General features: G+C 62.2%; 39 protein-coding genes (1 of these 39 running past the window's edge). 18 read left to right on the top strand and 21 right to left on the bottom strand.

Annotated elements, in window-relative coordinates; translation table 11 throughout:
* From JIN84_RS07670 to JIN84_RS07710, 9 genes are all read right to left on the bottom strand, one after another.
* Positions 1-767, bottom strand: a 767-nt coding sequence (locus tag JIN84_RS07670) for a filamentous hemagglutinin N-terminal domain-containing protein (protein WP_200350456.1), incomplete at its 3' end; no start/stop codon positions are given.
* Between the two features lie 324 nt (positions 768-1091).
* A complete protein-coding gene (locus JIN84_RS07675) occupies positions 1092-1751 on the bottom strand; it encodes a hypothetical protein (protein WP_200350198.1) in 660 nt (219 codons plus the stop codon).
* A gap of 9 nt (positions 1752-1760) precedes the next feature.
* A complete protein-coding gene (locus JIN84_RS07680) occupies positions 1761-3572 on the bottom strand; it encodes a putative porin (RefSeq protein WP_200350197.1) in 1812 nt (603 codons plus the stop codon).
* Positions 3573-3590: 18 nt separating this feature from the next.
* On the bottom strand, positions 3591-4304 hold the full coding sequence (locus JIN84_RS07685) for an energy transducer TonB family protein (protein ID WP_200350196.1): 714 nt from the start codon (positions 4302-4304) through the stop codon (positions 3591-3593).
* A 101-nt stretch (positions 4305-4405) separates the two neighbouring features.
* On the bottom strand, positions 4406-4810 hold the full coding sequence (locus JIN84_RS07690) for an ExbD/TolR family protein (RefSeq protein ID WP_200350195.1): 405 nt from the start codon (positions 4808-4810) through the stop codon (positions 4406-4408).
* A gap of 79 nt (positions 4811-4889) precedes the next feature.
* Positions 4890-6746: a MotA/TolQ/ExbB proton channel family protein gene (locus JIN84_RS07695; protein WP_200350194.1), complete on the bottom strand. Its 1857-nt coding sequence runs from the start codon at positions 6744-6746 to the stop codon at positions 4890-4892.
* Between the two features lie 52 nt (positions 6747-6798).
* Entirely contained in the window at positions 6799-8382 is a 1584-nt protein-coding gene (locus JIN84_RS07700; RefSeq protein ID WP_200350457.1) for a ShlB/FhaC/HecB family hemolysin secretion/activation protein, read from the bottom strand.
* A 285-nt stretch (positions 8383-8667) separates the two neighbouring features.
* The gene (gene rlmN, locus JIN84_RS07705; protein ID WP_200350458.1) at positions 8668-9795 is read right to left on the bottom strand and encodes a dual-specificity RNA methyltransferase RlmN; all 1128 of its coding nucleotides are present in this window, start codon (positions 9793-9795) and stop codon (positions 8668-8670) included.
* 47 nt (positions 9796-9842) lie between these two features.
* Positions 9843-10451, bottom strand: a complete 609-nt coding sequence (locus JIN84_RS07710) for a 3-keto-disaccharide hydrolase (RefSeq protein WP_200350459.1) — start codon at positions 10449-10451, stop codon at positions 9843-9845.
* A gap of 130 nt (positions 10452-10581) precedes the next feature.
* Between JIN84_RS07710 and JIN84_RS07715 the strand changes: the two genes are divergently transcribed.
* The gene (locus JIN84_RS07715; RefSeq protein WP_200350460.1) at positions 10582-11586 is read left to right on the top strand and encodes a GYF domain-containing protein; all 1005 of its coding nucleotides are present in this window, start codon (positions 10582-10584) and stop codon (positions 11584-11586) included.
* Between the two features lie 58 nt (positions 11587-11644).
* The gene (gene dnaE, locus JIN84_RS07720; protein WP_200350461.1) at positions 11645-15121 is read left to right on the top strand and encodes a DNA polymerase III subunit alpha; all 3477 of its coding nucleotides are present in this window, start codon (positions 11645-11647) and stop codon (positions 15119-15121) included.
* 117 nt (positions 15122-15238) lie between these two features.
* Here dnaE and JIN84_RS07725 read toward each other — a convergent pair whose 3' ends face one another.
* Positions 15239-15757, bottom strand: a complete 519-nt coding sequence (locus JIN84_RS07725; RefSeq protein WP_200350462.1) for an HD domain-containing protein — start codon at positions 15755-15757, stop codon at positions 15239-15241.
* Positions 15758-15852: 95 nt separating this feature from the next.
* On the opposite strand from JIN84_RS07725, the gene JIN84_RS07730 reads away from it, so the two are divergent.
* Positions 15853-16536, top strand: a complete 684-nt coding sequence (locus JIN84_RS07730; RefSeq protein WP_200350463.1) for a hypothetical protein — start codon at positions 15853-15855, stop codon at positions 16534-16536.
* 220 nt (positions 16537-16756) lie between these two features.
* On the opposite strand, the gene JIN84_RS07735 is transcribed toward JIN84_RS07730, so the two are convergent.
* The gene (locus JIN84_RS07735) at positions 16757-19474 is read right to left on the bottom strand and encodes a LamG-like jellyroll fold domain-containing protein (RefSeq protein ID WP_200350464.1); all 2718 of its coding nucleotides are present in this window, start codon (positions 19472-19474) and stop codon (positions 16757-16759) included.
* Positions 19475-19747: 273 nt separating this feature from the next.
* Here JIN84_RS07735 and JIN84_RS07740 point away from each other — a divergent pair, with 273 nt between their 5' ends.
* The 5 genes from JIN84_RS07740 to JIN84_RS07760 all read left to right on the top strand — a co-directional run bounded on the left by JIN84_RS07740 (position 19748) and on the right by JIN84_RS07760 (position 28133).
* Positions 19748-20362: a TetR/AcrR family transcriptional regulator gene (locus tag JIN84_RS07740; protein ID WP_200350465.1), complete on the top strand. Its 615-nt coding sequence runs from the start codon at positions 19748-19750 to the stop codon at positions 20360-20362.
* Positions 20363-20427: 65 nt separating this feature from the next.
* Complete coding sequence (locus JIN84_RS07745; RefSeq protein WP_200350466.1) at positions 20428-21597, top strand: efflux RND transporter periplasmic adaptor subunit; 1170 nt, start codon at positions 20428-20430, stop codon at positions 21595-21597.
* Positions 21598-21674: 77 nt separating this feature from the next.
* The gene (locus JIN84_RS07750; protein WP_200350467.1) at positions 21675-24827 is read left to right on the top strand and encodes an efflux RND transporter permease subunit; all 3153 of its coding nucleotides are present in this window, start codon (positions 21675-21677) and stop codon (positions 24825-24827) included.
* Positions 24824-26191, top strand: coding sequence for an efflux transporter outer membrane subunit (locus JIN84_RS07755; protein WP_200350468.1), 1368 nt, complete (start codon positions 24824-24826; stop codon positions 26189-26191). The genes JIN84_RS07750 and JIN84_RS07755 overlap by 4 nt, the downstream gene beginning before the upstream one ends.
* Before the next feature lie 295 nt (positions 26192-26486).
* Positions 26487-28133, top strand: coding sequence for a hypothetical protein (locus JIN84_RS07760; protein ID WP_234043308.1), 1647 nt, complete (start codon positions 26487-26489; stop codon positions 28131-28133).
* Positions 28134-28240: 107 nt separating this feature from the next.
* Here the strand turns inward: JIN84_RS07760 and typA are convergent, their stop codons facing one another.
* The 6 genes from typA to JIN84_RS07790 all read right to left on the bottom strand — a co-directional run bounded on the left by typA (position 28241) and on the right by JIN84_RS07790 (position 37201).
* Positions 28241-30085 carry a translational GTPase TypA gene (gene typA, locus JIN84_RS07765; protein ID WP_200350470.1) on the bottom strand — a complete coding sequence of 615 codons (1845 nt, stop codon included), beginning with the start codon at positions 30083-30085 and terminating at the stop codon, positions 28241-28243.
* A gap of 276 nt (positions 30086-30361) precedes the next feature.
* Positions 30362-31012, bottom strand: coding sequence for a hypothetical protein (locus JIN84_RS07770; protein ID WP_200350471.1), 651 nt, complete (start codon positions 31010-31012; stop codon positions 30362-30364).
* Between the two features lie 76 nt (positions 31013-31088).
* Positions 31089-31268: a hypothetical protein gene (locus tag JIN84_RS07775; RefSeq protein ID WP_200350472.1), complete on the bottom strand. Its 180-nt coding sequence runs from the start codon at positions 31266-31268 to the stop codon at positions 31089-31091.
* A 506-nt stretch (positions 31269-31774) separates the two neighbouring features.
* Positions 31775-32077 (bottom strand): type II toxin-antitoxin system RelE/ParE family toxin, encoded by a 303-nt coding sequence (locus JIN84_RS07780; RefSeq protein ID WP_200350473.1) that lies wholly within the window; start codon positions 32075-32077, stop codon positions 31775-31777.
* Positions 32074-32304 (bottom strand): addiction module protein, encoded by a 231-nt coding sequence (locus tag JIN84_RS07785; RefSeq protein ID WP_200350474.1) that lies wholly within the window; start codon positions 32302-32304, stop codon positions 32074-32076. Before JIN84_RS07785 ends, JIN84_RS07780 begins: the two co-directional genes overlap by 4 nt.
* Positions 32305-32353: 49 nt before the next feature.
* Positions 32354-37201 carry a lamin tail domain-containing protein gene (locus JIN84_RS07790; protein WP_200350475.1) on the bottom strand — a complete coding sequence of 1616 codons (4848 nt, stop codon included), beginning with the start codon at positions 37199-37201 and terminating at the stop codon, positions 32354-32356.
* 122 nt (positions 37202-37323) lie between these two features.
* Here JIN84_RS07790 and JIN84_RS07795 point away from each other — a divergent pair, with 122 nt between their 5' ends.
* The 7 genes from JIN84_RS07795 (at position 37324) to JIN84_RS07825 (ending at position 50739) form a co-directional block, all read left to right on the top strand.
* Positions 37324-38190, top strand: coding sequence for an MYG1 family protein (locus tag JIN84_RS07795; RefSeq protein WP_200350476.1), 867 nt, complete (start codon positions 37324-37326; stop codon positions 38188-38190).
* A gap of 143 nt (positions 38191-38333) precedes the next feature.
* Positions 38334-39152, top strand: coding sequence for a hypothetical protein (locus JIN84_RS07800; protein WP_200350477.1), 819 nt, complete (start codon positions 38334-38336; stop codon positions 39150-39152).
* A 91-nt stretch (positions 39153-39243) separates the two neighbouring features.
* A complete protein-coding gene (locus JIN84_RS07805; protein WP_200350478.1) occupies positions 39244-40179 on the top strand; it encodes a UDP-glucuronic acid decarboxylase family protein in 936 nt (311 codons plus the stop codon).
* Between the two features lie 232 nt (positions 40180-40411).
* A complete protein-coding gene (locus JIN84_RS07810; RefSeq protein ID WP_200350479.1) occupies positions 40412-42931 on the top strand; it encodes a histidine kinase in 2520 nt (839 codons plus the stop codon).
* A 3-nt stretch (positions 42932-42934) separates the two neighbouring features.
* Positions 42935-43564, top strand: a complete 630-nt coding sequence (locus tag JIN84_RS07815) for a response regulator (RefSeq protein WP_200350480.1) — start codon at positions 42935-42937, stop codon at positions 43562-43564.
* A 255-nt stretch (positions 43565-43819) separates the two neighbouring features.
* A complete protein-coding gene (locus tag JIN84_RS07820) occupies positions 43820-47692 on the top strand; it encodes a beta strand repeat-containing protein (protein ID WP_200350481.1) in 3873 nt (1290 codons plus the stop codon).
* A 326-nt stretch (positions 47693-48018) separates the two neighbouring features.
* Positions 48019-50739: a LamG domain-containing protein gene (locus tag JIN84_RS07825; RefSeq protein ID WP_200350482.1), complete on the top strand. Its 2721-nt coding sequence runs from the start codon at positions 48019-48021 to the stop codon at positions 50737-50739.
* A gap of 118 nt (positions 50740-50857) precedes the next feature.
* Here the strand turns inward: JIN84_RS07825 and JIN84_RS07830 are convergent, their stop codons facing one another.
* From JIN84_RS07830 to JIN84_RS07845, 4 genes are all read right to left on the bottom strand, one after another.
* The gene (locus tag JIN84_RS07830; protein ID WP_200350483.1) at positions 50858-51319 is read right to left on the bottom strand and encodes a hypothetical protein; all 462 of its coding nucleotides are present in this window, start codon (positions 51317-51319) and stop codon (positions 50858-50860) included.
* A gap of 146 nt (positions 51320-51465) precedes the next feature.
* Complete coding sequence (gene tsf / locus JIN84_RS07835) at positions 51466-52332, bottom strand: translation elongation factor Ts (RefSeq protein WP_200350484.1); 867 nt, start codon at positions 52330-52332, stop codon at positions 51466-51468.
* Positions 52333-52410: 78 nt separating this feature from the next.
* On the bottom strand, positions 52411-53094 hold the full coding sequence (gene rpsB / locus JIN84_RS07840) for a 30S ribosomal protein S2 (RefSeq protein WP_200350485.1): 684 nt from the start codon (positions 53092-53094) through the stop codon (positions 52411-52413).
* A 230-nt stretch (positions 53095-53324) separates the two neighbouring features.
* Positions 53325-53915: a hypothetical protein gene (locus JIN84_RS07845; RefSeq protein ID WP_200350486.1), complete on the bottom strand. Its 591-nt coding sequence runs from the start codon at positions 53913-53915 to the stop codon at positions 53325-53327.
* Positions 53916-54070: 155 nt separating this feature from the next.
* On the opposite strand from JIN84_RS07845, the gene JIN84_RS07850 reads away from it, so the two are divergent.
* The 3 genes in view from JIN84_RS07850 to JIN84_RS07860 are tightly spaced (at most 42 nt apart) and all read left to right on the top strand, a layout consistent with a single transcriptional unit that may run on beyond the window.
* On the top strand, positions 54071-56107 hold the full coding sequence (locus tag JIN84_RS07850; protein ID WP_200350487.1) for a hypothetical protein: 2037 nt from the start codon (positions 54071-54073) through the stop codon (positions 56105-56107).
* A gap of 42 nt (positions 56108-56149) precedes the next feature.
* Positions 56150-56494, top strand: coding sequence for an SH3 domain-containing protein (locus JIN84_RS07855; RefSeq protein ID WP_200350488.1), 345 nt, complete (start codon positions 56150-56152; stop codon positions 56492-56494).
* A 4-nt stretch (positions 56495-56498) separates the two neighbouring features.
* Positions 56499-57671 carry the 5' portion of a hypothetical protein gene (locus JIN84_RS07860; RefSeq protein WP_200350489.1) on the top strand. 987 nt of this gene lie beyond the right edge of the window, so the window shows 1173 of its 2160 coding nt (coding positions 1-1173); the start codon lies at positions 56499-56501; its stop codon lies off the right edge, out of view.

Genomic DNA, 57671 nt, shown 5'->3' on the forward strand with positions numbered 1-57671 from the left:
TCCGGGTTGTTGAGCAGGCCGCGGCCGATGAGGTTGTCGTTGATCGGAAGGCTCGACGCCGTCAGCGCCCGCGCGTTGACCTGGCTGCCGCCGCCGAAGATGATCCCGTTCGGGTTGATGATGTACACCTGGCCGTCCGCCTTGATGTTGCCGAGGATCTGCGTCGGGTTGCCGCTGGGGTCGGTGATCTTGTTGAAGGCGATCCATTTGCCCGCGTCCGCCCCGCCGGCTTTCTGGTCGAAGTTCAGCGTGGTTTTCTTGCCGACGTTCATCGTCTTCCATCCGAGCAGCGCCTGCTGGGTGGTCTGCTTGATGGTGACGGTGGTCCTGCCGTCCTTGACGGCCTGCACGGGGTTGTGCGCGCCGGTGACGGTGCCGAGGTCGAGCCCGCCGGCGCCGAGGCCGTTGGGGACGTTGGGCAGGGTGACGGTGGGGCGGTTGGGGTTCTTGCCGAGGTTGTTGGCGCCGTTGCGGATGGCGGCGTCGCGCGCGGCGTTCTGAAGGTTGCGGACGGCGGCGAGGGTCCGGGTGGTGCGCGCGAGGGTGTCTTTCGCGCTGGCGCGCGCGGCGTCGGTGGCGGCGGGGGTGGGCGCGCCGGCGGTGGCGCGCGCGGATTTCCCGGAGCGCGGGCTGCCTCCCCGCAGGATGTCTCCGGCGTCCGCGGTGAGCCCGGTGATGGCGAAGGTGAAGCCGATGAAGACGGGGACGCCGTATTTGAAGGTGGTGCCGAAGAGGCCGGTGGCGCGGTGGTGGCGGCGGGGTTTCATGCTGGTGGGCCGGGGTGCGGTGGAGAGTGGGTGCCGTCGGGCGGCGGTGGTTGGAGGGGTGCCGGGTGGCCGGTGGCCGGGTGACTTATGGCCGGTGATCGGCGGAGGGGCTTCCGCCGGATGGCGGGTGGCGGGGTGTGATGGTTTTCCCTGTTTCCGGCGGGAAGAGCGCGGGCTCCGGCGGGGGAGCGCGCGCCCTGTCTTTCCATAACTCGGATGATCCGCCGCCGGGGGCGGCCTTGGATCACCTTCATCATGTTTTTGTCATCTTTATGTCATCTTTTAATGATATGTTTTTAAGATATGCTTTCCGGCATGTCACGGTCACGGGGCCTTGCCGGCGGCGGGGGCGGCGATGCGGTTGTCGAGGATCCGGTCCTTGTAGCCCTGGACGAGGTTCTCGACCTTGACGCGGGTGGTGCCGATGAACGGCTCGCGCGCGGCGAGGGCCTTGCCGAGGGAGTAGTTCTCGAACTTGTCGAGGATCTCGGTGGCGGTGTTGAAGAGGGCGATGTTCTTGCGCTCGCGGTCGGCGAGGGTGTTTTTCGCGGCGGTGAGTTCTCCGGCGAGGCGGGCGCGTTCCTGTTCCTTCGCGGTGGCGGTGGCGGCGGCTTTTTCGTAGCCGTCCTTCCATTTGAGGAGGGCTTCCTTGTGCTGGGCGAGGCTGGCGTCGCGGTCGGCGACCTTCTTTTCAAGCGCGGCGGTGGATTGCTCGGACGCGGTCTTGTCGGCGAGGGCTTTCTTTTCGAGGGCGGCGCCGCGTTTCTCGAGCGTCTCGATCTTCGCGGCGAGGTCCTTGGATTTCTGGTCGGCGGCGGCGGCGGCGGCCTGGGCGTTGGCTCCCTCGGTCTGGGCGGTGCGCAGCTGGAGGGTGACGGCGCGGAGCTGCTCGCGCAGCTTGAGGCCCGGATCGGGTTCTTCGGCGGCGTGGAGGAGCGAGGGCAGCGCGGCGCCGAGGAGGAGGATGGCTTTGAGGAGTTTCATGACCGGTTGTTAGAACTTGGCGTTGATGTCGAACTGCAGGGTGTCGGTGCTCAGCGGGGAGCCGATGATCTCGTCGCTGCTCATCCATTTGAGGCCGACGCGCACGGCGGGGCTGACGGCCATGCTGCCGCCGAGCAGGAAGCCCTGGACGTTGGTGCCTCCGCCGCCGAAGTCGGAGTCGGTGAAGCCGTCGACGACCGCGTCGCTCTCGACGTAGCGGTAGCCGAAGCCGGCCTGCCAGTCGCCGAATTGTTCCATGGCGGGCTTGCCGACGGTGAAGGCGAGGTTCCAGGCGGTGTCTCCGCCTTCGAACTCGCCGGCCTTGCCGGCGGAGCCGGGACCGCGGTTGTTGACGGCCTTTTTGCCGATGGCGCCGTTGTCGAAGGCGATGTTCTTGGTGACTTCTCCGGCGAGGGCGAGGCGGACGGGGTCGTAGGCGTCGTATTCGAGCTTGCCGGTGATGGTGAGGTTGCGGAATTCGGAGGCGAGGCCGTAGTACTGGTATTGGTATTTGGTGCCGAAGTCGTTGGCCGCGGTGGGGACGATGTCGCGCAGGGCCATGTAGGTGTTGCCGCGCTGGGCGAAGCCGGGCCGGGTGCCGTCGGTGCTGCCGGCGTCGCTGGCGGTGAGCGGGGTGTAGGGGTCGGACAGCTTGCCCGAGATGTTGCTGAAGTCGTAGTAGGCGATGCCGAACCTGGCGGTGAGGTCGTCGGTGATCTTCCAGTCGATGCCGATCTGCGCGCCGGTGAGCCACTTGTCGGTGCTTTCGAACTTGGAGGGCTGGTTGGAGGCGAAGTTGAAGTCGGTGTTGTAGACGGGGAAGTAGCCGGCGGTGAAGAAGGTGCCGGCCTTGTCGTTGAGCCTGACTTTCCCGCGCACGGCGAGGCCGTCGAAGCCGAGGTCGTCGTCCCACTGGACTTCGCTGGAGAGGAAGGGGTTGTCGAAACGGCCCATCAGGAAGACGAGCTCCTCGCCATCGCCCGGACCGGCGTCGTAGCTGAGGAAGGCGCGGTCGAGCCAGATGGCGTATTTGGAAAAATTCCCGCCGGAGCCGCCGAGCGTCTGGTTGGGCGAGGTCGGGCTGTTGGTGTCGCCGGTGGCGACGCGCAGGCCGCCGTTGAAGCCGTCCCCGAGCATGATGTCGGTGCCGACGCGGGCGCGCAGGCGGGTGCGCTCGCGGTCCTGGTCGACGTTGTATTGCGGGGAGAACTGGGTGCCGGAGGTGTCGAAGGGCGATCCGGTGTTGATGGCGTTGAAGTTGGGGAAGGCGCCGGTGTTGTCGTTGCCCTCGCCGAAATAGACTCCTTCGTAACGGCCGCGCAGGTCGCCGAAGGGGCGGAATTTATCGGTCCATTCCGGGTAGCGTTTCTCGCTCCATTTCTGTTCGCGGGCCTCGGCGAGGAGCTCCTGCTTGATCTCGTCGCGCATGTTGTTCTTCACCACCTCGGGGATGTAGCTGACGCGCATCTCGTCGGCGGTGGGCTCGGGCGGCAGCGCGGCGATGTCGGCGGCGGCCGCGGCGGCCTGCTGGGCTTGCAGCGCCTGCTGTGCCTCGGCCTCGGCCTGTTGGATCATGGCGGCGGCCTCCTCCTTGCCGAGGATGCCTTTTTCCACGAGCCGGGCGATGAGGTTGACGGTGACGTTGGTGGAGGGGGCGGCGGGCTGCTCCTCCGCGGCTCCGGGTGGAAGTACGGGAGTTTCCGTAGCTGGCACGTCTTCGGAGGGGTTGGCGGGCGCGCTGCCGATGTCGGGTTCCTGCGCGTGGAGCGGGGTGCCGAGGGCGAGCAAAAGGGTGGCGGCGATGGGGCGGATGGAAGACATGGGGAACGGGAAAAGGTGTCAGTTGCCGGGCTTGCGGGCTTTGATGCGGATTTTGACGGAGGGTGGCATTTCGGCGGCGCTGGCCGCGGGCGGTGTTTGCAGGCCGGTGAGGACGCGCCTGACGGCCTGGTCGAGATCCGAACCGGCGGAGGAGCCGATGATGCGGGCGCGGGTGATGGTGCCGTCGGCGCCGGGCCAGAACTCGAGGGTCAGTCCGCTGATGACGGCCTTGCGGGTGACCGGGTCGTTCCTCAGGGCGTTCTCGATGGAGGTCTTGGCGGAGAGCGAGTAGCGGGCGTACTTGTTCCCGCCGCCGAGGCCGCCCTTGCCGCCTCCGGCGCGGCCGCCGCCCCCGCCGGCGGTGAGCCCCATGTCGGGACCGTTGCCGCCGGTGATGTTGGTGCCGAGGTCTTCGGACGGCGGGGCCTCCGCCGGTTCGTCCGGCGGCGTCAGGTCGACGGGCTGTTCCTCGACGAGCTCCTCCTCCGGCTTGTCCTCCTGTGGCGGGGGCTCGACCTTCGGTGGCGGCGGCGGCGGCGGTGGCGGCGGCGGCGGTGGCAGCGTGATGGTGACCACTTCCTGGCGCGGCACGGCCTTGCGCGTGTTTTTCCCACCGTTGAGCAAAAAGGAGAAGAGCCCCCCCACCAGCACGACGGCGAGCATGATGCCGATCAGCAAGCGGTGCTTGGACGGCTTGCGCGCGGGCGGCGGGAATGGCGGGCGTGGGGACATGTGGGAGGAAGTGGAGAGTGGATGGTTGATGGTTGAGAGTTGGAGGAAGAAGGCGGAGGCCTGTTCTTCGTTTCGAATTCAATGCTTGTGATTCAGTGCTTCTACTTCGGCGGCTGGGTGGCCAGGCCGATCTGGGTGATGCCCACGCGGCCGAGCACGTCGAGCACGTCCATGACGCCCTGGTACTGGCTGGCGCGGTCGCCGCGGACGACGACGGGCACCTCCGGCGTGGCGGCCTTGATGGCGGCGAGCTTGGTCTCCAGGTCCGCCAGCGTGACGGTGAACGTGTTGAGCTTGATGTTGCCCTGGTTGTCGATGGTGATGGCCTGCGTCTTGGGCGCCTCCAGCTTGGGCGAGGACGCCTTGCTCGCGCTCGGCAGGTTCACCTTCACCCCCTGCACGCCCGCCGTGGTCATGATGATGAAGATGAGCAGCAGCACCAGATAGAGGTCCACCATCGGGGTGACGTTGATGTCGTCGTAGCTTTTGTCGTCGGCGGAGGCCATGGAAGAGGTTGAGGGTTGGAAGTTGATGGTTGATGGTAAGAGGAGGATATAGGTCCCATGGGTCCTATGGGACCTGTCCTCAGTGAGAAGAACCTCCGTTGGTGTCCGCGCCGGCGGCGGGGCTGTGGAACTCGGCCATCTTGGCGACGAACTCGTCGATGAAGACCTGCATGAGGCCCAGCGAGTTCTTGATCCGCCCGTTCAGGTAGCTGTAGATGAACAGCGCGGGGATGGCCACCACCAGGCCCACCACGGTGGCCAGCAGCGCGGAGGCGATGCCCGGCGCGATCGAGTTCACGTTCACCTCGCCGGACTTCGCGATGATCGCGAAGGTGATCATCACACCCACCACGGTGCCGAGCAGGCCGACATACGGACCACCGGCGATGCTGATGGTCAGGTAGACCAGGCCGTCGGAAAGGCGGTGGCTCTCATGCACCAGCCCCGCGTCCAGACTGGCGCGGATGGCCTGGATGGAGCGGCCGTTGAGCCCCTGCCCGCGGGCGTCGCCCTTGTCGAGGCGGTGGCGGATCTCCTCGGAACCGATCTGGTAGATGTGGTAGAGCGGCGACCTCTCGATGAGGTGCTGCTCGTCCTCGCCGGTCTTGCCGCCGAGCGTGCTGATGCTGGACCGGTCGCCGTGGTCGAGCGCGGTCAGGTCGGTGGACAGGTGCTTCCATCGCTCGAGGAAGACCTTGGTGCCTTTTTCAATCGAGTTGAGATAAAGGAATTTCCGGACGGCCACCGTCCAGCCGATGACGATCATGATGGCGCACACGCCGATGGCGATCCAGCCGTCGAACATCATGTTGTTGGCGATGTCGCCGAACAGCGAGAGGTGCTCCATGAGGTGGCTCTGCTCGCCGCCGCCCTCGCCGCCCTCGCCGCCCTCGCCGGCTCCCAGCACCACGGTCCGCTGGGCCGCGTCCGTGGAACCCTGGTTCACCGCGGCCAGCTTGATCCACGCCTCGGAACGCGCGGTGGTGGAGAGCGTGAACTCGTCGACCTCGCCGGCGAACCCGGAGTTCTCCGCGCCGAGCGTGATCGGCGCCGCCAGCGCGGGAAGGCCGGCGGCAAGCGTGGCATACGGCGCGCCGTTGACGAAAAGCTGCAGCTTCGCGCCATCCGCGACGAGCGCAAGGTGGCTCCAGGTATTCGCCGCGACAGGCGCTCCGGCGGCGCTGGCCTGCGTGCCGAGCCTGATCACCGGCACCCCCTGGTTGAGCAGGAGCTGGAAAGAGGACGCACCCTCGCCACGGCTGAGCAGGACCGCGTTGTCCTGCAGCGCGGCGGGCTTGATCCAGGTGGAGAGCGTCAGCGCCTGGCCGGCCTTCCACTCGAGCGACGGCGACTGGGGCAGCGTCACCGGCGTGGCCAGCAGGCGCAGGCCGTTGCCGATGAGCGAGCCCTCCGCCGTGGTCGCCGGGGCCGTCGCGCTGTTGTTGTTCCCCGTGGTGTCGGCCGGGGCCGCGCCACGTCCGGCGAAGTGCCAGACCAGCGCCGTGTCCGCGTCATACGCCTCGGCCGCCTTCGGGCCGGCGTCCGGCGCCGGATTGCCGGAATAAAGATGGATCGTCGTCTTCCCCGACGCCCCGATGTCCGGCACCTTCACCCACACGAACGCCTCGTTGAGCAGGTTGTCATAACTCTCGATCTGGTGGCTGAGCGCCGTCTTCCCGTCCGCGGCGATGAAGCGCAGGTCGCTGCCATCCTCGCGGGCGCTGGCGAACGGGAAGTTCCCGTCCGACAAACGCACCAGCACCGTGGCCGTGCCGGGCGATCCGGGAAGAGCCGCGGCGTCACCCGAGGTGTCGAGCGTGAGCGTCTGGCGCTTCGTCCAGGCGGGGTTCCACCACGCGGCTCCGGCATCGCCGGCGGCGATGCCTGCATGGGCGAGCAGAAGCGAAACGGGGAGAATGAGGGCGGGATGTTTCATGTGGGAAAAATGAGGAAAATGAAGGAGGTCGGCGGATGCGGGCAAGGGGTGGTCAGAAGTCCGCCCAGCCACGGAAGGTCACCCGGACGTCTCCGGACTCCGTGTCCGTCTGGCTGATGAAAGGCACGGCCAGGTCCACCGAGCCGTTGTAATGATCCGCGAACTTGAAGCGCGTCCCAGCGCCCGCGCTGGCCAGACCGAAACGCTTCCGCTGGCCCGGCAGCGGGTCATAAATCCCCACCAGCCCCGCATCCACGAAACCATGGAACCGCCACTCGTTGGGCGTCGTCCCAGGCTTCGCTTCGGACCCGCCGGTGAGCGGCCGCGTGCGGTACTCCACCGTGCCGAAGACACCGTTGTCACCCAGCGACGTCGCCTCCAGGTAACCCCGCACCGTCCCCAGGCCGCCGCCGGAGATCTGCTCGTTGTTCACCAGCGGCTTGTCCGCCAGCTGGTACTGCACCTTGCCGAAAAGCTGCGAATCATCCCGCAGATCGCGCGTGTGCGCCACATCCCCGCGCAGGAACACATAACTCCCGTCCGCGTTGTAACGCTTGTTCGCATAATCCCTCTCCCCGCTGCCGATGCCCCGCAGGTGCAGGTTCAGCGAGGTATTCGCCTCCGTGAACGCCTTCTCCGCCAGCCACGTCGCCCCGTAATTCGCCGAAAGCGGCCAATACTCGATGGCGGTTTCATCGATGGTGAACTGTTTCTTCCCCAGGGAAACGACCTCGTCGGAGAAATGCTTGTAGTCGAGGCCCAGCGACAGCGTCTGGTAAAACTTGTCCTGTGACGGCAGGTCGATGAGCGCCTGCAGGCTCACCGTGTGGCCGCGGCCGATGCTCGCCGAGCCGCCGACGATGGCCACATCGCTGTCCTGCTTGGTGCCCTGCAGCATCAGGCTCACGCTGTCCGAAACCCGCGCCAGATAATAACCCGAGAACACCTTCGCGTCATCCGTGTTTTCCGGGGCCACCTGGAAATTGAAACCACCCGTATGCCCCAGCTGGTAGAGATTGCCATGGCTCAGCGACCCGTTCAACCGCAGCGGCGTCGTGTTCGAACTGTAACGGTTGTTGAGCTCCAGCGAACCATGCAGCGGATTCTTGTCCTCCACGTTCAGATCGATGTCCACCGTCCCCGGCACCACCCCCGCGCGCAGCTCCGGCGTCACCCGGCGGTCCGCCAGACGGTTGAGCGCCACGATCTCCTTCTCCACCCGCTTCATGTCCGGCACGTTCCCCTCCGCCAGCGACGGAGCGTCCGCCTTGATCCGGCTCGGCAGGAAAAACCGCGCGCCATTGACCCGCAGGCGCCCCACCCTCGCCTCCGCCACCTCCAGCCGGATCACCCCGCGCCGCGGATCCTGCTGCGGCACCACCACCGAAACCGTCTGGAAACCGCGGTCGTGATACGCCTTTTCCAAGGCCACCCGCGCCGCCTCCACATCATCCGCCGAACGCCCCGGCCCGAGATACGGATACACCGCCTCCTCCACCGCCAGCCGCGGCAGCCGCGCCGGGCCCGTGACGCGATATTCACGGATGTTGAGTACCTGCGCATGTGCCGACAGGTGCAACACGAACGTGATGCAGAAGGCCGTGAAAAATGAAGATGACGGGAGGAGACGGGACATGCGGGTGCCGGAGGGGCTGAGGCGCGAAGTCTCATGGTTCCCGGCGGGCTGTCTCAAGGGTGCTACTGTGACTATCCTGTCACAAAGAGGGGTGTCGGAGGACGCCTAACAGTTGGGAAAGGTTAAATTAACGTTGTTAAGAGTCGATTTCGCCACATTCAGAGCCAGGCTCCGGCAACCTTTCCGACGATTTTGGAAATCCCTGCCTGCGGGTGATCCGAAAAACCCGTGGGAATGCGGACCGAGGTTCCGCATTTTTTTCGTGGGTTTGGCCAATGAAGGAAATCAATCTGAAGCGGTCGAAAGCGGGGCAGGCTGTCTCACGCGCTTTTCCGCCTTCAGCATGCCGCAGCCCGCGGCGACGTCGATGCCGCGGCGCTGGCGGAAGGTGCAGGGAAAACCGGCCGCCTGGAGGATTTTCTGGAACTCGTGGCCGGAATCGCTCTCGGTGCCGGAGAAGCCGCCGGTGGGGTTCAGCGGGATCAGATTGATGTGGGCGTCGATTCCCTTCAGCAATTCAACCAACCGCCGGGCCGTCTCGGGCGAATCGTTTTTGCCCGCAATGAGTGTCCAGCCGAAGAAAATGCGCTTGCCGGTGATTTCTCCATACTTCCGGCAGGCGTCGACGAGCATCGCGAGCGACCAGCGTTTGCTGGCGGGGACGAGCGCGGAGCGTTCCTCCTCGGTGGAGCCGTGGAGACTGACCGCCAACCGGTAGGGCTGGCCTTCCTCGGCGAGCCGCAGGATATTCGGGACGACGCCGACGGTGCAGATCGCGATTTTCGACGGACCGATGCCGATACCCCGGACGTCGGAAATGCTGGAGAGCGCCTTGATGACGGAATCGTAATTGTGCAGCGGTTCGCCCATTCCCATGAGGACGATGTTCCGCACGCGCCTTTCCGGATTGATGGATTTCAGGACGCGGCGGGCGTGGAGCACCTGTGCGACGATCTCGCCGGGGCGGAGGTGGCGGACGAATCCCATCTGGCCGGTGGCGCAGAAGACGCAGCCCATGGCGCAACCGGCCTGGGTGCTGACGCAGACGGTGTGGCGGCCGTCGTAGCCCATGAGCACGGTCTCGATGGTCTGGCCGTCCGTCAGGCGGAGAAGAAACTTGCGGGTGAGTCCGTCGGAACTGCGGATCTCGTCGACGACGGTGGGGGCATCCAGGAAAAACGGTTTTCCTTCGCCTACGGATTCCTCGACCCAGCGTGCGAGCGGCGGGGAGAAATCCTGCTTTGAGAGATCCAGTTCACCCTCGCGGTGCAGGGCGCGCCATAAGGCCTTGGTGTGGTGGGGGATGACGCCGCCACGGCCCAACGCTTCGGACAGCTCGGAAAACCCGAGGTCGTGGAGGGAGCGTTGCGGCAGGTCGTTCACGCCCGAATGCAACCCCGGTGGATTGGGCATTCAAGCGTGATTTTTCAAAAACGACCCGCCGGTTTCGCGGAAGGTGCTTATTTCAGGACCTTGACGCGGATGTTCTTGTAGAGGGTGGTGCTGCCCTTGTCGTGGGCCTGGATGGCGAAGGTGCCGCCGTCAGGGAGGAGCTTGCTGTCTTCCTTGGCCTCGTAGTCCACGAGTTCCTTGCCGTTCACCTTGATCTTCACCTTGTCGTTCTTGACGATGATGACGTATTCCATCCACTTGTCGTCCTCGAAAGCCTCGAGGTTTTTCACGGTGTTGTAGAGGCCGCCGGATTTCTGTGGATCGCTCTGGGTGTTGTTCACCTGGACCTCGTAGCCGCTCGGCCAGCCTTCCTTGAGGAAGGTGGTGTGGATGAAGAATCCGCCGTTGGAATTCTTGCGGGTCATCACGTCGAGGCGGACCTCGAAGTTCTTGAATTTTCCGTCGTTCACCTTGCCGTCATAGAAAAGGTGGCAGCGGTCGCCGTTCGCCTTGATGGCGCCATCCTCGATCGAGAAGGCTTCGGGGGACTCGTTGACCTTCCAGCCGTCGAGGGTTTTTCCGTCGAAAAGGGAGACGAAGCCCGGTTCGGTTCCTGCGGCAGACAGCGGCGCGACGAGCGCGGCGATCACGGCAAACATGGTAAACAGTTTTTTCATGGTTCGCAAACTACGCCACGGAACCAGACCGGCTATCAAGAGAAACCCATTCCCCGTTCCGGCAAATTTGTTCCCCCTGTGGCGGTCCGGTTCTTGCTAACAAAGGGTGGATCGGCTACTGCATCAACCGATGAGCGACTGGTACTACGCAAAGGACGGAAAACAGAACGGACCCGTGAGCCGCGGGCATCTGGCGGAGCTGCTGCAAAATGGCACGCTGGATCCGGCGAAGGATCTGGTCTGGACCTCGACGATGAGGGATTGGCTTCCGGCGGCGCAGGTTCCTGAATTCTCGACCCGGACGGCGGACCCTTACAGCACTCCGGCCAGCTCATGGATTCCACCGGTCCCGGGCGAGGCGGGTGTGGCGCTGGATGAGATACCTCCCGGCAGCGATCCGATCAACGTGATGGCCTGTGCGAAACGCGGCTTGGATCTCACGGTCAGGAATTTCGGGATGATCCTGCTGATCGGAATCATCTATTTCGCGATAACCATGGCGGTCGGCAGCGTTTTAGGGGCGGTGGATGTCGCCATGGGGTGGGGGGAAACGACCCATCAGGTCTACGACGGAAGCAGCGGTTTCACGTCGAATTATTATTATCAAACGGGCAGTCCCCTGAACTTTCTGGGAAACCAGGTGCTGGCGATCTTTCTTTCGCTGGGATTCACCCGCATCACCCTGAATCTGGTTTCAGGTCGTGAGTTTTCCATCGGCATGCTTTTCGGTGAAGGACAAAAACTGCTTCCGGCGATCGGTGCCACCATCCTCTACTCGCTCATGGTCGGACTCGGACTCCTGTTGTTCATCGTGCCCGGGATCTACCTGGCCCTGCGTTTCGGCTTTTACCGGGCCGCCATCGTGGATCGGAATCTGGGGGTGCTGGAATCCCTCCGCTACAGCTCATCCCTCACCACCAACAATCGTTTGAGCCTGTTCGTGTTGTCATTGCTGACGATTTTCATCATCCTGGCGGGCATGCTGGCCCTTTGTGTGGGACTGCTTTTCGCCATCCCCGTGGCGTCGTTGGCGTGGGTGGTGGCCTACCGCTGGCTGCAATACGGCCATCGTGCGGCGGAGGACCATCCCGGCACGCAGACCCCCGTGCTTTCGACAGGAAACCGCGGAGTGTAATTTCGCGCCAGCCGCCGCTTGCCCTCTCCGGCGGTCTGGCTAGATTCGCGCCGTCCCGATGTCAGATTCTTTCGTACACCTTCACTTACATACCGAGTTTTCCCTGCTGGATGGCATGGTCCGTATCAAGGACCTTGCGAAAAAAGCCAAGGAATTCGGAATGCCTGCGGTGGCGATGACCGACCACGGGAACCTCTACGGTGCGATCAAGTTCTACCAAGAGTGCAAGAAGGCCGGGGTGAAACCCATCTTCGGCTGCGAGATCTACCTCGCGCCGGGGAAGATGGAGGACAAGAAGGACCTCGTGGGCCGAAAACGAGCGACCCACATGACCCTGCTCGCGGAGACCAACGAGGGCTGGAACAACCTCAGCAAGCTCGTTTCCAAGGGAAACCTTGAAGGGCTCTACTACGGCAAACCGCGTGTGGACCGCGACGCGTTGCGCGAATATTCCAAAGGAGTCATCTGTCTGACCGGCTGCATTTCCGGCCCGGTGAACGAGTGGCTCCGCGCCGGTGACGAGGAAAAGGCCCGCGAGACGCTGGCAGAACTGGTGGACATCTACGGCAGGGAGAATACCTACGTGGAAATCCACAACCACGGTCTTGAACCCCAGCGTCTTGTCACGCCGTCGTTGCTGAAGCTGGCGGCGGAGTTCGGCCTCAAGCCTGTCGCAGCGAACGACGTCCATTTCCTGAACAAATACGATCACGAGGCGCACGACGTGATGATCTGCATCGGCACCGGGCACCTGCTCATCGATGAAAACCGCATGCACTACACGCCGGAGGTCTATTTCAAGACCGCCGAACAGATGCGCGAGCTTTTCGCCGATATTCCGGGTGCCTGCGATGCCACTCTGGAAATCGCCGAACGTTGCAATGTCAGCATCAAGCTGGATTCCACCAGTTCGGAAAAATACCCGCAGTTCGGCACGCCGGACGGCAGCCCGCGCGAGGAATACCTGATGCGTGTCTGCCGCGAGGGCACCGTCCGCCGCTACGGCGAGGAGCGGGCGAACAGCCCGGAAATCGCGGATCGTCTGAAATACGAGGTGGATACCATCAACCAACTCGGTTTCGCCTCCTACTTCCTCATCACCGCCGACTTCATCCAGTGGGCGCGGGACAATGACATTCCGGTGGGGCCGGGCCGGGGATCGGCGGCGGGCTCGCTGGTTTCCTACGCCATGGGGATCACCAACATCTGCCCGATGCGGTTCGGCCTGTTGTTCGAGCGGTTCCTCAACCCCGAGCGTGTCAGCCCGCCCGACGTCGATATCGACTTCTGCCAGAGCCGCCGGACGGAGGTCATCCAGTATGTCCGGGAGAAATACGGCGAGCGCAGCGTTTCCCACATCATCACCTACGGCAAGCTGGGCGCGAAGAGCGTGCTGCGCGACGTCTGCCGCGTCATGGGCATTTCCTATGGCGAGGGCGACCGCATCGCCAAGCTCATCGAGGCGAAGCCGGACATCAAGCTCAAGGACGAATACGAGTCCAAGCCCGAGCTGAAGGAACTCATCGAGAGCAGCTCCACCTACCAGCAGCTCTGGAGCTACGCCACCAAGCTGGAGGGACTCGCGCGGAACGTGGGCGTCCACGCGGCGGGTGTCGTGATCGGTGACAGGCCGCTCGACGAACACGTCCCGCTGACCCGGGGAAACGAAGGGGAAGTCGTCACCCAGTACGACATGAAGGCCATCACCGACGTGGGTCTCCTGAAAATGGACTTCCTCGGTCTGAAGAACCTTACCGTCATCCAGGAGGCGGTGAACCACATCCGCAGGCACACGCCGGATTTCGACATCGAGAAGGTTTCCCTGGAGGACTGGAAGACCTTCGAACTCCTCAACCGCGGCGAGACGATGGGCGTGTTCCAGCTTGAATCCGGCGGCATGGTCGAGACCTGCCGCAAGTATGCCATCGAGAAAATCGACGACATCATCGACCTTCTCGCCGTCTATCGCCCGGGAGCCATGGTCTTCATCGACCAGATGCTGGACGTGAAAAAAGGCCGCACGCGGGCGATGTACGAGCACCCGTTGCTGGAAACCGTCGCGGGCGACACATTCGGCGTCATGATCTACCAGGAGCAGGTCCAGAACGCGGCGAAGGTGCTGGCCGGTTACTCGCTCGGCGGTGCCGACCTTCTCCGCCGCGCCATGGGTAAGAAGGACCCGGTGGAAATGGAAAAACAGCGCGCCAAATTCGTCGAGGGCGCGGAGAAGACCAACAACATCGGGAAAAAGCTCGCCGACCAGATTTTCGACAAGATTGCCATGTTCGCGGGATACGGATTCAACAAATCCCACTCCGCCTGCTACGGCCACATCTCCTACTGGACCGCCTACCTGAAGGCGAACCATCCGGTCGAGTTCATGGCCGCGCTGCTTTCCAACGAAATCAACAATACCGACAAGATCGGCGTTTTCGTGGCCGAATGCCACCGCATGGGCATCGAGATCCTGCCGCCGGACCTGAACGCGTCCCAGCTCCGGTTCGCTCCCGAGGTCACTCCGAACGGCTCCAAGGGCGTGCGCTACGGTCTCGCCGCGATCAAGAACTGCGGGGAAGGAGCCATGGCCCTGGCCATCGCGGATCGTGAGAAAAACGGAAAATTCAACACCCTCGACGACTTCGCCTCGCGCCTGGACTCGAAGGCCGTGAACAAGCGCATCCTCGAAAACCTCGCGAAGGCCGGAGCCCTCGACTGGACCGAGGAGACCCGGGCCGGGATCTGCGCGCGGCTCGAGCAGGTGGTCGCGTCCGCATCCTTGGTTCAGAAAGACCGGGCGTCCGGCCAGGTCTCGATGTTCGATGCGATGGATTTCGCCGCCCCCGTTGCGAAGAGAAAGTCGCAGCGCTCGGAACCCGCCGTTCCGGAGTGGAGCAAGGACGAGCGCCTCGCCCACGAGAAGGAGCTGCTGGGCTTCTATGTCACCGGGCATCCTCTGGACAAGTTCCGCAATGTCATCGACTCCAGCAAATACCGCAAACTCGGGCTCATCGACGATCTCGACCTGAGCAATCCCCGCGAGAAATTCCCCTTCGCGGGCATGGTGCGCTCGCTCGAGGCGAAGACCACGAAGACCGGGAAGCCCTTCGGAGTGCTGGTCCTGGAAGATTTCACCGGCAGCGCGGAAATCATGCTGTGGGGGGAAACCTTCGTCCCCGCGCGTGACGCTGGTCTGCTGGAACCCGGGAAAATCATCAGGCTCAAGGGGGCGATCCAAGTGGACGACCGCACCGGGGGCCGCCGCATCACCGGCAACGAGGTGGGAGAACTGAAGGCGAGACGTGCGTCGGGCAACAACAAGGGACCGGTCGAGCTCATGCTCTGGACCACCCGCCACAGCGAGCGCGACCTCATCGACATCAAGGTCGCCCTCACCGAGCACCCCGGAACCACGCCGGTGCTGCTGCATTTCCAGAACAGCGCGGGCCGCAGGATCACGGTGGCCGCCGGAGAATCCTACAATGTGAAACGTTCCGATGACTTGGAAGAAGCGCTCGGGCGGTGGTTGGAGGAGTGATTTTTTGCACGTAGTCTTGCCATTTATGGCATCTTCCGTGCGTCCGGAAAACGTCTCAAAAGGCCGGACCACAAATGCGAAATCACCCTTCACATCTGGACTGGAACCGTCACCCGGTCACGTGGCTTCATAGTCTCCTGACGATAGCCGGATCCTGTCCAGAAACGGATAAAACGATCCGGCATCCGCGACTTCCTTTCCAAAAGGCGTGCTCATGTAATTGCTGGAGGGGATCATCCCCACGCGTCCCAAATCCAGCCGGTCCGCATCCCAGCAGGTGCCGATGGTCGGGTTCTCCGCAAACTCTCCGTCCGTATGCCAGGTGCAGGCATAAACCAATGATTCGAAAGCGGCGTCATCAAGCTCGAAGAGCACGCCCCGCAGGCTGGCAGCATATTCTCCGCCCCGGCGACCGTGTTGTGGATCGGTGTATTCGTTTTCCCTTTTCGCATCGTGGAACCAAGCGAACAACCGCACCACCAGAATGTCAGCGCCGGTTTGGGTGGCGAGCCAAAGTCCGTTCTGCTCGACGCGCCTCCAGTGATCCGGTCCATGGGCCGAGTGCGGACCACCGTGGAACTGGCTGCTGACGGTGGCGGTCAATTTGTCGAAATCGCACCAGCGGGAGGAACTCATGCCGGGGATGTTGGTTTGATTCCTGCGCAACCGACAGTCGAAAATACGCAAGCAGCCGCTGGCGGGGAAACGTGCGCGTCCGATAGTCTGACCCCATGACTTTCATTCCAAACCTGCCATTCCGCTTTTCCCGCCGGGTCCTTTTCGCCGCAATCACCGCGTTTTCGATGAATGCCGCATCCGCCCACTCGGTGTGGATCGAGACGCTGGAGGGAAGACTCCTGGTAAGGTTCGGCGAGGTCGGGACGGAGTATGAGAAATCCCCCGGCTACCTGGACCAGTTGGAACTGCCGAAGGTGGCGGATACCAAGGATGGAAAGATCACGGTCGAGAAAGGGGCCGACTTCTTCCTGCTCAAGGATGCCAAGCCTGCCGAAGCATCGGTGATCTCCACGAAATTCCCCGTGATGGAAAAGCCCGCGACGGAGAAGAAGCCCGCGAGCGCCCGCTGGCCGCAGTTCTACGCCCGTTGGCAGGTGGCTGGTGCGGCCGTGACACCTGTCTCGGTGCTGGACATCGTGCCTGCTGCGGAAGGTGGAAAAGCGACGGTTTATTTCAAAGGCAAACCGTTGCCGGAAGCCGAGCTGACACTCATCAAGCCGGATGGAAAAGAAGTCGACCTCAAGGCGGATGCCGAGGGCGTGGTGAAATTCACAGCGGAGGGCAAGGGGTTGTTCGTGCTGAGCGTGGCGGGTTATTCCGAAACCGCCAACGGCACTTATGAGGGCAAGAATTACACGGTGATCAGTCACAATTCCTCGCTGGCTTGGAACCAGTGATCTTGGGAAAAGGTCGTTTCGATCCCATCACGAAGGACGGTCGAGGAATCGGAGAGTCAGACTACGGCCGGCCCGGCCGCAACGACGGGAAGCAATAGAATGCCGCCGCGGTTCGGCCTTTCCGACATTCGCGCCAGCCCGGCGTCTGACAGGTCGGCCGTAGTCCGACCCTCCGGTGGTATGGAAACCGGCATGATGTCCACCGCGCCCTTGGACCGCTCTATTTCACCTGGATGCGCATGAACCCGCGGGCCGGGTCCAGATTGCCCAAAGGGATGCTCGCTTCCCGGATCTGGTACGTCGATTGGGTGGAGATGGGTTGATCGTTGATGCCGATGCCGGACCAGGTGGTGAGATCGCTGCTCCAGAAGGCCTGGCACTGGAGATCGGTGGCGGCAAGGCTGCGCGTGTAGGTCAGCCGGAGGAATTCTCCGTCCTTGACCATGACAGGCAGTGCGGACGCGGCATTTGGCACGGTGGGATCGAGGGCCAGGCCGCGCTCGACCAGATTCGGGATGCCGTCGTGATCCGGGTCCGCGAGATCGGCGGCCGCGCCGGAATTGACCGGGTCCTGGAAGTGGAGGTTCCGCCAGATGTCACCGGGGGTGGTGATCGGATGATTGAAGATTTTCAGGTCATCGATGGCCCCGGCGAAGAAAGCCCCGCCGTAGAGGGTGCTGCCGAGGCGGATGCCTCCTGCGGCGTTGCGTGGTCCGGTCGGTCCGGTGTCGCTGGCCTGGAGCTGGCCGTCGACGTAGAGCTTCATCGCACCCGTCGCGCTGACGCGCGTGGCGGTGACATGGTGCCAGAGCCCGTCGTTGACGGCCGTGGTGGAGAGAATGGTCTTGTCCGGATTGCCGATGCCGAAGCCGACCTTGTTGCCGACGAGGGCGACGCCCCAGTCCGCCGCGGCTCCGGGAATTTCGGAATCGATGATGGATTTTCCCGCATACCATTGGCCGGTGGCTCCGGTGGCGGTGGTTTTCATCCACCAGCTGAGGGTGAAATCGCCGCTGGCGGTGGCGGGGATCCGGATGAAGCTGCCGGTGCCATCGAATTGGGCTGCCTGGCTTCCGATTTTTCCCGGGACGTAGGTGATGGCGGTGGAGGTGCCGGGGTTGTTGAAGGGACTGGAATCGCCGGCGTTTCCATCGAGAGGGTAATGGGCGACGACGGCTTGGCCGACGGTGGCGAGGTGGGTGATCTCGGCGGGACCGAGGATTCTATTGTAGATCCGCACTTCATCCAAGCTGCCATTCAGGAAACCCGTCACGCCCCCGATGCTGCCGAGACGCATTTTGCCGGGGGCGGTGCGGGCTCCGGTCGGACCGTTGCCGCTGGCCTGGAGCGAGCCGTCCACGTAGAGTTTCATCGCGCCCGAGCCGGTGTCGAGGGTGGCGAGCACGTGGTGCCAGACGTTGTCATTGATGGCGACGGTGGAGGTGATGGTGATGTCGGCATTTCCCACGCCGAACGCGGCCTTGTTGCCGACGAGCGCGAGTCCGAAGTCCTTGGCGACTCCGCCGACCTCTCCGTCGATGAGGCCCATGCCTTGGTACCATTGGCCGGTTCCCGCGGTGGCGGAGGTTTTCACCCAGCAGGCGAGGGTGAAATTCGTGTCCACCGGCGCGGGGAACTCGATGGATCCGTTCGTGCCGTTGAAGGTCGCGGCTTGGGCGTCCACCCGCCCAGTCGAGTAGCTCACGCCGCCGGAGACGGTGCCGTGAAGCCCGCGCCCGCTGACATCCCGCGCGCTGCCATCGAGCTTGAATTGTGCCATCAGGGTGCCCTGCGGCTCGGGGGGGGCGACCTCGTCGAAGACCCATTCCTGGTTCAGCGCGTTGATGTCATCATAGTATTGGGAGATGTTGGTTCCATTGCCGGTGGCGTTCGGTCCTCCTTCCACGTCGATGATCATGTTCGAGCTGTTGCGGTTGAAGAGCTTCGAATAGATGCCGCCGTAGTGGAGGATGCGCCACTGCTGGTTCGTCCCGCCGGTGTCGTTCCAAGTGATGATGTTTCCACCGGCCGCGGTGGAATAGGCGGCCACCTCGAGGGCCTTCCCGCTGGCGGCGTTGAGGAATTTCCAGTATCCTCCGCCGACGTAGGTGGCGGTCCATTTTTGTAAATCCGAGCCGGAAAGAGGGTTCTGCCGGACGTTCGCACCCGCGGTGGCGTCGGCGGCTTCCATCACTTTCTGGCTGAGGCGGGAGCGAAGGACGTAGGTGCGGCCGTTTCTCACCGGGCAGGCCCGGGCCGGATCGCTCTCGGTCCACCATTCGTCGTAGTTGGAGATGCCGTCCCCGTCCATGTCACCGGCCGCCGGTTGGGCGGTGGAGCCGGTTTTGTAGCGCTCCCACTCGTCGGACATGCCGTCTCCATCACCATCCTGGAAGCCCATGTCGAACCGCATCGCCTGGATGAGCCGGGGCAGGCGCAGGCGGGCAACGGGGTTGTCCTCGCTGCCGTAATTGAAGCCATACGGATAATAGTGGACGCCGGAGCGGCGCAGCTCCGCGCCCGGACCATCGTAGAGCTTGATGAGGTTCCGGGTGGCGGCACCGGTCCAGATGCCACCGCCGTCGAACTGGTTCTCCCACTGCCACGTGGTGCCGCTGCCCAGGTAGTGGGCGATCTCGTGCAGGGCGACCTGCGTGCTGATGGAACCGCCGAATTTCAGTTCGCCGTTGTAGCTCGCCTCAGCCGTTGGAACCCCGGGATGCCACGCGACGTTGATGTTGACGTCGATGTTGGTCTGGGCGTTGTAGATGGCCACCGCTTCGTTCATGACGGCGGTGATTTCCGCGCGTTTCGCGGCATTGTCCTCGAAAACGTAGCCGATGGTGTAGCTCAGCGCTTGCGACGGCGCGACGCTCCCGAGCCACAGCAGCGGGGCGACCTTGAAAAATGTGGAGACAATACGGCAGGGCGGGGTCATGGAGAGAAGCGGGTTTTCAGTGGGTTTCAGACCCCGGGGGGCCGCCTCTGGAAAAGGAGGGGGCAACGGGTTGGGTGCCCGTGGATCAGTGGTTGGATCATCGCCCGGAACCTTCATCCTCCCAAGGGAAAGCTGCCCCCATGATCGGGGGGGAGCGGAAACGACTCATTTTGAATCCTTTCCACCACTCAATCGGGTAGTTTCGTGGACGCTGGGGAACGTCTCCGAAAAAAATCCCTTGAATTTGACTAAAAGGTAAACTATTAAAAACGCATGGGACGCAAGAGCGACGCCAAAGAACGCCTGCTGGAGGCTGCGCTGGATCTGATCTGGAAGCGCAGTTACGGCGTGCTGACCATTGACGCCATCTGCGAAAAGGCCGGAGTCAAGAAGGGGAGCTTCTATTACTTCTACGACTCCAAGTCCGCCCTCGCCGCCGCTGCCCTCCACGAGAGCTGGTATGCGTGTGGGAAAGAGACATGGGACAAGATTTTCTCCGCCTCGTCCGCGCCCTTGGACCGCATTTCGGATTTCATGAGGACGGTTTACGAAGGCCAGATCGAGGTTCAGGAGGAACACGGTCAGGTACTGGGTTGTCCTTGTTTTTCAGTAGGTTCCGAGACGAGCAGTGAGGACGAGGCCGTTAGTGAAAAGGCCCGGGAGATCCTCGGCCAGCAGCTTCGTTACTTCGAGTCCGCCATTCGTGACGCGCAGGCGGAGGGGCTGATCGCTCCTGGCGATGCCGCGAAAATGGCGAAATGCCTGTTCTCATTTTTTGAGGGCAGCCTCGCCCAGGCACGCATTCACAACGATCTCAGCTACCTCCAAAGCCTGCCCGAGACATCGAGAAACATGCTCGTCGGTTATCAGGCGGCAACCGCTGGCTAAAAAATTTTCGCAATTTATTGTTTACTAAATAGTCAACTACAAATCAAACGCTTACGAATATCGCCATGAATCCAATCATCATCTCCCGCTTCTGGTCACCGATCGCCGCCCTCGCCGTGGTGGGCGGCCTCGGAGCCGTCACCTATCATTTCACCAATCGTGCCACCGCGGCCGAGGAAGGCGGCGCTCCGGTCGCCATGCCGCCGCCGAAGGTGACCATTGCCGCCGTCGAGCAGCGGACGGTGGTGGATCATCAGGAATTGCTGGGCCGGGTCGAAGCCATCGAGTCGGTGGAGGTGCGGCCACGGGTTTCCGGACACATCGAGGAGGTGCGTTTGAAGGCGGGCCAGACGGTGGCGAAGGGGGAGGTGTTGTTCCGTATCGATCCGCGTTGGTACAAGGCGCAGTATGACATCGCCGCGGCGGTGGTGGAGCGGGGCAGGGTCCGGGTGAAGATCGCGGAGAACCAGGCGCGGCGCACCACCGACCTGCTGGCCACCCGCGCGGTCTCCATCGAGGAGGCGGACGTCCGTGAATCGAAGCTCGCCGAGGAAAAGGCGGACCTCGCCGCAGCCGAAGCCACGCTTGCGAACGCGCGGCTGGATCTTGAATACACCGAGGTGAAGGCCCCCATCAGCGGACGGGTCAGCCGGGCGTATGTCACGGCCGGCAACCTGATTTCCGGCTCGCCGGGCAGCGGCACCCTGCTGACGACCATCGTTTCGGATGGCGACGTGCACGTCTATGCGGACATCGACGAGGCGACGCTGCTGACCTTCAACCGTCTCAGCAGGGAGAACCGGATCGTGACCACGGAAGGTCGGGTGCCGGTGGAAATGGAGCTGAGCGACGAGCAGCAGTTTTCGCGGCGCGGCTACATCGAGTCCACCAACAACCGCCTCGATCAAGGCACCGGCAGCCTCGTGCTGCGGATGGTTTTCCCGAATCCCGACGGCAAGCTCATCCCCGGCCTGTCGGCCCGCGTGCGGCTTCCGGTGAGCGCCCCGGAGCCCGCGTTGTTCGTCAACGAGCGTTCCATCGGCACCAACCAGAACCAGAAATACGTCTTCACCGTCGCTCCGGACAACACGGTGGCCTACCGCACGGTGAAACTCGGCCCCGTGGTCGACGGCAAGCGCGTGATCCGCGAAGGCATCGCCGCCGGTGACCGCGTCATCACCAACGGCCTCCAGCGCGTGGCCGCCGGTGCGAAGGTCGATCCACAGCTCCAGTGATCCCATAATCCTCCCCCCTCTCCCCCCGGCGAGCCCCTCATTTACCAATCACAGGCGAACCACGCCCATTTTCTGCCATGAACTTCTCAGACTTCTTCATCAAACGACCGATCTTCGCGGGCGTGCTATCGATCGTGACCTTCCTCGTCGGGGCGATCTCCCTCTGGACGCTGCCGGTCAGCGAGTATCCCGAGGTCATTCCTCCCACCGTCGTGGTGCGCGCCGTCTACCCCGGCGCGAACCCGAAAACCATCGCCGAAACGGTCTCCACGCCGCTGGAGCAATCGATCAACGGGGTGGAAAACTCGATCTACATGTTTTCCCAGGCGACCAGCGACGGCGTGATGACGCTGACGGTCACCTTCAAGCTCGGCACGAATCCCGACGACGCGCAGGTGCAGGTGCAGAACCGCGTGGCGCAGGCGCTGCCGAAGCTCCCGGAGGAAGTCCGGCGGCTGGGCGTGACCACCATCAAGAGTTCGCCGGACCTGACGATGGTCGTCCACCTGCTTTCGCCGGACAACCGCTTCGACGACATCTACGTGAGAAACTACGCGACGCTGCAGGTGCGTGACGTGCTCACCCGCCTGCCCGGCGTCGGCCAGGTGCAGCTCTTCGGCTCCGGCGACTACGCGATGCGGATCTGGCTGGATCCGAACAAGGTGGCGGCGCGCGGGATGACCTCCGGCGACGTGGTCGCGGCCATCCGTGAACAGAACGTCCAGGTCGCGGCGGGAGCCGTCGGCCAGCAGCCGAACCCGCAGTCGGCGGACACCGAACTGCTGATCAACACGAAGGGGCGTCTTGTCACCGAACAGGAGTTCGAGGAGATCGTCGTGAAAATCGGCGAGCACGGCGAACGAACCCTGCTGCGGGATGTCGCGCGCGTCGAACTCGGCGCGTCCGAATACGCGCTGCGCTCGCTGCTCAGCAACAAGACCGCCGTCGCGATTCCCATTTTCCAACTTCCCGGCTCCAACTCCATCGAGCTCTCCAACAATGTCCGCAAGACCATGGAAACCCTGAAGGCGGATTTCCCGGATGGCCTCGACTACAAGATCGCCTACGACCCGACCGTCTTCGTCCGGCACTCCATCGACGCGGTGGTGCACACGCTGCTGGAGGCGATCCTGCTGGTGGTGCTGGTGGTGATCCTCTTTTTGCAAACCTGGCGGGCCTCGATCATCCCGCTCGCCGCCGTGCCGGTCTCGCTGGTCGGCACCTTCGCGGTCATGCACATGCTCGGCTTCTCGATCAACGCGCTTTCGTTGTTCGGCCTCGTGCTGGCCATCGGCATCGTCGTGGACGACGCCATCGTGGTCGTGGAGAACGTGGAGCGGAACATCGCCCTCGGTTTCTCACCGGTGGAGGCCACGCGGCGGGCGATGCGAGAGGTGACCGGGCCCATCGTCGCGACAGCGCTGGTGTTGTCCGCGGTGTTCATCCCCACGGCTTTCATCAGCGGCCTGAGCGGCCAGTTCTACAAACAGTTCGCCATCACCATCGCGATCTCCACGGTGATTTCCGCGTTCAACTCGCTCACGCTTTCCCCCGCGCTCGCGGCGCTTCTGCTGCGTGACCACCATGCGCCGAAGGACGGGCTTTCGAAGGTCATGGACAAGGGGCTCGGCTGGTTGTTCCGCCCGTTCAACCGCTTCTTCGAGTGGGCTTCCGAAAAATACTCCGCCGGGGTGGCGCGGTTGATCCGCCGCAGCGCCATCGCGCTGATCGTGTATGCCGGGTTGATCGCCCTGACCTTCCTGGTGTTCAAGAAAGTGCCGTCCGGCTTCGTGCCCGCGCAGGACAAGCAATATCTCGTCGCCTTCGCCCAGCTTCCGGAGGGTGCCTCGCTGGAGCGCACGGACGCGGTCATCCGGCGCATGGGTGACATCATGCTCAAGCACCCCGGCGTCAGCGACTCCATCGCGTTTCCCGGGCTTTCCATCAACGGCTTCACCAACAGCCCGAACTCCGGCATCGCGTTCGTGAACCTCAAGCCCTTCGAAGACCGCAAGGGGGAGGGCATGTCCGGTCCGGAAATCGCCGCGCAGCTCAACAAGGAGTTTTCGGAAATCCAGGACGCGTTCATCGCCGTCGTTCCTCCGCCTCCGGTCAACGGACTGGGCACGACGGGCGGCTTCAAACTCTACGTGGAGGATCGTGCGGGCCTCGGCTACGACGAGCTTTTCACCGCCACGCAGGCCCTGGTCGCGAAGGCGAACCAGACGCCGGGACTGGCCGGCGCGTTCTCCGGATTCACCGTGAACACGCCCCAGCTTGAGGCCGAGATCGACCGCGGAAAGGCCAAGCAGCAGGGCGTGCCGCTTGGGAACATTTTCGAGGCGATGCAGATCAACCTGGGTTCGCTTTATGTGAACGACTTCAACCGCTTCGGCCGGACCTACCAGGTGGTGGCGCAGGCGGACGCCAAATTCCGCACGAACGCGGAGGACATCACCAAGCTCAAGACCCGCAACCTGGACGGCAAGATGGTGCCGCTCGGCTCCGTGATGAAGGTGAACGAGACCTATGGTCCCGACCGCGCGATGCGCTACAACGGCTACTCCGCCGCGGAGATCAACGGCGGCCCCGCCCCCGGATACAGCTCCGGCCAGGCCGAGGCCATCATGGAGAAAATCGCCGCCGAGACACTGCCGAAGGGCATGGTGCTGGATTGGACGGACCTGACCTACCAGAAGATCATCGCGGGCAACACCGGCATGGTCATCTTCCCGCTCAGCATCATGCTGGTGTTCCTGGTGCTGGCCGCGCAGTATGAGAGCTTCCGCCTGCCCTTCGCGGTGCTGCTCATCGTGCCCACCGCCCTGCTCGCCGCGATGACGGGCGTCTGGCTCACGGATGGCGACAACAACATCTTCACGCAGATCGGCCTGATCGTGCTCATCGGCCTCGCCGCGAAGAACGCGATCCTCATCGTGGAGTTCGCCGTGAAGCTGCGCGAGGAAGGCAAGGGTGTCGTCGAGGCCGCCGTCGAGGCTTCGAGGCTCCGCCTGCGTCCCATCCTGATGACCTCCATCGCCTTCATCGCGGGTGTGTTCCCGCTGGTCGTCGCAAGCGGCGCGGGCGCGGAGATGCGCACGGCGATGGGCGTCGCGGTGTTCGCCGGGATGATCGGCGTCACGTTCTTCGGACTGTTCCTCACCCCGATCTTCTACGTTGTGCTCGAGAGGGTGGGCGTGAAGAAACCACAACCGGAAATCCAATCATGAAATCATTTTCACTTCTGACATTCCTCCTTCTCGCCGCCTGCAAACCTCTCGGGCCGGATCATCAGACGCCCGTCATCAATCTTCCCGTGTCGTTCTCGAACGGCGGGGTGGATTGGACAAAGCGCTCGCCGGATTCGCTGCCGAAACCCCGTTCCTGGTGGAAACTCTACAACGACGGAACCCTCGATGGTCTCGTGGAGCAGGCGCTGGCGAACAATCAGGAACTGACCGGAGCCGCCGCCCGTGTGAAGCAGGCGCGCGCGCTCAGCCGGGCCGCGCGGGGGCGCTATTTCCCGAGCATCGACATCGGGGCGTCCGCCTCCCGCTCGAAGTCCCGCGACAACGGGGTGGAGAACAACGTCAGTGTTCCGGGGGATCTCTCCTACGAGCTCGATGTCTGGGGAAAGGTCCGCCGCCAGGTGGAATCCGCCAACGCCCTGGCCGACGCGAGTCAGGAAAATTTCAGCGCGCTGCGGCTTACCGTCGTCGGGGAGGTCGCCCAGACGTATTGGGCGCTGCGGGCGGTCGATGCCGACCGCGACCTGCTCGCCCGGACCATTGAATTGCGGCGGAAAGGGTTCGACATCATGAGCCAGCAGGAAGGCGCCGGTTCCATCAGCGCGCTCGATCTTTCCCGGGCGCGCGGCGAGGTCGCGACGGCGGAGGCGGAGAAATACCGCTTGGACCAGGACCGCATCGAGCTGCAGAACGCGATCGCCGTGCTCACGGGACGTGCGGCGGGCGGCTTGTCCCTTCCCGCGAAAACCGAACTGCCCGGCCCTCCATCCGTTCCCGTCAGCCTGCCGTCCGAGGTGTTGCTCCAGCGTCCCGACATCCGCGCCGCCGAACGTCGTGTCGCCGCCGCGAACGCGGACATCGGTGCGTCCATCGCAGCCTACTACCCGTCGTTTCAAATCAACGGCAGCGGAGGATTCTCAGCAGGGTCGGGTGGCCAGCTTTTCAAATCCTCCGCACTGGTATGGGCCATCGGACCCAATGTGTCCGTTCCCATCGTGGATCAGAAATTCCTGCGCGACCGCAGGGATGCCGCCATCGCTGCTCACGAGGCGGCCGGCGCGGAATACCGCCAGATCGTGCTCGACGCGGTCCGTGAGGTCGAGAACGCCCTGCAAGCCTCCTCGGTGATCGTCCGCCGCCAGAGCGCCCAGAACGAAGCCACCGCCGCCGCCCGCGAGACCGCGGATCTCTCCACCCAGCGCTACGACGCCGGCCTCGTCGGCTACCTCGATGTGGTGGACGCGGAAAGAACCCGCCTCGAAGCCGAACGCCTCGGCAACGCCGTCCGCGCCGAACGCCTGGCCTTGTCCGTGCAACTGGCGAAAGCGGTGGGCGGGGAATGGTGAGGAGCGCGCTCATCCCGAGCGCTGCCTGCCGGGGACATCCTGTCCCCCGGTGAGTTTCCGCCGGACAGGATGCCCGGCGGAGCAGTCGTCAGGATGGCGGCGCTGCATGCATTCGCATTCCATACCACGCGGGTGTCCGAAGGAGGCGGCAGCTGCTGCTCTGGAAATGGCTGCGCGGAATGAGTTCGGCGCTCCCGCTGATAGTTGCCAATCTCCAATTCTTCTGTGCAAGCGGTGGAAACAGGATATCAGTGATTTGATGAATTACTGGTGGAAGATTATTCTGCGGATTCTCATGTGGGGAGGCTTGGCCGTGATCATGGGGTTGGCGGTGATGTCCACAAAGCAGACCCTTTCCTATTCTTCTGTCTGCTCCCGCTGTCTGGCGACGAAATCGGGGGTGGAGCGCTCCATTCTCGGCATTCCCTATGGGAAGAGCCATCAGTTGATAAGGTATCTTTACAACACGGCGGAGGAACCCCGGCTCGCGAAGTTTTCGAAAGGAAGGCTGATGATCTACGAAGAGATCAATGGGAGGGCCTGCGGGCATGACTTTGTGAAAACGGGCTTCTGCCGTTATCGGGCTGGCTCGGTTGGATGTGGACAATTTGGGGGAAGCGCGAAGGTATGGATTCGGAAAGAATTGATTCTGGGGGTATTCAGAGCTTTTGAAAAAATCCGCGACGACAAACTCGCGGCCGTTTCCTGTCAATTGATCGAGCGGGAGTTTCCTCTTGAGACGCCGCAGGCGGCAAACGGGCGGAATCTGATCAACAAGTCGGAGGAACAAACGGAGCGTGATCGCCGGATGTTGCTGTTCGCAGACCTGCTGGGCCTTGTTCGGGACAGACAGGATTGGGTGGCGGTGCTGGACTATGGAAAGAATGGCTTCCAAGGCGATCCGCCCCTTCTGAACGATCCGGCGGCACTGTCGGAGCGATTGCGGAGTGACAATCCGAACCTCCGCAGGAAGGCCGCGTCCATTTTGGCTCGAGACCCATCCACCAGCGGGGAACTGATCGGGGAAATGCTCGGCAGCGGGGATGAGGAGGTGGTGAAAATCACGGGAGAAAGTGTGTTCCTCAACAAGCGGTTCGGTCTTTTCGGCGCGTTGCTCCGGTCGCAAACCTTGGACGAGTATCGGAGGAAAAGCATGCGCGCCTATACACGGGAGGAATTCGAAATCTTGATTTCAATGAACGATCCATCGGTCGACACCGCGTGCCTTGACGCGATTTCGAAAGGGGATCGGTTTGAGTTGCTGGGAAAAGCTTTGGAGGTGGCGAATCGAGATCCATCGGATGTGGCTTTCAAAGCCATCCATCGGTTGCTGCGGGGGCCCGATCCGTTTTTCGAGAACGAAGACCGGGATCTGGACAAAATGTGGGCAGAAACCGAAACGCTTCATGTTTCCACAGCCGCATTGCGGGAGTCCATGATGATGGACATAGAGGGCAATCGCGGAGAGAGGTCGAAATATGATTTCGTGTCGGCGATCAAATCGATGGGAGCCACACGTGATGTGTCTCAATGGAGTTTTTTGAGGGACGGGTATTTGAAAGCGATCAACGGTGGAATCGGGGAATGGTGGCTCGCCTCCATGGCGAAGGCGATGCACGAGCTTGACGGCCCGGCGACGGAGGCTTTCCTGATTGAGGAAATCAAAGGCGGTGAATTCCGGAGATTGTCGGCGGCGTTCTCAGCAATGGGCCTGATATCCTCGCGGGTTTTCGAAGAACCCTTGAAGGCATTCGTCGCGAATCCGCCCGGGCTGCCGCCCAAGGGGAGCAATCCTCCGAAATACTATTTTTTCGGCGATGGGTATGGGTCGCGTTTTTTGAAATACGCTCTTCACCGCTGTCATGGTGTTCCTTTGTGGCGGCTCGTCAAAAACACGGAGGGAAAGTTTGTCATCGAAAAGCCGCGGGCAACCTCCTGGTGACCGGCGGAAGTTGCCCGCGGTCGGGATAAGAAACACAAAAAAAGCCCCTCGTTCGCACGAGAGGCTTTCTTGAAAACAGGCCCGGCGGTTGGATGCCGCCGCCACGATCAGCCGCGGTTGCTGCGGTCTTCCACGTTCGGTCCCTTGGCGGCGCGCTTGCGGGCGTTCGCGTCGAGGATGCGCTTGCGGAGACGGATGTTCTGCGGGGTGGCTTCCACGAGTTCGTCGGCATCGATGTATTCGATGGCGCGCTCGAGCGAGAAGCGGAGGGCGGGCGTGAGCTTGGAGGTCTTGTCCTTGCCGGAGGAACGCATGTTGTCGAGGTGCTTTTCCTTCACAGGGTTTACCGGAAGGTCGCCGACGCGCGGGTTCTCACCCACGAGCATGCCACCGTAGACCGCGTCGCCGGGAGCGACGAAGAGGATGCCGCGCTCTTCCAAGGTTTGCAGGGAGAACGGTGTGGCGGCTCCGGAATCCATGGAAACCAGCGTGCCGGTCGTGCGGTTCTGGATGTCGCCGGCGTGCGGGGCGTATTCCTTGAAGAGGTGGGACATGATGCCGTGGCCGGAGGTCAGGTTGACGAGCTCGGTCTCGAAGCCGATGAGGCCGCGGGTCGGGATGGTCGCCTGGATGAACACGCGGCCGGAGGCCTCGGTGTCCATGTGTTCCATGAGGCCCTTGCGGTTCATGAGGATCTTCAGGATGCCCTGCGTGTAGTCACCGGGAGCTTCGACGTAGAGGGTTTCGAACGGTTCGAGGAGCTTGCCGGCGTCGTCGCGGCGGAAGATCACGACCGGACGGGAAACGAGGACCTCGAATCCTTCACGGCGCATCTGCTCGACGAGGACGGCGATCTGCATCGATCCACGGGCGGAGACGTTGAAGACACCGGAGGTGTCGGTGTCCTCGACAGTGATGGAAATGTTGGTCTTCAGCTCGCGCATCAGGCGCTCGCGGATGGCGCGGGAGGTGACGTGCTTGCCTTCCTTGCCGGCGAGCGGGCCGTCGTTGATGGAGAACTGCATCGAGACCGTCGGCGGGTCGATGGCGACGAATGGAAGCGGTTCCTGGTCCGGAGTGCCGGCGATGGTTTCACCGATGGCGATGTTTTCAATGCCGGCGGCGATGCCGACGATGCCGCCCGCGCCACAGCCTTCCGAGTCCGCCGTGGCGAGACCGGAGTAGGTGAAGGTCTTCATGACCTTGGACTGGACCTTGGAACCGTCCTCGCGGAGAAGGTAAACGGTGTCGCCCTTTTTCACGCTGCCGCCGAGGACCTTGCCGACGGCCACGCGGCCGACGTATTCGTCCCACTCGATGTTGGAGACGAGCATGAGGAAAGGAGCGTCCGGATCCGCCTTCGGAGCCGGGATGTGTTCGATGATCTTCTTGAGGAGCGGGATGCAGTCCTTGCGCTCGTCATCCGGGCTGTCCATGAAATAGCCGTCACGGGCGGAGCCGTAACAGAATGGCGCGTTGAACTGGTCCTCATCGGCGTCCAGGTCCATGAGGAGCTCGAGCACCTGGTCGTGGACCTTTTCAGGAGTCGCGAGAGGGCGGTCGATCTTGTTGACGACGACGATCGGCTTGAGGCCTTCCTGCATCGCCTTGCGGAGCACGAAGCGGGTCTGCGCCTGCGGGCCGCCGGAAGCGTCCACGACGAGCAGAACGCCATCGACCATCTTCATCACGCGCTCCACCTCGGCACCGAAGTCGGCGTGGCCCGGGGTGTCGACGATGTTGATGGTGTAGCCTTCCCAGAGAATGGCGGTATTCTTCGCCTTGATGGTGATGCCCTTCTCGCGCTCGAGGTCCATGGAGTCCATGGCGCGCTCTTGTGTGGCCTGGTTCTCACGGTAGGTTCCACCGGCTTGGAGAAGCTGGTCGACGAGCGTGGTTTTCCCATGGTCAACGTGGGCGATGATGGCGAGATTGCGAATTTTCAAGGACATGGGAACAAGTGATGAGTGCGGCCTTCGGCGGGAAGGGGGGCGGGCTATGCAGGTTTTTACCGCAAATGGCAAGGCGGGATTCGGGAAAAATCGAATCCGCGTGACGAAAAATTCGAATTCCCCGGCTTGAGCCGCCGGATCCAAACCTCACCGGAGCGGTCGCTAGGTCGTTGCTTCAATGGTATCCGGTTTTTCAGGCAACCCGGTGGGTGTGAGCATTTCGTCCCAGATCGCCCGCAGTGAGGGCTGGCAATTCCGAAAACCCCCGCTGCCCTTCTATTCAGCAGGTGGTCCTTGTGATGCCTTCTGCGGGCGTTTGGCCATGGGTGGCAAAGGGCTGCGATTCCGGAGCGGGGCGAACCGCTGCTTCCGTGCGGCGGAGAAAAATTCCCGGCGGTCTCTTGCCTGGATGACAAGGATGGAGAAGAAGGACACCAGCAGGAGCAGGAACGAGAGGATGAACCCTTCAAGGAGGGTGACGCTGTAAACGGGAAAGAAATTACTGCTGGCATCGGACGATGGAGTGCCACCGAACGTGCTGGTGTAACCGGCGTAGGGAGCCAGATGGTTGAAAATGTTCATGGCAAGCATCCCGCACCATGTGTCGGGAGTGAAAAATATGGCAGGCGTCCATATTAACAACAGCGAGAGCGCGGAGATCCACCCCCGGATTTTCGCACCCAGCCGCAGCGACCGTGAAAGGATGTGCCCGCCATCGGCAAGCGGACCGCGCAACGAGGTGAGTGTGGCGTAAAGCAGGATGAAGGTGCCGATCGCTGCAGCCATTGCCGCGATCGCTCCGGGGTTGTTCCGTAATCCCATGTAGAAAAGAGCGATGTACAGGCTCGGCAAGGCGTTCAGGGAGCAATGAAACGCCCAGAAGCGCAGTTGCCGGGGGAAGGTGGATCGGAAGGTGGTGTCGGTCATGGAAGTCCCAGAGGCTGGCAGGCCCCGGTGAAGTCTTGATGAAAGGCGGGTGAAATCGCCAGCGGAGGGTTTCATGTCAGACATCCATGTCAGGCAGGCCGGGGTGCCGGTCCCTGTGCCTCGCGACACGCCGTTTCTCCTCGCTTGCGAAAAACTCCCGGCGGTCGCGGGCCTGGAGGACCATGAGGGCGCAAAAACAGAAGAGGAGGACGATGAAGGAAAGAATCACGCCTTGAATCACCGTGGTGATGAACATTTCGGCAAATCCGACTGAATTGGGGGGAATCTGTTAGCCGGGCCCTGCAGCCGACCTGACGGGCTCCGAAATCGACGATCATGGCCGAAATCCAGCCGCACCAGACATCCGGCAGAATCAGAAGCCCACCCAGAGATGGAATGGGGATGATAAAAACGGAGAACCAGCTACGAGCCTCGACCCCCGCTTTCAGAGCCCGGGCCAGAATGTGGCGCTCATCTGACAGGGGAGACGGAAACGAAGTGAGGACCGCATACGACAGGATGAAGATCCCTATGACGGAAAGCATGGCCATCACCGCGGCGGGATTCTTGTATAGATCGCTGAAAAACATGGCGACGAAGAAGCTGGGCAAGGCATTCACGCTGCAATGAAACGTCCAGAAACCGAGTTGCCGCGGGAAAGTGGATCGGAAGGTGGGACTCATGGATGATTCACAGACTGGGCGGGTCTTGTGAATCCCTGATGGAAGCCCGATGAAATTTCGGCGCGATTATCGAAATGAATCAGTCAACCGGTTTTCGCCGTGAAATCCAATAGCTGGGGCGGCGGCTGGAATGCGCGACAGCCAGCACCCACAAGATTTCATTTTTAATCACATATGGAATGTAATAGGGAAACATCCTGAGATTGATGCGTCGATGGGTTCCGGAGCGGATTCGATAGATTTCCGGACGAGCGGCGATCGATGAAACACATCGATCCACTTCATTTTGGAATCGTTCACCCAACCCGGATCCGGCTTCTTCGTAATAGGAAATAGCGTCGAGGAATTCTTCCAATGCTTCGTCGATGAAGCGGATCGTCATTGCGCCAGGAGTCGCTTCGCCGCCGTCATCACCTCGGAGTATGGAACGCCGGTAACCCAGCCCTGATCGATGGCATGGATGCGTTCGCCAATTTCATGATCCCATGCCGCTTCGGCATCCGGATCGTTCTCGATGGATGTGGTCTCAAGCAGAAATCCCGCGAGTGCTATCTTCTGCCGGGGCGGCAGATCCATCGCGTCTTTGGTGATTTGTTCGAGTCCTTTCACGATGCGACAACGTGCCAAAAAGTCGGCATGAAGTCAAATGATGAAGATGTTACTTCTCCACCACCCGCAGCCTGATGAACGTTTTCTCCTCCGGCAGCGGATCGAGTTTCCAAGTGAGTTTGGAGGTGCCCGAACTGTTGGGAGTCTCGGCGGTGAAGGTGAGGGCGTTGGTTTTCCATTCGATCAGATCGGTGGACCACTCGGGCACCAGGGTGGCGTCATCGGCTCCGAGGCGGCGGGTGACGGTGAAGTTTCCGGTGGTATCGAGCGCGGGACCGGGTTGGGAGAGGGCGTAGTCCAGCAGGCTCTGGCCCGGCGGACGGGTGAAGGAGTCGCCGCTTCCGGGATTGCCGTTGAGCTGGGCGCTGGGCCGCCATGAGAGGGGGTTTTCCGGGTCGGCGGGATTCAGGAGGATCATGCTGTGGCCGGTGGCAGGGCTGGGCCACGGGAAATCGATGCCATAGCTGAAGTCCAGCAGGACGCCGCCGGAGGGTGTTTCAAGACGGAGGTGCTCGCCGGTGTTCGAGAGTGCGGTTTCATTCTGGAAAATCCCGGAGATGGGTTTGCCGGTGCCGTGCTTGCTTTGGAAGGCGGCGATGTTTTGCACGATGAGCACGCGTCCTCCGGGAGCGAGCGTGGAGGCGGCGGGGAAGGTGAAGTCGATGCCGTCGGTGAAACGCGCTCCGGCGAGGTCCACCGTGGTGGTGCCGGGGTTGTACAGCTCGATGAATTCCGCATCGCCATCCGGTGGCGGCGGGAAATACGAGATCTCCGAAACCACGAGATTGGCAGGGGTGGGGGCGGTGGTGCCGAGCTGGTAGGTGGACTCGGAAAGGGCGCTCCAGGTGCTGCCGTTCTTCGCACGGAAACGCACGGTGCGGGGACCGGTGCCGGTCAGAACAAGCGGGGTGGAGGTGGTGGAGCGGGTGGCGACGAGCGAGAGGTTCATGCTCAGGTCGCTGCTGCCGTCGCCGCTCTGGTGGATTTCCACGGCGAGCGTGTTGCCGCCCGCGCGGAGCGCCCCCGGCGGGATGGCGATGGGAGGGGTGATGGTGTCCTCGATGGGATTTCCGGTATAATAATTGTAGGCGGGATTGGTCGGGAGGTTCCCGGCGATGCGGTTGCCATTGAGATAAACGGCGTAGGCGTCGTCATACTCGACGGTGAGCGCGAGGCTGGTGATCGAGTCGGGATCGGTGACGGAGAAGGTGCGGCGGAAATAGCAGGTCGCGGGTTTCAGAGGGCCGGGATAGGTGACCACCGTGGCCTCGTCGTTGTCGCCGTAGCCGAGTTCCGCCGTGCCGGTGGGCCAGGAGCTGTCGTTGTAACCGTCGTTCCTCCATGCCGTGCCGAGGTCGCTGCCATTTCCCTGGTATTTCCAGCCGCTGGCGGACCATGGAACGAGGTCTTCGCTGGTGGTGCTGGCGGTATAGGTGAGCGCGCCGGAGCGCAGGGCGCCGCCGACGGCCCGCGGATCGCTGCCGTCCGCCATGTAGTGGAGTGTGGCCGAGGGCGGGCCTTGGACGGCGACTTCCACGCCGCTGGGCTGGTAGCCGCCGTAAGGGCTGAGGACAGGAGCGTCGAGCGAGGGGTAGAGGCCGTCGGCGCGGAGCTGGCCGAGGACGATCCCGTTCCTCGGCGTGAGGTAGGAAATGAGTGTGTTCTGCGCGTTGATCCAATTCTGCCGCGTGCGGGGCGGATGGGTCTTGGAATCTCCCCAGCGGGCGCTTTCAGCAGCGATGGCGGGATCCACGAAGGCGGCGAGCTTGTTGATCCGGTTCTGCCACGCCTCCGGTGTCAGCGCGCCATTGTTGAAAAGGTGACGGTGCACCCGGTCGGCCCAGCGCATCTTGTATTCCACATTCGAGATGAGATCTTGGTGGATATAGAGCGGATTATAATAAGAGACGTTGGATTCGATCTCGTTGTTGGTGTAGGGGCCGGTCCGGTCTTCGTTCACGTTGAGAAGGGTGTGTTCGAAGTCGTGGACGAAAAATTGGAATCCCTTGCGAGGGTTCCCATCCCGCCGCCGGCTGCCGGACCAATTGTTCGCACGGTTGTTTCCGAGGAAATTGGAGACACAGCCGTCGAGGTTTCCTGACCAGAACGTCATCAGGTTGTAGTCGATGAGATTGTCCACATCCAACAGGACCGGGTCCGAGGTCGTTGTGACTCCGTCCGCCGCGAGGCCCATGAGCTTGAAGTAGTTCGCGTTTGTCGGCGAGGCACGGGTGGCCTTCGCCTTGGTGAACAGATCCTGCCATGCGACGAGGTTTCCGTCCGTGGCGACCGTGACGAAATCCGCGTCGCTCTCGGCCTTCACCACATCATAGTCATCCTGGTCCCCGCCCAGGTAGGATTCGGAAAACGCGGCTTCAGTCCGTTCATCCAGATCGTAGATCCCCCAGTAAACCCCGTTCAGGTAGAGGTGGAAATAACGCACATGCGATCCGGGCTGTCCCATGTCGAGCTGGGCCTGGCGGCAGGATTCCTCACGGAGGAACGTGTTCTGGTCGTTGCCCTCGAACGACCATGAGTAATTTTGGGCGGTGCGCAGGTCGATCTTGTCGAACTCCTGCGCCGCATCCCTGCCGAAGAGCGGGTAGTTCAGCTTCCCCGCGCCGTATTCATCCCGGAAAATGAAACGCAGCGCGTGTTTCGGATTGTCGGTGCTGCGGGAGAATCCCCCGCGCACGCGCATTCCGCCGGTGATCTGGAACTCGCTGGTGCCGTTCGGATTTTCCGCGTTTGGGGGATTGATCCATTCCAGCGACGCGGCGCGCTCCCATGCCAGTCCCCGGTTGCCCGGGTTGGAATAGATCCCCTGCGAACCGCCGATGTTGAGCAGGTTCGGCAGATCCGTGGTCACCATCACCGATGGCAGGGCAAGCAGCGCGGCCCTGACCGTGGCGGGGCCGCCGATGTCCGGGTTGCCGTTGTTCACGATGTCCGGGTCCATCCCATAGTCCATGATCTGCGAGGTTCCGCTGGATGAGGGCCACCCGGGAGGTGCCGCGCCGGTCGGCGACTGCACGAGGACGTCCGCCGGGAAAACATACGAATGGGTGTCCACCGGCGCGGACCGCCAGCCGGGGATGGTCGCGACGGCCCGCACCACCGTCGTTTTGGAAATGGTGAGGGGGCCGGAGTAGAGCGTGCCGTTGGTGGCGCTCGGAGTGGAGCCGTCCGTGGTATAGCGGATCACCGCCCCCGGAGTGGCGCAGGTGATGGGCAGGCTGAAACCCGTGGTGAAGATGCCCCGCACCCGGCCGAATGCCAGTGGCGCCACATTTCCCAACGAACTCGGCTGCCCGTTGAGCCAGCCCGGCGTCGCCGTTCCCTCGCCATAGATGGCGGGACCGGCGGTCGCATCCAGGCTTCCCGCCACCAGTTCGGGCAGGACAAGGAAATCACCGGCTCCGGTGGAGGCGTTCAGCCCCTGGATGGCGAGCAGGTTCTGCCCGTTCGCGAGGGATGGCAGGGACGCGGTCAGGTCGAATCCCTGCCGTCGCAAGGTCTGGGCGTTGGACCGCACCGCTGTCGCCGCCGAGTTCCACAGCAATGGGGAAGGCGCGTTCGCCGCCGCCACCGGCTGGCCGTTGAGCCATGCGGAAAATCCGTCATTATACCGCATCACCAGAGAGAGTGCGGTCGCGGTTCCCGGTCCGGTCGTGGAAAAGGGAAGGCGGAAGTAGGCGCTGGTCTTTCCACCCGCGAGGGATCCCTGCATGTTGGTTCTCACCAGCCCGTTCGCATCCGCCGGAGTGGTCGTTACGGCCAGTCCGCCGTTCGCGACGTCGCCGACGAGCCGGAAAGCGCTCGAATCGAAACTCGTCCTCTGCCCCGGCGCCGCGAAAAACTCCACGCAATCCCCACCGGTTCCTTGGAACATCACCGCTTCGAAAGTGTGCGGACCGGCGGCCAGGCCGATGGTTCCGAAGAAATCCTGCGGTCCGTGGAAAGTGTCGTCCCGCATGATTTCCACCCCATCGATGAGGATGCGTCCGCCGTCGTCGGAATTCAGGCCGAAGGTGTAGGTTCCGGCCGTGGGGATGGTCAGCGTGCCGGTAGCGACGACCACGTAATTCTCCCCGCTGGGCAGCGATTCGTTGTTGCCGTAGCGGCCTTCCGACCCGGCACCGAGGAAATTCACCACCGGGTAGATTCCCTTGTCCGTCCTCAGCACCTGTGGGTCGTTCTCCGGCAGGGATGCCAGGTTGAGCGCGTCCACCAGTCCGCCGATGCCGCCGTTTTTCGCGACCTGCCGCACGGTGATGCCCGGCACGCTGAGGCCGAACCCATAACCGCTCTGCCCGCCCGCCCACGAGGAATCGACAAATCCCGGTTGGTTCCAATTTTCCGCAGGGACGCCAGCCGCCGTCGGGACCTGATATTTGCCCGCGGTCCCGGCCGGGAGCAGGGTGGTCGTCTGGAATCTCAGTCCATACGCCTCATCCCCGAGTTGCGCCGGGAACTTCGGCGAGTAGGAATGCGCCACCGTCACTCCGTCCGGCTTGACCAAGCCGAGGAACTCCCCGTCTTTGGACAACGAGAAATTCGTGTGCAGCGGGGACCCCGGCGTCCGCCGGTTCTTGCTGGAGGCCCACACCAGCAGGAACTGCCCCGGTTGGAGGGTCACTGCCGGAAACCTCCATTTCGTCAGGTTCGACGCGTTGTCCGTGAGATACCAATCCGCGAGGGCGACGGGTGTGGCGTCCGGATTGTGAATTTCCAACCAGTCGGAAAATTCCCCGTTTTCATCCTGCACGGTGCTTTCGTTGTCAGCCATGAATTCGCTGATCACCGGCGCCCCGAAGACCGGAGCGGTGAGGAAAAATCCCAACAATGAAATGACCAGCTTTTCGCGCATCGGAGCGTTACGTGACGTTTCTGTCATATTTCGCACAGGAGTTGGAAAAAATCCAGTTCTGGTCCGCAGGAGTCCGTCACCTGTCGCGGAATCTCCATTTCAAAAAACTTCCCATTTAGTCTCCCGCTCCCGTAAGTTGCCCGCCTCGCATGACATTTTCCCGAATCCTCACCCATCCCGGCGGCTCGCATAAGGACGAGTTCCTCGCCTGCTGCCTGCTCCTTGCCGGAAATCCGGTGCCCGTGGTCCGCCGCGAGCCGGTCGCGGAGGACCTGGCGGATCCCTCCGTCGCGGTGGTCGACGTGGGGCACGAGCACGCGCCGGAGCGGGGGAATTTCGACCACCACCAGTTTCCCAAGGACCACCCGCCGACCTGCGCGCTGAGCCTCGTCCTGCAGCACCTCGGAGTGTACGAGGATGCCCGGGAATTCTGCGACTGGCTGGAGCCGGCGGAGTGGTTCGACACCCGCGGACCCATCGAGACGGCGAAATGGCTAGGTCTGCCGAGGGAGACACTTTTCAAGCTGAACTCGCCCATCGACACCACATTGTTGCGCCGTTTCGCCGCCTCGTCGGAGCTGTTGCCCGGAGAACCGTTGTGGGAGGTGATGAAATGGATCGGCGAGGATCTGCTGGGTTATCTGAAAAATCTCCGGGAACGTCTGGACCACATCGCGCGGGTCGCCGAATTCTGGGAGATCCCGACGCCACAGGGCTCGTTCAAGGTCCTGTTCATGCCCCGCACCGAGCCGATGCCCGAGGAGCCGTCTTCCGGACTGCCCCGCTTCATCGAGGGGCACCCGCAGGGTGCGGATGTCGTGGGGCAGGTCTATCCGGACCGCCGGGGCCCGGGATACGGCTTGTCCCGCCACAACGATCATCCGGGTCTGGATTTCACCAGGATCGGGAATTGTGAGGACGTGCATTTCGCCCATGCGCGGGGATTTGTCGCGAAAACCTCGGCGAGCGATCCCGCGCGCCTTCGTGAACTGCTGGCACAGGCATGGATCTCATGAGTGAACATCCGCCGGCAGATGCGGTGCCCGCGAGGCAGGGCCGGACCGGCACGACATTTCTTACCTGATCGCGTGAAAACAACCCCTTGCGCAGACCCCTCATCCGTGGGAGTCGTAGCACGTGCCAGCCCGTCCCTTCTCCCATGCGTGAAACCCTGATTGTCGTCGGCCTGACGGTGCTTGCCATAGCACTGCGATCGGGACGCGGAAACACCATGCGCAAGCTTGGTGCGCTGACGATGTTGGGTGCGAGCTTCTGTCTGCTCTATTTCATCACCCGCAGCATTTGGGGTGGGGCGGTGGGCGTGGCGCTGTGGTTTTTCCTGCCATGGATCGAGCTGCTCACCCGCATCCGCCAGATGCGGCTGCCGCTGAACAACCGGCTGGACCACCGCGAGGTGCCGAATCCCTCGTTTTTCCCGAACGCCACCGAAGCCGCCGCGGCGATGGAGGAGGCGGGCTTCGACCACGTCTCGGACTGCGGTTGGGAGTGGGCGGGCATGCAGCAGTTTTTCCAGCTTTTCTGGCATCCGGAGGAACGGGCCGTCGCCGCCGTCTGCCTGTGCGAACAGAGCGATGTGGCGTTCGCGTTCATCTCCATCACCTCGCATGATGCGGATGGGAAAATCTGGCGCACCACGAATTTCCCCTTCGCCCCCACCCTGCGGTGCCCGCCCGGCGTCAGCTGGAACCACGTGCCGTGCGAGCGGAGCTGCTTCCACCAGATCCTCGCGGACCATCAGAAATACCTCGGGCGGATGCGCGTGCCGGCCGACCGCCTGCGGATGCCGGATCCGGAGGAGATCGAGGACAGCATCGAGCGCGAGATGCGCAGGCAGGTGGATCACAATCTGGCGGTCGGAATCATCCGGCTCACCGAGGACGGGCATTTCAAATATTCCACCCGGGGGTTGTTTTTCCTGTGGGGACAATTCGTCAAGGACATGATTCGGCTTTGTTAGATGTCAGGAAACACGGATTCCCGCCGTTTCATGCTAACAAAAAACATCAATCAACCTTGATTCACGGAACGCGGACTGCTACATCGCGCGCATGCGTATTTTGATCACCGGCGGAGCCGGATTTTTGGGTTCCCATCTTTGCGAACGGTTGCTTAACGAAGGTAATGAGATCATCTGCCTCGATAACTTTTTCACGGGTCGGAAGCGCAACATCGCCCACTTGTTGGACAATCCGTATTTCGAGCTCGTCCGCCACGATGTGACGGAGCCGTTCAAGTTCGAGGTGGACCAGATCTACAACCTCGCCTGCCCCGCGTCCCCCCCGCACTACCAGCACAACCCCATCAAGACGACGAAGACGTCCGTCATGGGCGCGATCCACTGCCTCGGTCTCGCGAAGCGGGTCGGCGCTCGGGTCTTCCAGGCATCCACCTCGGAGGTCTATGGCGATCCGGACGTGCATCCGCAGCCGGAGTCCTACCACGGAAACGTCAACCCCATCGGCATCCGCGCCTGCTATGACGAGGGGAAACGCTGTGCGGAGACGCTTTTCTTCGACTACCACCGCCAGAACAACGTGGACATCCGCGTGGTCCGTATTTTCAACACCTACGGTCCGCGCATGCTGCCGGACGACGGTCGCGTCGTTTCCAACTTCATCGTCCAGGCGCTGCAGGGCAAGGACATCACCATCTACGGAGATGGCAGCCAGACCCGCTCGTTCTGCTACGTGGACGACCTCATCGAAGGTTTCATCCGCCTGATGAACCATCCGTCCCAGGTTGGTCCGGTGAACATCGGGAATCCCGGTGAATTCACCATGCTCCAGCTCGCGGACCTCGTCCTTAAGAAAGTCGGCGGACCTTCCAAGATCACCCACTTCCCTCTTCCCGGAGACGATCCGAAACAGCGCAAGCCGGACATCACCATCGCCACGACGGAACTCGGCTGGCAGCCGACCGTCTCGCTCGACAAGGGGCTGGACGCGACCATCGACTATTTCCGCAACCTGTTGGCGGAAGGCTGAGAACCCGCCTTCGCAGCGGTTTCCGACATTCTGAAGCCCGTGGAAGGAATCGTTCCTTCCACGGGTTTTTCATGTCCGCCGTCTCCGGACTCCGGAGTTCCCTGCTTCCTTGACGCGGTGGATCATGCCGGGCAGTTTCCCGGAAGTGGGATTTTCCCGCCGGTCCTTATCACCGACAACCCGAGAAGTGCGTCCGTTCCCGTTCCTGCATCATTGCCTGCTGACATTCCTGATGTTTTCCGGAATGCATGCCGCGCGTGCGGAGCTGGCTCCGTATGAGGCGGACGGTGATACGCTGCACCTGTGGCACCTGGACGAATCCGGGCCACCCTTCGCGGATGAAATACCGGGGGGGCGGCCGATGGTAGGGCTGCTCAACGGGGCGAGGGCGGAACAGGAGGCGCTGCCGGGACTGGGGAAATCCGTTTCATTCAATGCGAATGCCGGCGGAACATCGGGCACCTCCGACCTGCGCGGGGCGATCCTGATCTCCGCACCCTCGCTGAACAACGGGGCGGATGACAACGCACCCGCGGGCTTCCGTTACTTCGGGCCGGACGGAGCGTTCACCTATGAAATGGTGGTGAAGCTGGACGTCCTGCCGAAAGACTCGACGCAGATCGCACTGGACCTGCTGACCATGGAGGGGGACGGCGCGGACCGGATCTTCAATTTCCGCATGGAAAAGGAGGGCTTCCTTGTCTTCGTCCCGCTGCCGCACTGCGGCGCGAGCGGCGGGGCCATCGCGACCATCCCCACCAGCGGGCCCAACAAGCCGGACACGGAGCACTGGTTCCATGTCGCGGTGAGTTACAATGGAAACGGCGGCGCGGCGAACAACCTGAAGCTCTACTGGACCCGGGTGGGCGGAGGCGCGGTCGTGGCGAACCACATCGGCAGCGGCACGCTTTCCAGTGATCTGAACGGACTGGTGGGGGATCTCGCGATCGGAAACGAAGCCCGTGAATTCGTGGGGAACGCGGAGGCCGAACCTTTTCCCGGGCTCATTGATGAGGTGCGGATCAGCGGGGTGGCGCGGCATCCCAGCGATTTTTTCTTCATCCCGCCCGAGCAGCGGAGGAATCCCGCGCATGTCCAGACGGACGCGCAGAAAGTGGTCCCTCCGCCGGAGTTCGATCTGGAATTGATCGATGTGCTGGTGGATTCGTCGTCCGCCATCCCGCTCGGCGCGGGCAAGCCGCTGGAGCTGAGCGCCGGACTTCACCGGTTGGATTTCGATTTCGGCTTCCGGCCGGAATCAGGCGACGCCGGTGGATCGTTGCAGACGGCGGTGGACATGAAGCTGCGCTGCCAACTGGAGGGGGTGGATGACCAATGGCAGGAGACCGAGGTCGGCATGGGGCTGGTGTTCCAGGCGTTGGACTCCAACAACCGCGTCGTCTCGCAGTCCCGTTTCCCCACCGTGGGGCGCAGCGAAGGGTGGAAGACGACACTGGAAGACTCCGCCATGACAAGGCGGGTCGAGCCGGTCTACCTGCCCGCGAATGCGAAAAAGCTCAAGCTGATCCTGAACTCCGGCTCGCGGGACACGACCGGATTCTTCGCCATCGACTACATCGGCCTGCAGATGGCGGGGGAGGGGAATCCATCGTTGTTGGAGAACGGGGTGTTCACCTACAATGCCTACACCACCTCCCCGGCGGGCTCCCCGGCCGGCTGGCATCGGGGGGGCTCGGACCCGTCCATCGCACGCATGATCCTGCGCCCGGACCGTCCCGGCATCGGCCTGGTGGACGGCGACCAGCAGAAGTTCGGCGAGTGGACGGCGGTGCAGACGCTGCTGCCGGCCATCCAGAATACCGTCACCTATTCCCTCGTCTGGTATGAGGCCTACAACGTCATCGGCGGCAGCACCCATCGGGCGACCTACGTGAACGTGCCGCCCGGGGAATACACGTTCCGGGCCATAGGCCTGACAGGCATGGGAGGGGTGGCGAGCGACGAGCTGTCGCTGGCCATCAAGATCCATCCGCCGTTCTGGCAACAGGTCTGGTTCCTGCCGGTGGTGACCGCGGCGTGCGTCGCCTTGTTCGCGGGCGCGATTTTCTCATCCCACCGTTCCCGCTCGAAGCGTTCGATGGAGCGGCTCCGTTTCCAGAATGCCTTGGAAAAAGACCGCACCCGCATCGCCCGGGACATGCATGACGATCTGGGGTCGCGCGTCACCTTCATCAACATGAGTGCCGCGCTCGCGCAGCGCGACATCGAGCGGGCTCCGGAGAACGCGCGCCGCCACCTCTCGAAAATGACCGAGTCCGCGCGGGATCTCATCGTCGCCATGGATGGACTGGTGTGGGCGGTGGACCCGGCCCATGACACCCTGGACCACCTTGCTTCCCATCTTACGCGGCTGGCGGAGGAAATGTTCCGCGACACGTCCGTGCGCTGCCGGATGGACATCCCTTCCTTTCTCCCCGCCCTGCCTCTCGGCTCGGATGTGCGCCACCACATCGCTCTCGCGGTGAAGGAGTCCTTCCACAATGTCCTGCGCCACGCGGGCCCGTGCGAGGTGTTTTTCTCCATGGAGTTCGACGGCGGGAGAATCCTCATCACCATCCGGGACACGGGGGTGGGCTTCGACCCCGCGACCGACGAGCGCGGGCACGGGCTCGACAATCTGGCCGAGCGGTTTAAAGAAATCGGCGGTGCCTGTAAGATTTCCTCGTCACCCGGCAGCGGCACCTCCATCGTCCTGAGCTGCGGGGTGAAGGAAACGCCCGGCAAGAAATAACCGATGGCTGAAAAATCCAACACCATAGCGATCGTCGAGGACGACGCGTCGCTGAGCGGGATCCTCACCGAGATCGTCACCGCGTCCCCGTGGAAGCTCGTGAGCACTTATTCCAATGCCGAGAGCGCCTTGGAGGGCCTGGCGAAAAGCTGCCCGGAGGTGGTGCTCATGGACATCCAGCTACCGGGCATGTCCGGCATCGAATGTGTGGCGAAGCTCAAGGCGCTGCATCCCGCGGTGCTGGTGCTGATGGTCACCGTCTATGACAACAACGAGCGCATCTTCGACGCGCTGGCCGCCGGGGCCTCGGGTTACCTTTTGAAACGGGACGCGCCGGTGAAGCTGTTGGAGGCGTTGGAAGACCTGCTGGCCGGTGGCTCTCCCATGTCCGGTGCCATCGCCCGCAAGGTGGTGCAGCATTTCCACAAGACACCGCCCAGGAACAAGGACCACAACCTGACGCCGCGCGAGACGCAGATCCTGGAGCTCCTCGCCAAGGGGAGCCTCTACAAGGAGATCGCCTGGGATCTCGGCATCGGTTTTGAGACGGTCCGCTCGCACATCGACAACATCTACAACAAGCTCCACGTCCGCACCCGCACGGAAGCGGTAGTGAAATTCCTCGGGCCGTAGTGGTTTGCTGCCGCTCTCCCGTGCCTGCTCCGCCTACGGCGTGGCAGGGTATTGTGTGGGAGTTTTAATGTGTCGTATGATTTTAAAATCGAGCGACTTACGGAATGATTGGCTCCGGGTTTTCCTGGTGCTCCGTGACGCCCCCATTTAGGGGGGGAAGGGCTTCATCGTATTGATTCGGCGGGATTCAACCCCGTAGTTTGCGACCCCATCGAAACGGTCCCCCATTGGCTGTTTCCCAAAAATGCAAACCCGATGAAACCCAATCCATTTCAAATTTTCGCGCTGTCAGCCCTTGCGACAGGACAGATCCATGCGGCGGTGGTCACCTTGAAAGCCACCGGTGATGCCGCGAACACCACCTCCTTCAATGCCGGTACAAACTGGTCGGATGCGACGGCCCCCTCCGCGCTGAACACCTATGTGGTGGCGAACCTCAACACCGGGGTGTTCCTGCGCACTCCCACGGATGGAGCAAGTTACACTTTCCAGGGAGCGTCCCTGGAAATCGGAACGGCGGGAGGAATGATCTACAAGGGAACGGCCGCCACCAATACCTACACCATTTCCAACCTGATCCTCAGCGGAGGCCTGGTCCGCAGTGGCGCCGGATCGACCAACACCATGATCCTTGCCGGCGGAATCACGGTCAATGGCACCGGATCGACGATCCAGACGGACCAGAGCCCCTACACCATCGATTCGATTGTCACCGGGACCGGAGCGCTGACCACCACGGGTGGCTACACGCTCACCTTCAACGGGGCCAATACCTACACGGGAAGCATGACTGTTTCCACCGCGGGAAACCTGGGGACCGCGCTGGGGACGAACCTCTCCAGCACCAGCCATTGGAAGTTCGTCGTCGGCACGAACGGCGTGAGCAACAAGATCACAGGAACCGGCAAACTGAGCCTGAACGGCACCTTCGACATCGACGTGGCGGGAGCCAGCACATCGGTGGGAAACAGTTGGACGCTGGTGGCGGCCTCCACCCTCGCCGAGACATACACCTCCACCTTCAATCTCGCCAATTTCACCAGCGATGGAGGGGCGGTCGGAGCGCGGGTTTGGACAAAACCGATCAACAGCACCACGTTCTACCGCTACAGCGAGGCCACCGGCGTGCTTTCCGTCTTCCAGTCCGACACGGATGGAGACGGCCTCTCCGATCTTTGGGAAGACCAGTATTTCGGCAACAACGACGGGACGGCCACCACCGCGGAACTTGAGCTCCAGACGGGCTCCGGCGATCCGGACGGGGATGGCGCGTCCAACGTGGACGAACAAACCGCGGGAACCAATCCGAACAGCGCCAGCTCCTGGCCGGACACGGATGCGGACGGGCTCAAGGACAGCTGGGAAATCGGTTTTTTCCAGAACATCACGGCACAGAACGGGGCGGGCGATGCGGACGGAGACCTTGTCACCAACCTGCAGGAATTCCTCGCGGACACATCTCCCACCGATCCCACTTACTGGCCGGACACGGACTTCGACGACATGAACGACGGGTGGGAACGCACCTTCTTCGCCGGAAGCCTGTCGCATGATGGAACGGCGGACAGCGATGGCGATCTCTACACGGACCGGCAGGAGCATGACGCGCACACGAATCCCAGCGATCCGACTTCCACGCCGATCTCCTCCAAGCTCAAGAACCGTTGGAGCTTCAATGGAAACCTCAACGACTCCGTGGGCGGCAGCCCGGCGACCATCGTCGAGGTCGGTGCCAACGACGTGGCTTACAACGACGTCACCACCCCCACCGGCATCACCATGACAGGTGGGGTGAGGACGGCGGCTGACTATGTGAAGCTCGGGTCCAACCTGCTGCCGAAAGGCATCACCCCGGTGACCATCGAGCTATGGGCCAGGCAGAATGCCATCCAAAACTGGGGGCGTATCTTCGATTTCCATTCGGGCACCACGGAATACCTGATGATGGCGTGGACCCGTGCCGCCGCCGATGCCTCCGACCAGGTCGAGATCGTCGATACGGGGGTGGTATCCAACAGCCCGGATAAAATCCAGCCGTACGGCATCACCACGGAGCACCACATCGTCATGACGCTGGAGCCGCTGGCGGGCGACTCCGGCCGGATGAGGGTGAGGGTTTACTCGGCACCCTCCGGCGCGGCGGACCTAGGGGGGGCGAAGGTGAGCTTCAACACCGCGGCCAATCTGGTGAACCTGAACGACGTCGTCAACGCGCTGGGATACTCTCCGTGGCCCGGAGATGCCACCGCATCCGCCACCTACAACGAGGTGCGGATCTGGAACGGCTCCCTCGTTCCCGCCGTGCGCGAGCAGCTTCACGACCAGGGGCCCGACAACGCGACCATCGCCGACAGTGACAACGACTTCCTTTCGGACGCATGGGAGATCACCCATTTCGGAAACCTGACCGCCGCCAACAGCCTGGGTGACAACGACGGCGACACCATCAACAACCGAACCGAATACCTCGCGGGCTCCAATCCGAACAACGCCATTTCCACGCCGGATGACACGGATGCCGATGGTTTGGAGGACTCATGGGAAATCACGTATTTCGGAAACGTCGCGGCTCAGAACGGCACCGGCGATCCCGATGGGGACGGCTACAACAACGAGACCGAGGAAACGGAAGGCACCGATCCGACCGTTTCCGAAGACACCGATGGGGATGGTCTGGTGGACACCTGGGAGATCTCCTTCTTCGGGAACATCACCGCCCAGGACGGCTCCGGTGATCCGGATAACGACACCTTCAACAACGAAGCCGAGGAGACGGCGAAGTCGAATCCGACCGTCACCCTTTCCATTCCGGATGACGTCGATGGAGATGGACTGTCGGACACGTGGGAAATCAAATACTTCACCAACCTGACCGCCCAGAACGGCGGCGGGGATCCGGACGCGGACACCTTTTCGAACGAGGCGGAGGAAACGGCCGGATCGAACCCCACCGTCGCCACCTCCGTGCCGGGCGATACCAACGGCGACGGACTGCCGGATGGTTTCCTGTTCGTCACGCCGGATCCGCTGGGCACCAGTTCGTTCAATTCCGGGACGGGTTGGAGCAACGCCGCGGCACCGGCCGCCGGAAACAATTATCTGGTGGCGATCCAAAACCTGCGCACGCCGGGCGATGCGGAACCGTATACCTTCGCCGGTGACAATCTGGTCCTGACCACCGGCGGCACCCTGGTGGTCAAGGGCACCGGGGTGGTCACCATCCCGCATTTCGGACTCGACGGCGGAACCGTCAACAATGCGACGGGCACGAACGTCGCGATCACACTCGCAGGCGAGTTCCGGATCACCCGGTTGTCGGAACTGTGGGCGAACAACAACAGCATCATTGTCAACGCGGTGGTCACGGGGAACAAGGACCTGAACATCACCCGCAGCGGCACGGCGAACACGGTCACCTTCAATGCGGTGAATCCGTTCACCGGAAATCTGAACGTCACGGGCGGGTTCGTGCTGGGTTCCACCGGAAGCCTCGCCTTCAAGCCGGGTGCGTCGACCGTCACGAACGCGGTTCTCGGCGTGGGCACGGCTGTGTTCGACGGCGCGTTCAACATCGACCTCGGCTCGGCGGGAACGGCGGTGGGCGACCACTGGTCGCTCGTCAGCGCGGCCACCCTGACGGAGACCTATTCCGCGACCTTCCATGTGACGGGCTTCACCGCGGATGCGGCGGCTCCCGGAACACGCAAGTGGACTTCGGGCAACTACCGGTTCGACGAGGCGACCGGCGTGCTCACCCGCATCGAGGCAACCGGAGACACCGATTCGGACGGGATGGCGGACACCTGGGAGAGCACCTGGTTCGGCGGTCTGGGGCAGACCGCCACCGGCGACTTCGATGGTGACGGAACGAACAACCTCACCGAGTACCGCCTCGGGCTGGTGCCGAACAGCGGAACCTCGCGCTTCGCCGTGACGAGGGCCGCCAATGGAACACTCACCTGGCCGAGCGCCGTGGGGGTCACGTTCGTCGTGCAGCGCAGCCAGACGCTGGCCGCCGGAAGCTGGGTGGATGTCCGCACGGTGCCCGGCACCGCCGGCACCGCGAATTTTTCCGATGATTCGCCGCTCTCCGGAAACGCGTTCTACCGGGTGCTGCTCCAGCCCTGAGACCTGGTCGCTCAGCTGCCAATACTGGACCGGAGCCGGAAACGGCTCCGGTCTTTTTTTGCGTCTTATGGAGCGATCGCTGGGCTTTCGGATCAAAACGGGGAAGGCGGGTGGAATCGTGTCTTATATATGGGAATCGAATGATTACATATGTTGTGAGGTGTGATGGTTTTTATCATCTAATATATTTATCTTTTCTGTGGATGTCGCGGGGTGGTGACGGTGGTTTGTGGCATTTAATAGGGTTTTTAGGCCTGTTTTCTGCTCAACGTATAACAAGGTTTTCTGCCAGAGACCTTCATTTGTTATATTCAAAAGTAATTATTATGAAATCGGTCAATACTCATGTTTTCCCCGGATGCCGGTCTTCCGTCATCCGTGTCTCCGGTGCCGCGGCCACCTTCGCCGCGCTGGTTTTCATCGATCCGGCCCATGGCGCCGAGGTGACCCTCAACGCAGCCGCCGGTGCCGGGGACGCCATCAACACCAGCTCGTATGCGGCGGCCCTGAACTGGTCGGACGGCCAGGCACCTTCGCCGGGAAATACCTACACCGTGCCGGCCGGCCGTTCCCTGCGCACGACCCTGGATGCCGCCACCGACCTGCCCTTCGCCGGGGACTCGCTGACGGTGTCGGGAAGCCTGGTCTACAAGAGCGGGAATGCGGCGGCCAATATCAACACCGTCACGATCAACAATCTCACCCTCAACGGCGGAACCATCAACAACGCTTCCAATTTCGGCGCGCCCTTCATCCTCGCCGGAAACGGCATCGCCATCGCCGGCACCGCGGCATCCACGATTTTCTCCAACAATGCGACGATCACCGTCTCCGCGCCGGTCACCGGTAGCGGCGCCTCCCTCGTCCTCTCGACAAACAACACGCTCGGACGCCAGGTGGTCCTCGCCGCGGCGAACACCTACACCGGGAACATCTCGGTCAACGGCCTGAGCGGGGTGGTTCTCGCCACCACCGGCAGCCTCGCCTTCAAGATCGGGGCCACCGGCGTGAACAACACCATCAGCGGTGCGGCGGCCAACGTGCCGTTTGTCTTTGAAGGGACCTTCGATATCGATCTTTCTTCCGCGGGAAACGTGGTGGGAAACAGCTGGACGCTGGTGGGTGTCTCCTCGCTTGCCGAGACATTCGGCGGCACCTTCAACATTTCCGGCTTCACGGAAAACGAGAACATCTGGACCTCCGCCGACGGGAAATACCAATTCCTGGAATCCACGGGGGTCCTCAGCCGCATCAATCCGGACAGTGATGGAGACGGCATGCCGGACGCCTGGGAGATGCTGCATTTCAAAAACCTGGACGAATTCGCGGGCGGCGATCCGGATGGCGACCTGTCGTCCAACCTCATGGAGTATCAGGCCGGATCCGACCCTAACAACGCGGCCTCCTATCCGGACACGGACAACGACCTGCTCAGCGATGGGTGGGAAATGGTGTATTTCAACAGCCTGGAGCAGACCGGCGCCGGAGATCCCGATGGCGACTACAACTCCAATGCCATCGAATTCGCCGCCGGCACCGTTCCGAATTCCGACTTCAGCTATCCGGACACCGATGCGGACGGAGTGGGGGATGGCATCAACGATGGTTGGGAGATCCATTACTTCGGCTCGATCGCCGCGTGTGATCCGGAAGCCGATGCGGACGGAGACCTGTTCACCAACCTCGAGGAGTTCTCCGCCTTCCCGATCACGAACCCGATCGTCCAGACATCATCCCCGGACAACGACATGGACGGAATCGCGGACGGTTGGGAGGTGAAATATTTCCGGGTCGGCCAGGAGGGGCTGGAAGCCGTCACCGCCCGTTGCGCTCCTGCGGACGACGTGGACGGGGATGGCTTCACCAACCTGATGGAATACAAGGCGAATACGAATCCGCTGCTTGCCACCTCATTCCCACCCCTCGCCTACTGGCGTTTCGAGGAGAGGACGACCGGTGTCGTGCCCGTGGGTGACAACAGCGGCGGCAACCAGAAGGATACCGTCCTGGACAGCACGGGCCTTGGCAACCACATGATGACCTGGAGGGACTATACCTCCCCGCTTTATTCCACGGTGGTTCCCTTCGCCACGGTTCCGCTCACCTCGGCGGCGAACACGGCCTCGCTGAATTTCGTCCGGGACCCTTTGAACCTTTTCATCACGGACAACGTCTATACCACCAGCGGCGTGGAGCTGAACAGCCACGTCTTCAGCGCCTTCACCATCGAGGCCAGCTTCAACACGAACGTCACCAATGCCTGGCAGGTCGTGATCGGGAAAACCGGCAATCCGATCGGAGGCCAGCCGCCTTTCTCGCTGAAGATCCGGGCCACGGACAACAAGCTCGTCGCGGGCATTGTCGACGGTGCGGGAACGGCGAAGGAGGCCGTCAGCTCCCGTGCGATCACCACCAACACGTGGTTCTCCGCCACGGTGACCGCCAGCGCCACGGAGCTGAAACTCTGGATCAAGGGAGCAGCGGATGCGAATCCGGTGCTGGAAGCCACCACCGCCATCAACGGGGCGTTCTACAACTATGCCGGGGTCAACTCGCCATGGGTCGTCGGCCTCGGCAAGTGGGCCGGTGCGGATGCCGATCCCTTCGGCGGCTACATCGACGAGGTCCGCATCAGCGCGAGAGCGCTCCCTCCTTCGGAGTTCCTCATTCCGTTGGTGAGCAACGACGCCGATGCCGACGGCATGGACGACACATGGGAAACCGCCAGCTTCGGCGGCCTCGGACAAACCGCCACAGGCGACTTCGATGGAGACGGTACGAGCAATCTGACGGAATACCGCCTGGGACTGGTTCCCAACAGCGGCGCCTCGCGGTTCGCCGCGACGCGTTCGGCCGCGGGCCTGATTTCCTGGCCGAGCGCGGTGGGGGTGAAGTTCGACGTGCAACGCAGCACCACCCTGGCCGCCGGTAGCTGGGAGACCGTGAGCCCCGTCGCGGGCATCGATGGCACGCCTGGGACCGCGAGCTTCACCGATCCCTCGCCACCGCCAAGCGGCGCCTTCTACCGGGTCGTGCTCCGTCCTTGAGCGACGCCCGCCTGAATAAAAAAACCGGAGCCTGCGAGGGCTCCGGTTTTTCATTTGGATCGCCCGACGCCGCCGGTCTCTGGGGAGAGATTGTTATGGCGGCGGCTGTCGTGCGAAATCAGACGGCGGTGGAGATGGCCAGCCGGAGGCGGTAGTCGCTCTGGCGGGTTTTCCTGCCGGCGTAGGGCAAGGGATTGAGGCTGCCGATGGAGACCAGATAGGACTTCGGAATGCCCATGGTGCCCTTCGGATATTTCACCGCGAAAACATGGCTGTTCGGTTCTTCGTCGGTATGAAGGCTGACGATGCGGGGCTTGCCGGAGCCCACCTTGACACGGAGGAGGACCTCCGCGTCGCCGGCGGTAATGCAGCGTGCGTTGATGGGGCAGCGATGGTCCTTTTTCACGCTGAGAAATTTGATGCTGAGATCCTTGTCGAAGTGCAGGGTCTCACCCACCTTGAGAGGCTTGTTTTTTCCTGTCTTTTCAGGAGTCGGTGTGGCGGCGCTGGATCCGGGAGCGATGAGGCTGCTGCCGAGCGCGGTCAGGACGAGGGATTTGAGGAGGTGGCGGCGGTTCATGGGGGAAGGGTGGTTTCGGGTTTCATGATGGAATCCGCGATCCGTCCGGATTCCGGATCACGGAGAAACAAAAAAAACACCCGCCTCCACAGGGAGACGGGTGTTTTTGAAAGGGTGGCAGGCCGGAAGCGCCTGTCCCGTGTCACTTATTCGCCAAGGCCGAAGCGGACGAAGCGGGTGACGGTGAGGGTGTCGCCGAGCTCCTTGCCCTTGTTTTCCAAGAGTGCGGAGATCTTGACGTCGGCATCCTTCACGAAACCTTGCTCGAGGAAGCAGCTTTCGGCGAAGAACTTGCCGATCTGGCCCTTGAGGATGTTCTCGATGATGTTCGCGGGCTTGCCTTCGGCAACCAGGCGGGTGCGGAAGATGTCCAGCTCGTTGTCCACCACGGATTGCGGGATGTCGTCGCGGGAAAGACCCTTCGGCGCGCTGGCGGCGATGTGCAGGGTGAGGTCCTTGATGAGCTCCTTGAAGCTGTCCGAGCCCTTGGTTTCCGCCTTGGTGGTGCCGACTTCGATGAGCACGCCGACCTTGCCACCGAGGTGGATGTAGGAGGCGACCACACCGCCGGGAGCCGCGTCGTAGCGGACATACTTGCGGAACTGCAGGTTTTCACCCACTTCGCCGACCTTGGCCTTGATGGCTTCGTCGATCGACTGTCCGCCGTGCTGGTGGGCGAGGGCGGCCTCGTGATCGACAGCGGTGGTGGCGGCGAGCGCGTCCGCGATGTCTCCGACGAAGGCCTGGAAGTTCTCGTTCTTGGAGACGAAGTCGGTCTCGCAGTTGATTTCGAGCAGGATGCCGGCGGTGGCGTCGCCATTGACGCGGGCGGTGATGACGCCTTCGTTCGCGGCGCGGTCGCTCATTTTCGCGGACTTCATGATGCCACGCTCGCGGAGGAGCTTGATGGAGGCCTCGATGTCGCCGTTGGTCTCGGTGAGGACTTTCTTACAGTCCATCATGCCGGCGTTGGTCTTGTCGCGGAGTTCTTTGACGATTGCTGCGGTGATCATTTTTTAAAATGTGGTTGGTGGTAGAGAGAAAAAAGGCGGCCCGCCGGTGAGACAGGCCGCCTGATGATGGGTTCGGAATCAGTTTTTGCGACCGGCGACCATCGCGTCCACCAGGTTCTGGAGGATGATGCGGATGGAGCGGATGGCATCGTCGTTGCCCGGGATCGGGAACTGGACGAGGGCCGGGTCGGCATTGGTGTCGACGATGGCGATGATAGGGATGTTCAGGCGGCGGGCCTCGGCGACGGCGATGGTCTCACGGGCGGAGTCCACGATGACGACGGCGTCCGGCTTCTTGTCCATGTCGCGCACGCCACGGAGGTTGCGGAGGAGCTTTTCGCGCTCGCGGCCGAGGGCGGCGAGTTCCTTCTTGGACATGGCCTTGAACTCAGGCTGCTTCTCGATGTTTTCGAGATACTTGAGGCGCTCCACCGACTTGCGGACGGTGAGGCTGTTGGTGAGCATGCCACCCAACCAGCGGTGGTTGACGTAGTGTTGGCCGGTTGCTTCCGCGGCTTCGCGGATGGCGTCCTGGGCCTGGCGCTTGCAGCCGACGAAGAGGACTTTTTTGCCTTTTCCGACGAGGTCCGCGAGGAAATCCGATGCTTTATCAAGCTGTTGGACCGTTTTTTCGAGGTCGATGATGTAGATCCCGCCTTTGTCCTTCATGAGGAAGGGCTTCATGCGTGGATTCCATTTTTTCGTCTGGTGACCGTAGTGGACGCCTGCGTCCACCATTTCGTTGATGAGTTCGTTAATCATTTGGTAATCAATGTTTCCCGCCTTGGAAATCAGGACGGGCGATGGTGAGGATCTGCCGTATGGAATCCCTCCGGATCTTCGTTGGTGGATAAGACGGCTTGAAGAGGGGCGGGGAAACTGGGAAATCGGCTTCGCTTTGGCAAGGGAAATCCCGCGCCGGGCCACAAGAGATCCGGCGCGATGCGGAGGCTTCGTTTGAAGGTCCGGGGGAAGGGCCCGCGGTCAGCCGCTCACTTCAATTTCGCGATCGCGGAGAGATCGAGCTTCTCCGCAAGGCTGACGAGTTCGGTCTCGCCCGCACCGCCTTCGCCGACCAGTTCCACGTAGATCCGCTGGTCCAGCACGATCTGCAGCTTGTCCTCGCCATCCATCACGGCGGTTTCGCCTGAGATTTTGTGGATCTTGCGGCCCGATATTTTCAGCAGCTCATCGTTGACGAAAATGGGCAGCAATTGGGCGACCAGCGGCGAATCCTTCACCACTCTCGCCGTGACCCGCTTGTCCCCGGAAACGTAGGTCCGTGACACCGAGGCACCGCCACCGATCGCGGAGGTGTCGTCGTTCTTCAAGCTCTCGCCTTTCCAGGTTCCGGCCATGTCCGGCAGCGTCGCGCCCACCTTGGCGGAACCTTTTGCATCCATGATCTTGAGAAGCTCGCGCAGCTTCGCCGTGACCGCCTCGTCATCGCCCTTCTTGTAGGCGGTGAAGGCCTGGCGCATGCCCTCCTCAAACGGGTCGGCTGGCTTGGGCGCGGCAGGCTGGGCGGAAAGCGGCAGGCCGACGGCGAGGGAGACGAGGGAGAGGGCGAGGAGTGTTTTCATGGTTGGTGGGGTTTTGAAAGGCGTACCGATAAAGTGGAACGGCACACATTTCAATCCCCCGATTCGGGCGTTTTTCGCAAAATCCGCCACCTTTCCGAGCCCTATCTTGATTTTCTCCGGGGATCACGGCTTGCTCTCCTTCCGATTGGAAACCCATGGATGATCCCAAAACCAGATTCATTGAGGCGGCGGTGCGGACGATTTCTGGCAACACCGAGTCACGGCTTGCCGTGTCCCGGTTCCTTGAGGATCGGCTTGAAGAAGGTGGTGTCCAAGCGGAACAAGCCATCAAGCGCTGGGATGAGCTCGACGCCCTGCGGCGCTTTCCCATCTGGCGCATCACCTTGTTCGGTGTGCTCTTGGCGGTTTCCGCCATTGTGCTGACAAAGAGCTATTCGGAGTGGCAGCAGTTGAGAAGCATATCAAAATCCATTTCAGCAATGGTTGGTGGAGCTATTCTTTCTGAGGAAGAACCCCTTTCTCTGGGTAAAAAGTCACTCACGGCTGATGAGAGACTGATTCTGTTTGGCGACGAAACGCAGTCTTCGAAAACTGGAAAAGCGAAGGCGATCTGGGACCGTCATCCGGACAGCCCGGCTTATTTCGCCCAATACGCCGAAGCTTTCCTCTCCGAGAACGAGAAGCTGCCTGATGACTTTCTGGACACCGCCCGTCGGCTTGATCCTGAGAATGCCTGGTTTCTTTATCTGGCAGCAGGTGTGGAAGCGCGGGATTGTGTGAAAAAGAAAGATAGATCCGCCGAGCAAAAGGCCGCCGGCAAGGCCCCGGAGTGGGAGATTCTGAATGCCGGAAGCTTGGGAGAGGCCATGCGATTGTTTCACGAAGCGCGGAATTTGAAGAATTGCGATGGATACAAATCTCTCTTGATGCGGGAGAAAATCCCGTTGCTGGCGCAGGACAATAAAATCGAATTGTTCGGAGCTGTAGGTTATGTGGCAGGAACGTCCGCTTCCGACCTGATTTCGCTGAGAAAGCTGGGAGAGGCAATTTCAGCGCAGGCGGGACACTTTGCATCGGAAAACGGCACGACCGGGTTTCGGGAACTGATGGCGGATTCGGAGGCTTTCAATCACAAGGTTCTCTCCATGGAATCAAACACGCTGGTGGAGGTGCTCGTTTATCGGGCGATCATTGTCACTGCTTGCAGGGGATTTGCCGGCGCGGCGAAGGTGTTGGGACTTCAGCCGGAAGCGGAGCGCTACCAAGCGGTTGATGATCGACTGAGGGAGGCTCGGGAATCGCTCAAAAACCGCGACCTCCTGATCGATGGTCACGATTTTAAAAAGAAGGCGGGAATTTTCGAAGGGCTGACCACCCCCATGGTTCACAGGCAGGTGGTGAATCCACCTCCGATCACGGATGAGGATTTGAAACCGGGGAGACTGCTGGAGCATGAAATCATCTCGATGTTGTGTGCGTGTGCGGTTTATATGTTCCTTGGTGGTTTCCTTGGGTTGGTCTGGATTTCGGGATTTTTCAGGAAAACCCCGATCCGGCGGCTTGCGGCTCGATTTGAATCTCTGATGCGGCCGATAGATTGGATGTGGGTGATCGGGGCCGGGGTGGTCCTGCCGATTCTATTGGTGATGATTCTCAATCGACACACTCCTCTGGGGGGGCGGGATTTCAGTGTTGTCGCCCTCAGGTTTCTACCTCCTCTCGCCTCCTTCAATGGACTCGGGCTGCTGCTGCTCATCCTTCCCATCCTGATCATCCGCTGGAGGCTGTCAGAAAAGTGCGGCAGCTTCGGTCTTGTCTGGCGTCATTCTTGGATCGGTTGGATTGCGGCGGGTTCGTGTCTTCCCCACATGATGGTGGCCGGTTACGCGGCACCACTGGGTATGATCAAGTGGGTGAACGTCGCGGCGCTGATTCTCCTCGTTCCACACCTTTGGTTGGTCGCCGTGGGTATCCGCGCGTGTTTCGTGGGGCCCACCTGTTCGTTGATGAGCGCGACCGTCGCCCGCATGTTGGTTCCCACCTATGCCAGCGCCATGCTTCTCATGATAGGCCTGGTTCCTGTTTTCAAAGCTTGCGAAGCATATTGGTTCCGCCGGGAGGCGGCACTGGTCCTGGACGCGAAATTTCCCGGTATGGGGACTTACGAATACAAGGTAGCGGTGCAACTGCAGAAGGAGACACGCGCGCAACTGGAGGGCGTCGTGAAATGAACCATCGCCTTTTCCTCCGGATCTGATTTCCTGATCCGCAACATGGCGACATTCATTGCAAACGCGGATTACGAGGAAAAGGACAGCGATCCCATCAAGCTGGAACCGGGGGACGAGGTGACCGTCGGTGTCGCGGACCGGGCGTGGCCGGGCTGGGTGTGGGCGGCGGACCGGGATGGCAACGACGGCTACGTGCCGGAGGAAATCCTGGAGCCGTTGGGCGAGGGGCGGTATGCTGCGATGGAGGCTTATGATCCCACGGTGCTGACGATCCGGCGCGGGGACAGGATCGAGTCGCTGCGGCAGATCCACGGCTGGCACTGGTGCCGGAACGAACGTGGCGATGAAGGCTGGGTGGGGGGATACCTGCTGAAGCCGGTGGAGTGAACCTGTGGAAGCTCCCAGACACGATCCGCTCATCGAGGCTGCCATCCGGACCACTCCGGGTGAGGAGGAGCGCCGCCAGGCGGGCGCGGCCTATTTGCAGATGCTCCGTGAGAACCGGACGGGTGGGGAGTCGGAGATCATCGGGCGGTGGGGGCCGGGGAATGAGAAAAGGCCGGCGGTCCGTGCGAAGGCGATCCTCGTCGCGGCTTTCATGGTCCTCATCGGTTGGGCGGCGTTTTTTGATTATCCCGATATCTACGAGGTGCTGACGGGCAGGGATGTTTTCTCCAGATACGCCAGCGGGGCCGCGGCGATGGAGAAACGTCTGGTGGTCTCTGCCAAAATGGATGCGGATCAAAAGTTGCTTCTGTTCGGCGACCTGTCGAAAAAGGATCAGATCAGCCGTAAGGAGGCGCTTTATCTGAGCGATCCGGACAATCCCGCCTATCTTTCGGAATATGCCCTCGCCTGTCTGGCGCAGGACAAGCCGCTGCCTCCGGATTTTCTCGAAACGGCCGGGCGCATTGATCCCGACAACGCGTGGTTTGTCTACCTCGCGGCCGCAGCCGAATTGAAAGGCTTCGGGTGGAGGGAGCGCAAGGCGGGTTGGGGGCATTGGAACGAGGGTTGGTCGGTATCCACCGAGGCGGCTTCCTGGTTGATACGCGACCGCAAGCGGCTGGACCGCGCAATGGTGATCCTGCGATCCGCCCGGCACCAGAGCGCCTATCAAACGTATTTTTCGGAGATGCTGGGCAAGCGGCTGGCCATTCTTCCCCAGCGAAATCCGAGGGAACGTGCGGATTCCTTGGAATATTTGAATAGTGTGAACTTCGCGGCCGGACACATCCGTCTCATCGCCGACGCGATCGCGGCGCGGGCATGGCTGGCGGGGGTGGAGAAAAATGAGGGAAATCTGCTGGCGGCGGGTCAGGACGCGGAGCGCTTGATCGAAAATTCGATGGGCGTCGAATCAGGGGCGTTGATCGACGAAATCGTCAACCGTCATTGTATCTTGCAGATGGCGGAGAATGTCGGCCCCGCTTGCGAACAGTTGGGACTAGCCGACAGCGCCGCCAAATGGCGGCGGATCAAGGACCGTCTGAGCGCATGGGATGGGGCCCGGGCCGGCGGGAAACTCGTCGTCGATGGCGTTGCCCTTCCTGTCGAAATGAAA

It is taken from the genome of Luteolibacter yonseiensis, assembly GCF_016595465.1.
GTDB lineage: Bacteria > Verrucomicrobiota > Verrucomicrobiia > Verrucomicrobiales > Akkermansiaceae > Luteolibacter > Luteolibacter yonseiensis.

Bases quoted from the DNA above. Each gene is read 5' to 3' on its own strand.
- JIN84_RS07855 (WP_200350488.1), top strand. From the start codon at position 56,150: ATGGCGACATTCATTGCAAACGCGGATTACGAGGAAAAGGACAGCGAT.
- JIN84_RS07810 (WP_200350479.1), top strand. From the start codon at position 40,412: ATGTTTTCCGGAATGCATGCCGCGCGTGCGGAGCTGGCTCCGTATGAG.
- JIN84_RS07695 (WP_200350194.1), bottom strand. From the start codon at position 6,746: ATGAAACATCCCGCCCTCATTCTCCCCGTTTCGCTTCTGCTCGCCCAT.
- JIN84_RS07680 (WP_200350197.1), bottom strand. From the start codon at position 3,572: ATGTCTTCCATCCGCCCCATCGCCGCCACCCTTTTGCTCGCCCTCGGC.
- JIN84_RS07715 (WP_200350460.1), top strand. From the start codon at position 10,582: ATGAGCGACTGGTACTACGCAAAGGACGGAAAACAGAACGGACCCGTG.
- tsf (WP_200350484.1), bottom strand. From the start codon at position 52,332: ATGATCACCGCAGCAATCGTCAAAGAACTCCGCGACAAGACCAACGCC.
- JIN84_RS07685 (WP_200350196.1), bottom strand. From the start codon at position 4,304: ATGTCCCCACGCCCGCCATTCCCGCCGCCCGCGCGCAAGCCGTCCAAG.
- JIN84_RS07850 (WP_200350487.1), top strand. From the start codon at position 54,071: ATGGATGATCCCAAAACCAGATTCATTGAGGCGGCGGTGCGGACGATT.
- JIN84_RS07700 (WP_200350457.1), bottom strand. From the start codon at position 8,382: ATGTCCCGTCTCCTCCCGTCATCTTCATTTTTCACGGCCTTCTGCATC.
- JIN84_RS07820 (WP_200350481.1), top strand. From the start codon at position 43,820: ATGAAACCCAATCCATTTCAAATTTTCGCGCTGTCAGCCCTTGCGACA.
- rpsB (WP_200350485.1), bottom strand. From the start codon at position 53,094: ATGATTAACGAACTCATCAACGAAATGGTGGACGCAGGCGTCCACTAC.
- JIN84_RS07725 (WP_200350462.1), bottom strand. From the start codon at position 15,757: ATGAGTTCCTCCCGCTGGTGCGATTTCGACAAATTGACCGCCACCGTC.
- JIN84_RS07745 (WP_200350466.1), top strand. From the start codon at position 20,428: ATGAATCCAATCATCATCTCCCGCTTCTGGTCACCGATCGCCGCCCTC.
- JIN84_RS07750 (WP_200350467.1), top strand. From the start codon at position 21,675: ATGAACTTCTCAGACTTCTTCATCAAACGACCGATCTTCGCGGGCGTG.
- JIN84_RS07735 (WP_200350464.1), bottom strand. From the start codon at position 19,474: ATGACCCCGCCCTGCCGTATTGTCTCCACATTTTTCAAGGTCGCCCCG.
- JIN84_RS07675 (WP_200350198.1), bottom strand. From the start codon at position 1,751: ATGAAACTCCTCAAAGCCATCCTCCTCCTCGGCGCCGCGCTGCCCTCG.
- JIN84_RS07830 (WP_200350483.1), bottom strand. From the start codon at position 51,319: ATGAACCGCCGCCACCTCCTCAAATCCCTCGTCCTGACCGCGCTCGGC.
- typA (WP_200350470.1), bottom strand. From the start codon at position 30,085: ATGTCCTTGAAAATTCGCAATCTCGCCATCATCGCCCACGTTGACCAT.
- JIN84_RS07710 (WP_200350459.1), bottom strand. From the start codon at position 10,451: ATGAAAAAACTGTTTACCATGTTTGCCGTGATCGCCGCGCTCGTCGCG.
- JIN84_RS07795 (WP_200350476.1), top strand. From the start codon at position 37,324: ATGACATTTTCCCGAATCCTCACCCATCCCGGCGGCTCGCATAAGGAC.
- JIN84_RS07740 (WP_200350465.1), top strand. From the start codon at position 19,748: ATGGGACGCAAGAGCGACGCCAAAGAACGCCTGCTGGAGGCTGCGCTG.
- JIN84_RS07845 (WP_200350486.1), bottom strand. From the start codon at position 53,915: ATGAAAACACTCCTCGCCCTCTCCCTCGTCTCCCTCGCCGTCGGCCTG.
- dnaE (WP_200350461.1), top strand. From the start codon at position 11,645: ATGTCAGATTCTTTCGTACACCTTCACTTACATACCGAGTTTTCCCTG.
- JIN84_RS07825 (WP_200350482.1), top strand. From the start codon at position 48,019: ATGAAATCGGTCAATACTCATGTTTTCCCCGGATGCCGGTCTTCCGTC.
- JIN84_RS07775 (WP_200350472.1), bottom strand. From the start codon at position 31,268: ATGTTCATCACCACGGTGATTCAAGGCGTGATTCTTTCCTTCATCGTC.
- JIN84_RS07755 (WP_200350468.1), top strand. From the start codon at position 24,824: ATGAAATCATTTTCACTTCTGACATTCCTCCTTCTCGCCGCCTGCAAA.
- JIN84_RS07760 (WP_234043308.1), top strand. From the start codon at position 26,487: ATGTGGGGAGGCTTGGCCGTGATCATGGGGTTGGCGGTGATGTCCACA.
- JIN84_RS07800 (WP_200350477.1), top strand. From the start codon at position 38,334: ATGCGTGAAACCCTGATTGTCGTCGGCCTGACGGTGCTTGCCATAGCA.
- JIN84_RS07780 (WP_200350473.1), bottom strand. From the start codon at position 32,077: ATGACGATCCGCTTCATCGACGAAGCATTGGAAGAATTCCTCGACGCT.
- JIN84_RS07790 (WP_200350475.1), bottom strand. From the start codon at position 37,201: ATGACAGAAACGTCACGTAACGCTCCGATGCGCGAAAAGCTGGTCATT.
- rlmN (WP_200350458.1), bottom strand. From the start codon at position 9,795: ATGCCCAATCCACCGGGGTTGCATTCGGGCGTGAACGACCTGCCGCAA.
- JIN84_RS07730 (WP_200350463.1), top strand. From the start codon at position 15,853: ATGACTTTCATTCCAAACCTGCCATTCCGCTTTTCCCGCCGGGTCCTT.
- JIN84_RS07805 (WP_200350478.1), top strand. From the start codon at position 39,244: ATGCGTATTTTGATCACCGGCGGAGCCGGATTTTTGGGTTCCCATCTT.
- JIN84_RS07690 (WP_200350195.1), bottom strand. From the start codon at position 4,810: ATGGCCTCCGCCGACGACAAAAGCTACGACGACATCAACGTCACCCCG.
- JIN84_RS07770 (WP_200350471.1), bottom strand. From the start codon at position 31,012: ATGACCGACACCACCTTCCGATCCACCTTCCCCCGGCAACTGCGCTTC.
- JIN84_RS07815 (WP_200350480.1), top strand. From the start codon at position 42,935: ATGGCTGAAAAATCCAACACCATAGCGATCGTCGAGGACGACGCGTCG.